The 54,168-nt window shown below is 40.7% G+C and carries 34 protein-coding genes; 18 read left to right on the plus strand and 16 right to left on the minus strand.

Features of this window, described 5'->3' with window-relative positions; translation table 11 throughout:
• Window positions 1-620 (minus strand): peptide-methionine (S)-S-oxide reductase MsrA (msrA, locus tag Q1W14_RS04365; RefSeq protein ID WP_300699571.1); only part of this gene is annotated, 620 nt, incomplete at its 3' end.
• Between the two features lie 273 nt (window positions 621-893).
• Between msrA and Q1W14_RS04370 the strand changes: the two genes are divergently transcribed.
• From Q1W14_RS04370 to Q1W14_RS04395, 6 genes are all read left to right on the plus strand, one after another.
• On the plus strand, window positions 894-2,573 hold the full coding sequence (locus Q1W14_RS04370) for a sialate O-acetylesterase (protein WP_300699572.1): 1,680 nt from the start codon (window positions 894-896) through the stop codon (window positions 2,571-2,573).
• A gap of 33 nt (window positions 2,574-2,606) precedes the next feature.
• Window positions 2,607-4,100: an MFS transporter gene (locus Q1W14_RS04375; protein WP_300699573.1), complete on the plus strand. Its 1,494-nt coding sequence runs from the start codon at window positions 2,607-2,609 to the stop codon at window positions 4,098-4,100.
• 70 nt (window positions 4,101-4,170) lie between these two features.
• Window positions 4,171-5,310 carry an endo-1,4-beta-xylanase gene (locus Q1W14_RS04380; protein WP_300699574.1) on the plus strand — a complete coding sequence of 380 codons (1,140 nt, stop codon included), beginning with the start codon at window positions 4,171-4,173 and terminating at the stop codon, window positions 5,308-5,310.
• Window positions 5,311-5,323: 13 nt separating this feature from the next.
• Window positions 5,324-6,298: a glycoside hydrolase family 43 protein gene (locus Q1W14_RS04385; protein ID WP_300699575.1), complete on the plus strand. Its 975-nt coding sequence runs from the start codon at window positions 5,324-5,326 to the stop codon at window positions 6,296-6,298.
• A gap of 238 nt (window positions 6,299-6,536) precedes the next feature.
• Entirely contained in the window at window positions 6,537-8,507 is a 1,971-nt protein-coding gene (locus Q1W14_RS04390; protein WP_300699604.1) for an alpha-glucuronidase, read from the plus strand.
• A 63-nt stretch (window positions 8,508-8,570) separates the two neighbouring features.
• Complete coding sequence (locus Q1W14_RS04395; RefSeq protein WP_300699576.1) at window positions 8,571-12,665, plus strand: two-component regulator propeller domain-containing protein; 4,095 nt, start codon at window positions 8,571-8,573, stop codon at window positions 12,663-12,665.
• Between the two features lie 67 nt (window positions 12,666-12,732).
• Here Q1W14_RS04395 and Q1W14_RS04400 read toward each other — a convergent pair whose 3' ends face one another.
• From Q1W14_RS04400 to Q1W14_RS04425, 6 genes are all read right to left on the minus strand, one after another.
• A complete protein-coding gene (locus Q1W14_RS04400; RefSeq protein WP_300699577.1) occupies window positions 12,733-14,340 on the minus strand; it encodes a glycoside hydrolase 43 family protein in 1,608 nt (535 codons plus the stop codon).
• Window positions 14,337-15,254: a DUF4361 domain-containing protein gene (locus tag Q1W14_RS04405; protein ID WP_300699578.1), complete on the minus strand. Its 918-nt coding sequence runs from the start codon at window positions 15,252-15,254 to the stop codon at window positions 14,337-14,339. Before Q1W14_RS04405 ends, Q1W14_RS04400 begins: the two co-directional genes overlap by 4 nt.
• Window positions 15,255-15,290: 36 nt before the next feature.
• A complete protein-coding gene (locus Q1W14_RS04410) occupies window positions 15,291-17,273 on the minus strand; it encodes a RagB/SusD family nutrient uptake outer membrane protein (RefSeq protein ID WP_300699579.1) in 1,983 nt (660 codons plus the stop codon).
• Window positions 17,274-17,285: 12 nt separating this feature from the next.
• On the minus strand, window positions 17,286-20,372 hold the full coding sequence (locus tag Q1W14_RS04415) for a TonB-dependent receptor (protein ID WP_300699580.1): 3,087 nt from the start codon (window positions 20,370-20,372) through the stop codon (window positions 17,286-17,288).
• A 23-nt stretch (window positions 20,373-20,395) separates the two neighbouring features.
• Window positions 20,396-21,724, minus strand: coding sequence for a hypothetical protein (locus Q1W14_RS04420; protein ID WP_300699581.1), 1,329 nt, complete (start codon window positions 21,722-21,724; stop codon window positions 20,396-20,398).
• Window positions 21,725-22,605: 881 nt separating this feature from the next.
• Window positions 22,606-26,532 (minus strand): ATP-binding protein, encoded by a 3,927-nt coding sequence (locus tag Q1W14_RS04425; protein ID WP_300699582.1) that lies wholly within the window; start codon window positions 26,530-26,532, stop codon window positions 22,606-22,608.
• A gap of 208 nt (window positions 26,533-26,740) precedes the next feature.
• Here Q1W14_RS04425 and Q1W14_RS04430 point away from each other — a divergent pair, with 208 nt between their 5' ends.
• Entirely contained in the window at window positions 26,741-28,201 is a 1,461-nt protein-coding gene (locus Q1W14_RS04430) for a glycoside hydrolase family 43 protein (protein ID WP_300699583.1), read from the plus strand.
• Between the two features lie 102 nt (window positions 28,202-28,303).
• On the opposite strand, the gene Q1W14_RS04435 is transcribed toward Q1W14_RS04430, so the two are convergent.
• From Q1W14_RS04435 to Q1W14_RS04445, 3 genes are all read right to left on the minus strand, one after another.
• A complete protein-coding gene (locus Q1W14_RS04435) occupies window positions 28,304-30,244 on the minus strand; it encodes a RagB/SusD family nutrient uptake outer membrane protein (protein ID WP_300699584.1) in 1,941 nt (646 codons plus the stop codon).
• A 17-nt stretch (window positions 30,245-30,261) separates the two neighbouring features.
• Complete coding sequence (locus Q1W14_RS04440) at window positions 30,262-33,333, minus strand: TonB-dependent receptor (protein WP_300699585.1); 3,072 nt, start codon at window positions 33,331-33,333, stop codon at window positions 30,262-30,264.
• A 445-nt stretch (window positions 33,334-33,778) separates the two neighbouring features.
• Complete coding sequence (locus Q1W14_RS04445; RefSeq protein WP_300699586.1) at window positions 33,779-36,268, minus strand: glycosyl hydrolase 115 family protein; 2,490 nt, start codon at window positions 36,266-36,268, stop codon at window positions 33,779-33,781.
• Window positions 36,269-36,562: 294 nt separating this feature from the next.
• On the opposite strand from Q1W14_RS04445, the gene Q1W14_RS04450 reads away from it, so the two are divergent.
• On the plus strand, window positions 36,563-36,859 hold the full coding sequence (locus Q1W14_RS04450; protein WP_300699587.1) for a YtxH domain-containing protein: 297 nt from the start codon (window positions 36,563-36,565) through the stop codon (window positions 36,857-36,859).
• A 53-nt stretch (window positions 36,860-36,912) separates the two neighbouring features.
• Here Q1W14_RS04450 and Q1W14_RS04455 read toward each other — a convergent pair whose 3' ends face one another.
• Window positions 36,913-37,266 (minus strand): helix-turn-helix domain-containing protein, encoded by a 354-nt coding sequence (locus tag Q1W14_RS04455; RefSeq protein WP_300699588.1) that lies wholly within the window; start codon window positions 37,264-37,266, stop codon window positions 36,913-36,915.
• A 165-nt stretch (window positions 37,267-37,431) separates the two neighbouring features.
• On the opposite strand from Q1W14_RS04455, the gene Q1W14_RS04460 reads away from it, so the two are divergent.
• Window positions 37,432-37,962: a DJ-1/PfpI family protein gene (locus tag Q1W14_RS04460; RefSeq protein ID WP_300699589.1), complete on the plus strand. Its 531-nt coding sequence runs from the start codon at window positions 37,432-37,434 to the stop codon at window positions 37,960-37,962.
• Window positions 37,963-38,041: 79 nt separating this feature from the next.
• On the opposite strand, the gene Q1W14_RS04465 is transcribed toward Q1W14_RS04460, so the two are convergent.
• Together Q1W14_RS04465 and Q1W14_RS04470 are read right to left on the minus strand one after the other, a co-directional pair.
• The gene (locus tag Q1W14_RS04465) at window positions 38,042-38,851 is read right to left on the minus strand and encodes a nitrilase-related carbon-nitrogen hydrolase (protein WP_300699590.1); all 810 of its coding nucleotides are present in this window, start codon (window positions 38,849-38,851) and stop codon (window positions 38,042-38,044) included.
• Between the two features lie 8 nt (window positions 38,852-38,859).
• A complete protein-coding gene (locus tag Q1W14_RS04470; RefSeq protein WP_300699591.1) occupies window positions 38,860-39,564 on the minus strand; it encodes a TIGR02757 family protein in 705 nt (234 codons plus the stop codon).
• A gap of 231 nt (window positions 39,565-39,795) precedes the next feature.
• Here Q1W14_RS04470 and Q1W14_RS04475 point away from each other — a divergent pair, with 231 nt between their 5' ends.
• From Q1W14_RS04475 to Q1W14_RS04495, 5 genes are all read left to right on the plus strand, one after another.
• Window positions 39,796-41,094, plus strand: coding sequence for an LruC domain-containing protein (locus Q1W14_RS04475; protein WP_300699592.1), 1,299 nt, complete (start codon window positions 39,796-39,798; stop codon window positions 41,092-41,094).
• A gap of 169 nt (window positions 41,095-41,263) precedes the next feature.
• Window positions 41,264-42,121, plus strand: coding sequence for a GyrI-like domain-containing protein (locus Q1W14_RS04480; RefSeq protein ID WP_300699593.1), 858 nt, complete (start codon window positions 41,264-41,266; stop codon window positions 42,119-42,121).
• A 236-nt stretch (window positions 42,122-42,357) separates the two neighbouring features.
• Window positions 42,358-42,708: a DUF3795 domain-containing protein gene (locus Q1W14_RS04485; RefSeq protein WP_300699594.1), complete on the plus strand. Its 351-nt coding sequence runs from the start codon at window positions 42,358-42,360 to the stop codon at window positions 42,706-42,708.
• Between the two features lie 192 nt (window positions 42,709-42,900).
• The gene (locus Q1W14_RS04490) at window positions 42,901-43,359 is read left to right on the plus strand and encodes a cold-shock protein (protein WP_300699595.1); all 459 of its coding nucleotides are present in this window, start codon (window positions 42,901-42,903) and stop codon (window positions 43,357-43,359) included.
• Between the two features lie 84 nt (window positions 43,360-43,443).
• Window positions 43,444-43,707, plus strand: a complete 264-nt coding sequence (locus Q1W14_RS04495; protein ID WP_300699596.1) for a GNAT family N-acetyltransferase — start codon at window positions 43,444-43,446, stop codon at window positions 43,705-43,707.
• A 12-nt stretch (window positions 43,708-43,719) separates the two neighbouring features.
• Here the strand turns inward: Q1W14_RS04495 and Q1W14_RS04500 are convergent, their stop codons facing one another.
• Window positions 43,720-44,580, minus strand: a complete 861-nt coding sequence (locus Q1W14_RS04500) for a hypothetical protein (protein ID WP_300699597.1) — start codon at window positions 44,578-44,580, stop codon at window positions 43,720-43,722.
• A 135-nt stretch (window positions 44,581-44,715) separates the two neighbouring features.
• Between Q1W14_RS04500 and Q1W14_RS04505 the strand changes: the two genes are divergently transcribed.
• A complete protein-coding gene (locus Q1W14_RS04505; protein WP_300699598.1) occupies window positions 44,716-45,606 on the plus strand; it encodes a DMT family transporter in 891 nt (296 codons plus the stop codon).
• A 10-nt stretch (window positions 45,607-45,616) separates the two neighbouring features.
• On the opposite strand, the gene Q1W14_RS04510 is transcribed toward Q1W14_RS04505, so the two are convergent.
• Complete coding sequence (locus Q1W14_RS04510) at window positions 45,617-46,714, minus strand: N-acetylmuramoyl-L-alanine amidase (protein WP_300699599.1); 1,098 nt, start codon at window positions 46,712-46,714, stop codon at window positions 45,617-45,619.
• Between the two features lie 138 nt (window positions 46,715-46,852).
• Between Q1W14_RS04510 and Q1W14_RS04515 the strand changes: the two genes are divergently transcribed.
• Entirely contained in the window at window positions 46,853-48,133 is a 1,281-nt protein-coding gene (locus Q1W14_RS04515) for an O-acetylhomoserine aminocarboxypropyltransferase/cysteine synthase family protein (protein ID WP_300699600.1), read from the plus strand.
• 302 nt (window positions 48,134-48,435) lie between these two features.
• On the opposite strand, the gene Q1W14_RS04520 is transcribed toward Q1W14_RS04515, so the two are convergent.
• Window positions 48,436-50,925 carry a family 20 glycosylhydrolase gene (locus tag Q1W14_RS04520; protein WP_300699601.1) on the minus strand — a complete coding sequence of 830 codons (2,490 nt, stop codon included), beginning with the start codon at window positions 50,923-50,925 and terminating at the stop codon, window positions 48,436-48,438.
• Window positions 50,926-51,098: 173 nt separating this feature from the next.
• Here Q1W14_RS04520 and Q1W14_RS04525 point away from each other — a divergent pair, with 173 nt between their 5' ends.
• Window positions 51,099-53,387, plus strand: coding sequence for an NADP-dependent malic enzyme (locus tag Q1W14_RS04525; protein WP_300699602.1), 2,289 nt, complete (start codon window positions 51,099-51,101; stop codon window positions 53,385-53,387).
• A gap of 371 nt (window positions 53,388-53,758) precedes the next feature.
• The coding region (locus tag Q1W14_RS04530) for a Glu/Leu/Phe/Val dehydrogenase dimerization domain-containing protein (protein ID WP_300699603.1) at window positions 53,759-54,168 on the plus strand (410 nt) is incomplete at its 3' end.

Genomic DNA, 54,168 nt, shown 5'->3' on the forward strand with positions numbered 1-54,168 from the left:
TAAGCAACTGCCTTCTTCTTCATCTTGGCATTACGAGCCAGATCGAACAACTCAGGATTAATATGACAATATCCCCCGGGATTCTTATCCAAATAATCCTGATGATAATCTTCGGCAGGATAGAAGTTCTTCAATGGTTCAACTTCTACAACCAAGGGTTTAGTATAGTTGGCAGCCAGACGCTGTACGGTTTCCTTTATTACAGGAAGATCGGCAGAATCCGTATAATATATACCGGTACGATATTGAGTACCTCTATCCCCTCCTTGACGGTTCATGCTGGTAGGGTCGATAGTTTTAAAATAAAGATCGATGAGGAAAGGTAAATCTACTTTCTCAGGATCGTATTGTACTTTTACGGTTTCGGCAAAATCTGTGGTGCCAGTACATACTTGTTTATAAGTGGGGTTGGCGATGTTTCCATTGGCATAGCCTACTTGAGTGGTTTCCACTCCATCTATTTGTTTCAGGAAATGTTCGGTACCCCAGAAACATCCTCCTGCCAGATAAATCTCTTTCATTGGTTTCATATTTTTTTCCTTTTCTGTCTTTCCTGCCGGATTGCCCGCACAAGCCAAACAATTGAATAACGCTACAAAAATAAAAATTATTTGTTTCATACCTTCCATTATTACATAGTTTGAAGAACAATTCTCATAACCTTGGAATCTTACTTTAATGTACAACAACAAAAGTAACGGTATGGTTGAAAAAAAGACGAAGATTATGCTATTTACCCATACAAACAAAGTGCATGTTACATAGACGAAGGTTTATGTAACGTATGTATTACGAAATGTTACCTGCATAAAATTTTGTGCTACATAGGTATATAGGTTTTCACCGATGGCTTTGTTATCTTTGCTTACAGAAACAATTAAATAAATACAGAGATGAAAAGTTTAATTCATAGTAGGTTTAAGTTAGGAGTAGCAGCGTTGCTTTGCCTTTGCTTTGCCTCACTGGCAGAGGCGAAGGTGAAGTTGCCTGCTTTGATTTCGGACGGCATGGTGCTACAACGCGAACAACCTATAAAAGTATGGGGTACAGCAGATGCCGGAGAAAGTGTACAAGTGAGTTTCCAGAAGAAAAGCACTTCATCCGCCATCAAAGGAGAAAAGCTGAAAAGCTCTTATTCCGCAACCGCAGATGCAAATGGCAATTGGAGCATTACCTTGCCTCCCTTAAAAGCTGGAGGTCCTTTCATCCTACAAGTGAATGACATCGAACTGAAAGATATACTGGTAGGCGACGTATGGTTATGCTCAGGACAATCGAATATGGAATTACCCGTAAGTCGTGTAACAGATATGTTCCGGGATGAAATTGCCGCATATAGCAATGATAAAATACGCCACATCATCGTACCCAAAGTTTATAACTTCCACGCACCACAAGAAGATACTCCTCCGGCAAACTGGAAAACATTGACACAAGAAAACGTGATGAGCTTCTCCGCCCTAGCCTATTTCTTTGCAAAGGCTTATTACAAAGAAACCGGTATCCCCGTAGGATTAATCAATTCAAGTTGGGGAGGAACCCCGGTAGAAGCCTGGATCAGTGAAGAAGGATTGCAAGAATTTCCTAAATATATCAATGACAAACGCCGGTACGAAGATGATACTTATTGCGAACATCTCAAGAAAGTAGAAGGAGAAAGTTCCTATCGCTGGAACACAGCTCTTTATCGTGGTGATGCCGGATTGCATGAAGCTACCCCTTGGTATGCTGCCGATTATGATGATAGTAATTGGAAGAGTGTTAATATGTTTTCTTCCGAATGGAATAACAACGGACTAAATCCTATTAATGGTTCGCATTGGTTCCGCAAAGACCTGACAATACCCGCCTCTATGACAGGTCAAAAAGCCACTCTTCGACTAGGATGTATGGTAGATGCAGACTCGGTCTATGTAAACGGAAAATTTGTAGGCACTACCGGTTATCAATATCCTCCACGTATTTATACCATCCCCGAAGGGTTACTGAAAGCAGGAAAGAACAACGTTACTATTCGTCTCATCAGCAATGGTGGACGTGCACACTTCGTTAAAGAAAAGCCATACAAGATTATCTGCAACAACGAAGAGATCAGCCTTGAAGGTGAATGGAAATATCGCCTTGGTGCACCGATGCCCTCAGCTCCCGGCTCTACCTTCTTCTGCTATAAACCGGTATGTTTGTATAATGCGATGATTGCTCCGCTAAAAAATTATCCAGTAAAAGGAGTTATTTGGTATCAAGGTGAATCCAACGTATCACAACGTAACGAATATGCGGTATTGCTCACCACTCTGATTACCGACTGGCGTTCTACCTTTAATAATCCTGAACTGCCTTTCTATATTGTAGAGTTAGCCGATTTCCTCTCGAAAGATGATGTCTATGGACGTAAAACCTGGGCAGAGATGCGTCAGGAACAAGCCAAGGCAGCCCAAATGAATAAGAACGCCACACTTATCAAGAACAGTGATTTAGGTGAATGGAACGACATACATCCGCTGGACAAGAAAACTCTTGGAGAGCGTGTTGCCCAAAGCGTCCTGCAAGCCACAAGCCTCAACAATAAATAATTCATAACTTACTAATCTATAACTCATAGCAAAATGAACACATTAAGCCAAAAGGTTTCCATGGCCGAGAAGATCGGCTACAGCCTCGGTGATTGCTCTGCGAACCTCGTGTTCCAGATGATGATGATTTATCAAACGAAATTCTATACAGATGTATTCGGACTGGAAGGGGCCGTAGCGGGAAGCGTCATGCTGATAGCCCGTATAGTAGATGCTTTCGTTGACCCCACAGTAGGTATTCTCTCCGACCGGACACAAACACGATGGGGTAAGTATCGCCCGTGGGTATTATGGACGGCATTGCCGTTTATGGTATTCTATGTATTGGCTTTCTACAACCCGGGTATTGAAGACAAAGGCTTAGTCGCTGTGTATGCCACGATTTCCTATACTTTGCTGATGACATTGTATTCGTTCAATAATACCCCATACGCTTCATTAGGCGGAGTGATGTCGAGCGACATTAAAGAGCGTACCAGCATCACTTCCGTGCGTTTTGTTGCCGCTACTATTGCGCAATTTGTAGTACAAGGATTGACTTTACCATTAGTAAGCAAATTTGCCGCCGGAGGTGACAAAGGTCATGGGTGGTTATGCACCATTTCACTGTTTGCAGTCATTGGTTTGGTGTTCTTTGTCATCACCTTCTTCTCCAGCCGCGAACGTATCACCCCGCCTGCCAGTCAGAAGACCGATACCCGAAAGGACATTAAAGACGTATTCAAGAGTATTCCGTGGCGGGCAATGTTCATTCTTACCTTATTTATCTTCACCACACTTGCTATGTGGGGCAGTGCCATGAATTACTATTTCGAAAACTATGTAGACTCCAACTCATTGTATGCCTTCCTCGACAAACTGGGCTTGGTAGCTACCGAACCGGGTAATGGCATAGGTTATACTATATTAAACGCCTTTGGATTAATAGTATCCGGTCCGGATAAAGCATACGAAGTAGGTTTTGGTGTGTTCAATATGCTTGGTGCTCTGGTACAATTCTTCGGAGTTATCTTCTTATCAGGTTTCCTTGCCAATCGATATGGAAAGAAACGGGTATTCATTATCTGCCTGGCATTGACCGCTCTGTTTACCGCCTTCTTCTACTTCCCTAATGAGACTGATGTAGAATCCATGTTTGTATTGAATTTCCTCAAGAGTCTGGCATACGCACCTACAGTGCCTTTGCTATGGGCAATGATTGCTGATGTAGCCGACTATTCGGAATATGTAAATTACCGTCGTGCCACGGGCTTTGTATTTGCCGGAGTAGTATTCGCCCTCAAAGCAGGTCTGGGTATCGGAGGCGCTATTCTCGGATTCTTACTTTCAGGTTTCGGCTATGTATCAGGAGCAGGCACAGTACAATCGGAATCGGCCATTCACGGTATCTTATTATCTTCCAGTTTGATTCCTGCCGCCATATTCTTTGTGGGAGTGATTACACTGTTCTTCTACCCCATTACCAAGAAATTCAATGAGGAGATGCAGGCAGAATTGACCGAGCGAAGGGAAAAAGCCGATTATTAAAGCGATAAGTAAAGAAACTAAAGCGAATAAATAGAAATAAACCAATTATCCATAAAACAATTCAAGCATTATGAAATTAAAGAACCTCCTTCTCCTATTAACAACAGCTACGATTGCTGCCTGTGGGGGACCGAAGCAAACCACCACACCAACCGAACGTTTACTAAAAGAAGTTATTGGCGACCGTTTTCTTATCGGAGTCGCCGTCAACAACAGGCAGGTATACGAACAAGATACAGCAGGAGTCCGTATTGTGAAGAAGCACTTCAACTCCATTGTTGCCGAAGACTGCATGAAGAGTGTAAACATCCATCCCGAAGAAAATCGATATAACTTCGTCCCTGCCGACTCACTGGTAAGCTTCGGTGAGGCCAACGGTATGACCGTCATCGGACATTGCCTCATCTGGCATTCGCAACTCTCACCTTGGTTCTGCATAGATAAAGACGGCAAGAACGTAACACCCGATGTCCTGAAAGCGCGGATGAAGGAACATATCACCACCATCGTCGGCCGCTACAAGGGACGTATCAAAGGATGGGATGTGGTGAATGAAGCCATTGAGGGAGATGGATCCTACCGTAAAACGCCATTCTATGAGATTCTGGGAGAAGAGTATATCCCTCTCGCTTTTCAGTACGCCCATGAAGCCGACCCGGACGCCGAGCTTTATTATAACGACTATGGTATGCACGCGCCAGGACGACGTGACGGCGTGGTACGCCTGGTAAATGCACTGAAAGAACAGGGTATCCGTATCGATGCCATCGGCATGCAAGGGCACATGGGTATGGACTATCCCGACGTGAAGGAGTTCGAGAAGAGCCTCCTTGCTTTTGCCGGAACAGGTGCCAAGGTGATGATTACAGAATGGGAAATGAGTGCGCTCCCCACCGTAGAAGAAAGTGCCAATATCAGCGACACCGCAGCCTACAGCAAAGCGATGAATCCCTACCCCGAAACACTACCCGACTCCGTTTCACAAATTTGGAACGACCGCATGAAGACATTCTTCAATCTATTCCTGAAACATTCTGATGTAATCACCCGCGTCACCGTATGGGGTGTATCCGACGGCGATTCATGGAAGAACAACTTCCCCGTACGCGGTCGTCACGAATATCCGTTGTTATTCGACCGCAACTATCAGCCAAAACCGTTTATAAACGAAATATTCGCATCAGAAGAAATAGCTAATAATAAACCCTAAAAACAGAAAAACCATGAAGAAAGAAATGAGATATTTAGTACCGGGAGATTATATGGCAGACCCAGCCGTACATGTATTCAACGATATTCTCTATATCTACCCCTCGCACGATTGGGAGAGTGGCATCGGAGAGAATGACAATGGCGATCACTTCGATATGAAAGATTATCATGTCTTCTCCACCGACGACGTGATGCACGGTGAAATAAAAGACCACGGACGGGTACTGCAAGTCAAGGACATCCCTTGGGCAGGACGCCAGTTATGGGATTGCGACGTTGCCCTGAAAGACGGCAAGTATTATATGTATTTCCCCCTAAAGGATAAAAATGATATTTTTCGTATCGGCGTAGCTATCGGCAATCGTCCCGAAGGTCCGTTCATTCCTCAACCGGACCCGATAAAAGGCAGTTATAGTATAGACCCCGCCATCTTTAATGATAATGGTAACTACTACATGTACTTCGGCGGTCTGTGGGGCGGACAATTGCAACGCTACCGCAACAACAAAGCTCTGGAAAGCGCCATTCTACCCGAAGATGATACACCTGCCTTACCCGCCCGTATTGCCAAACTCACTTCCGACATGCTGGAATTTGCCGAAGAGCCAAAGCCGGTAATCATTCTGGATGAAGATGGAAAGCCCTTGACGGCAGGTGACAACGAACGACGCTTCTTCGAAGCTAGCTGGATGCATAAGTACAACGACAAATACTATTTCTCCTACTCAACCGGCGATACACACCGCCTATGCTATGCTATTGGTGATAATCCCTACGGACCATTCACTTATCAGGGGGTTATCCTTACTCCGGTAATTGGTTGGACTACCCACCATGCCATTGTTGAATATAAAGGTAAATGGTATCTGTTCCATCACGACTGTGTCCCTTCCAACGGTAAAACCTGGCTTCGCAGCCTCAAAGTATGTGAGTTGGAATATGATAAAGAAGGAAGAATTATCACCATCAACGGAGGAGGTGAATGACCGGCAAATACATCCATGCAGATGTGAAGCCGACAGAAAGATAAGCTGAGTTATATTCGACATAGGATAGATATAGGAATCATACGGTATGAATCATACAATCATACGGTATGATTCATACCTCTATTTAAGGAAGTAGTCAGTTCTTCCCGAATATCAATCCAACTCTCTAATAACAAGAACAATGAAACAGAAACTACTATCATTTATCAGCATACTCCTGTTGTTCGTCCCCCGAATGGCAGCCGAGGACGGCAGCCGCCTATGGTTACGGCTTAATAGTGGAGTGAATGCCAAAATCACCGCCCCAGCTTCCGTGAAATCTCCGACACTGAACCTTGCCATCAACGAATTGCAGCAAGCATGGTGTGGAGTACCGGTCACTTTGACTTTGAAGAAAGATAAGCAACTGGCTCAAGATGGTTTCCGCATTCAAAAGGCCGATGGGCAAATGGACATCACCTCCCCTACCGAAGCCGGTTTACTCTACGGAGCCTATCACCTACTCCGTCTGCAAGAAACGGGGCAAACAAACAGTGCCTTTTCCCAAGCTGGCCAACTAACGGAAAACCCTGCATACCACCTGCGTATTCTTAATCATTGGGATAACCAGAATGGTACTATTGAACGTGGCTATGCCGGAAAATCCCTTTGGAATTGGGATGAACTACCCACTACCCTCTCTGACAGATACGAAGCATACGCCCGTGCCAATGCTTCTATCGGCATCAATGGTACCGTAGTGAACAATGTAAATGCTTCTCCTCAAATTCTTACTCCCCAGTATCTACAAAAAGTAAAAGCACTAGCCGATATATTCCGCCCATACGGCATACGTATCTATCTATCGGTTAACTTTGCTTCACCCATGGTACTGGATAGTTTGTCTACCGCCGATCCGTTAGATAAAGAAGTGATTAAATGGTGGAAAAACAAAGTACACGAAATCTATCGCATCATCCCCGACTTCGGTGGCTTCCTTGTAAAAGCCAATTCGGAGGGACAACCCGGTCCTTGTGACTTCGGATGTACCCACGCCGAAGGCGCCAATATGCTTGCCGATGCATTGAAACCCTATAAAGGTATCGTAATGTGGCGTGCCTTCGTCTATAGCCCTTCAGATGCTGACCGTGCCAAGCAAGCCTATCTTGAATTCAAGCCATTGGACGGGCTATTCCGACCAAACGTTATCATACAAGTAAAGAACGGTCCGGTAGATTTTCAACCACGTGAACCCTATAGCCCGCTATTCGGTGCTATGCAGCACACCCCGGTTATGGCGGAATTTCAAATTACGCAGGAATATATGGGACACTCCAATCACCTCTGCTTCCTGGCTACTACGTGGAAAGAATTCTTCAATCTTGTTCCGCCCGCCTCATTGAAAGCCATTGCAGGTGTTGCCAATATCGGTACAGACACCAACTGGTGCGGACACCCCTTTGCCCAAGCCAATTGGTATGCCTTCGGACGTTTGGCATGGAATCCGTCTTTGTCTTCCGACGCAATAGCAAATGAATGGCTGAAACAGACGTTCTCGGTGGATAGTGGCCTTAACACTGAATTAAAAGCAATGATGCTCGAAAGCCACGAAGCCGTAGTAAACTATATGATGCCACTGGGATTACATCATATTTTTGCTTGGGGACATCATTATGGTCCTGAGCCCTGGTGCAACATACCTAATGCCCGCCCCGACTGGTTACCGTCTTACTATCATAGAGCAGATGCCAATGGGGTCGGCTTTGACCGCAGCCACACGGGAAGTAATGCCGTCAGTCAATATCCGGAACATTTGGCAAAACTCTACGACGACTTAGCCACTTGTCCCGAAGAATACCTTCTTTGGTTTCACCACGTTCCCTGGACACATTCTATGAAAAGCGGACGCAGTCTGTGGGATGAACTTTGTTATCATTACGATCACGGCGTGCAACAAGTCAGAGAATTTCAAAAGACTTGGGACAAAGCCAAAAAACACATTGATGAAGAACGATTCAAAGACGTGCAGTCTCGCCTGAAAATACAAATGCGCGATGCTATCTGGTGGAAGGATGCTTGCCTGCTTTACTTTCAAGAGTTTTCAAAGCTACCGATCCCTTCTGACATAGAACGTCCTATCCACGAGCTTAATGATTTGAAGCAAATCAAGCTTCCTATCAGTAACTACGAATGCCCTACCAGTGAATTGCTGAATAAGAACAGATAACTTCTGTTTTCATAAATAAAGCTGTATCTTTGTAGAGAATTATATCCACAAAGACACAGCTTTATGAATTTCAAATCTATACTATGCCTTATTTGTCTGGGGGTATCCATGATATGCCACGGGCAGACCGGAAGATTATTTACTGTTGACAACGAACTGTCAAGCAGCATGATTAATACCGTTTACCAAGATAAAAACGGAATTATCTGGATTGCTACAGAAGATGGTCTGAACCGATACGACGGAGCTAAATTTACCATTTACAAACACGATAAAGAAAATGAGCATTCACTACTCAACAATTATGTACGCTTCCTCTTTGAAGATAGCCACCGACATTGTTTTGTCGCTACCCTGAGTGGACTGCAAAGTTATGATTCCGCCACAGATCAGTTTACAGATATTCCGCTGATACAAGAGAATGGTGAGCCTACCACAGCAAATGTAGGCACCATGATTGAACGCAGCAATGGAGACATATTTGTAGGAACCGCCGGTCATGGCATCTTCAAAATTACAGGAACAAATGGTAAACTGGTAGCCAAGCATGTAGATGACCTTATCTCCAGTAGCATTGTCAATCAGATGCACGAAGACGAGAAAGGGAATCTATGGATCAGTACCGGTAATAAAGGTCTTTTTTGCATTACTCCGAATAAACAAGTCCTGAATTTTCTTACAGAGATCAATGACATGGGAATCTCCATCACTAGCATCTGTGAAGATGGAACGGGCAATATTTATGTAGGGACACTGGGCAAAGGTTTATTCCGGTACAATAGCAGCAAAGCCACTTTCGAGCCTACTATCTCCCCATCTTATCCTGATCTGCCTATTAAAACTCTTTATCTGGCAAGTCCCGATGAAATATATATCGGTACCGATGGAAACGGTATGAAGGTATACGACATCAAGAAAAAGGAAATTGTGGAAGGCAAACTGAATGTCACAACTTTCGACCTCAACAAATCAAAAATTCATTCTATAATGAAAGACCGGATAGGAAATATCTGGTTAGGATTCTTCCAGAAAGGTGTATTACTTATCCCTGCTGTAACCAATGCATTCAAGTATCTAGGCTATAAATCTGCACAAAAAAATGTAATCGGTTCAAGCTGCATCATGTCTGTCTGTAAAGATCACACGGGTACTTTATGGGTAGGTACGGACAACGATGGTTTATACAAGGTAAATGACAACGGAGAACGAGTAGCACACTATGTTCACTCTAATGACGCAACGTCGGTTCCCTCGACCATTATGAGTATATATGAAGATTCCAAGCACAACATCTGGCTAGGTTCATATATGCAGGGAATGGCAAAGCTAGACCCGCAAACCGGACGCTGCCAATACATCCAACTCGCAAATTATAATTCCCAATCCAGCAATATGCGTGTTTATTGTTTCACAGAAGACCACCAGCAGAATCTTTGGATTGGCACCATGGGGTCGGGACTTTATCGTATGGATCTCAATACAGGTATCACCACCCGCTGCAAAGTCGGCGAACCGGGCGTTCAATATGATAAAGCTGCCAATATACTGCCCAGTTTATGGGTAACCAGCCTGCTGCATTCTAAAAATGAAAAGCTCTACATCGGTACTTATAACGGTCTGTGTTGCCTGGATTTGAAAACGATGAACTTTGCTTCAACCTTCCAAAATAACAGACTATTTCCCAACTCCGTGATTTATGCGCTTTGTGAAGACAATGCCGGCAATCTCTGGATAGGGACTTCCGAAGGTTTAAAATTTCTGAATCCTACCACCCGGGAATCTCACGATTATACCATCAAAGACGGATTGCCGGGTAATGTGATTTGTGCTATCGTAGAAGATAAGAATAACGAAATATGGATTAGTACAAGTTATGGCGTAGCTCGCTTTAACCCTGAGCACAAGAATTTTATCTCCTATTATGCCAATGATGGATTACAAGGCAATGAATTCAGTAAAGGAGCCGTTTATGTTGACCACAAAGGAGAAATTATATTCGGAGGAGTCAATGGAGTTACTTATTTCAATCCCCAGGAGATAACCAGTACTACTTCTAAACCCAGTATCTACATTACCGGATTCTACATTCATGATGAAAGTGTTAAGAAAGGAATGAAATCGGGTGGAACAGAAATAGTAAAAGGTTCTGTAATGGATGCAGACAAGTTCCATCTCTCCTACAAAGATAATTCTTTCAGTGTTGAATTCTCAACAATGGAATTCAGTAACCCGGAACGTATCACCTATATGTATGCCATCAATGATGAGCATTGGATTACTTTACGTCCCGGAATCAACCGGATTTCATTCAGCGACCTGGCACCGGGAATCTATAAATTCAGTGTAAAAGCCAAGGATTATATGACGTATTCCGATACCAAACAAATCACTATTATCATTTCACCGGCATGGTATGACTCTTTCTGGGCCAAATGCATCTACGCTTTAATCGTATGTGCAATTATCTACTTCATTATCATTCAAATCCGTCATCGTTATCGAGTACGTCAGGAGATACTGGAGCATGTTCATGCCGAACAAATCAATGAAGCTAAATTGCAGTTCTTTATCAACATATCCCACGAAATCCGTACACCGATGACACTCATCATCAGTCCGCTGCAAAAACTAATGGCAGCAGATAAAGATAGCGAACGGCAACGGACTTATCATGCCATTTACAGGAATGCAGAACGTCTTCTACGCTTGGTAAATCAGCTAATGGATATCCGTAAGATTGACAAGGGGCAAATGTTACTGAAGTTTCAGGAAACAGAGATTGTAGGTTTTATCCGTGACTTGTATAGTAGCTTTGAATATCAAGCCAATACTAAGAAAATAGCACTTAATTACAAACCCGAAGTAGAAGAGCTGAACACTTGGATAGATCCAAAGAATTTCGACAAAATCATTCTTAATGTATTGACCAATGCACTTAAATTTACTCCGGAGAATGGTGAAATAAATATTTATCTGCGTACATGCAAAAACGTAGATAAGTCTGCATCCATACAACATTATTTTGAAATCGTAATAGAGGATAACGGTATCGGAATCAATGAAAAAGAGATCGGACATATCTTCGACCGCTTCTACCAGATACGTAATAATATCAATAATTCCGGTGTAGGAACAGGTATCGGTTTACACCTGACACGTTCATTGGTAGAACTGCATTATGGGACTATTGAAGCAGCAAACAATACGGATAAAAGTGGTTGTCATTTCACTATTCGTTTGCCTCTAGGTAAAGAACACCTGAAGGTGGAAGAGATTGAGGAACGTACTTCCAATACTCCACAAGTGACACACATCACTTCTACCGAACCCGTCCCTGTTCCTGAAGTCAATAATGATGAAGAAAAGATACGCTCCAAGAGCAAACACCGCATATTAGTAGTGGAAGACGACGAGGAGATACGGAAATACATTTGCCGTGAATTATCTGCCGACTTCCATACTTCAGAAAGTATCAATGGCAAGGAAGCCCTTGAAAAGATATTAAAAAAAGCACCGGATTTAATTATCAGTGATATCATGATGCCGGAAATGGATGGACTTACCCTCTGCCGTAAAATCAGGCAGAATGTTACCATCAATCATATTCCCATTATTCTGCTTACTGCCAAAACCAGTGAAGAAGATAACTTGGAAGGACTCGATACAGGAGCGGATGCCTACATCGTAAAGCCCTTCAGTATAGACATACTGAAGAAGACCGTAGAAAACATCATCAAACGACGTGAATTACTACGGAATAGCTTTAGTGGAAAGCAAGAGCAAACAGATAAGATGCAGAAAATCGTTGTCAAATCACCGGACGAGAAACTGATGGAGCGTGTCATGCATGTTATCAATACGCAACTAAGCAATCCGAACCTCAGTGTAGAAATGATTGCCAGTGAAGTGGGAATCAGCCGCGTACATTTACATCGTAAACTAAAAGAATTGACTAATCAATCTACCCGAGACTTTATCCGCAATATTCGCCTGAAACAAGCGGCAACTCTGTTGGCAGAAAAGCATCACAATATTACGGAAGTGGCAACCATGACCGGCTTTGCTAATATGACTTATTTTTCTACGGCGTTCAAGGAATTATACGGTTTTTCGCCTACTGCCTATATGGAACAGCATCAGGAGATGGATAATCACTAATAAAAGATAAGTCAACTAACTTATTGCAAGTCAGTTGACTTATTTATCTTTCAATGGAAAAGTACTCCTATTGGCTAGAGATGGGCAAGGAATCTCTTTGGTAGTTGAAGTAATCGATATCTACATATCCTCCCGGTTCTTGGGTAGCATAATTGTAAATAGCAAAACGACTGCCCATAAAGTGTTTCCTGTAATCATATATCATTTGAAAGTCGGTACCTATTTTTATCCAGTTCTTGTTATCCAAACTGTAATAAAATGTAGCAATATCCTTTTTCGGGCTAAAATCGCAGTCTATACGCAAATATACAATATCCTGCTTCAACTCAACACGTTCTTTTTCATCTTTATCGATACCCAAAATCACTCTTTCATGTTCTCCCAAATAAATAACACTTATTGACATGGCCAGATATTTCTTACCGTCTTCCTTAAGTACCGATAGCAATCCTGCATGACCATTAAAGGCACTAAATCCTGCTATATCACCATCCTTCATTGCAGAAACATCCATTGAGATGGTTCCAGTACATTTAGGACCTTCGGTACGTTGTGACAAAGTGTTACGGGCTTCAAATACATTATCAACCACTTTACCGGTTTTCAGACGCATATATCCGGGACGTTCTGTAAGCGACCATAAACGGTTGTCCGGATTATGATTCCATTGCCAGTTATAAGGCAGTTTAGTTTCCTTAAAATCATCGCTAATGACTAATGATTTCTCCGGATATCCGCTAACCGGCTTTTTCATGACTTTGGCTACTTTACCCTCGTTATCTCCCAACATAGGCCACCCGTCTTCCCAACGACAAGGCATAATTACAGGCGTACGTCCAACAGCACCATGATCCTGAAATAAAAAGCCATACCAATCACCGTCTTTCGTATCGACAATACATCCCTGTGCAACTCCTGCTCCTGCCAAGTCAATTGTATCAGAAAGTATGACTTTCGATTCATAAGGTCCTTCTATCTTGTCGGAACGGAAACAGAGTTCCGTACGGATACCGCCCTGAGGCCACCATATCAGAAACATGTAATACTTACCATTAAGTTTCATCAAATGGGTTCCTTCCAATAATCCGGGATATCCCATTTTATCACCATCAATCACTTCTACATTCAGTCCTTCAGGTTGCACATCAGACAAATCATCCTTAAGCTCCCTGATACGTATCTTCCCGCCTCCATGCGCCAGATACACTTTCCCATTGTCATCGAAAAGTAAGGAAGCATCATGATGACCGGCATTCAACTCGCCAATCTTCTTCCACTTTCCTGCAGGATTATCCGTAGAATAAATATAAGATTTCGAAGGTCTGTTTGTAGCAAAGAAAGCATAGAATCTGCCATTATGATAACGCAAGGAAGACGCCCATTGTCCATGGCCATACACTGTTCCCCCTTCAAGATCATACAACGGGCTATCTTTATTCTCATCAAACAAGTAACTAATAATCTCCCAGTTTACCAAATCTTTCGATCTCATCACCGGAGCTCCCGGCATCAGGTGCATAGTGGTACTAATCATGTAATAATCATTATCTACCCTAATTACATCGACATCGGGAACATCCGCAAAGATTACCGGATTTGTAAATGTTACTTTTTCTACCTTCGCCGCACTACAACTCATCAAGATGCATGCAACTAAAACAAATAAAATTTTCATGTGGGTTTCCTTTTATCATTTTCCATTCTTATCCAGTCATCAATAATCTCTTGTTCAACTGCCGTTTTAGGTACTTTATACAGAAATCCTTCTACCCGATAGTCAACACCATTTTGGGTGTATTCATACCAAATATCAAAAAGCTTTATATCCGGCAAATAAGTACCTCCTCCACTCTTCAGTTCAAATTTATTCCAACTTGACATCGTCACTGTATTGTCTTGTTCATTTACAGTCAGTGTCATGGTTGTAGTTTGCAGGTAATCGAGATTCTCATTAGAGTCGTGGAACATCCTCACAGTATTGGCATTCGTCGCTGTCAATCCCCTGTATAATAAGTAAGGAGCTTCTGATTTATCTTGCAGATTCTTCTTGGTTCCATTCATATAATAATTTCCCGAATATTCATTAACCAACTTAACACGGGCAAGTAAAACCGTATCTATGCTAGTCCTCTTCTCATAACCGGAAACACTTTTAATACTGAAAGGAAGCATATAAAGAGAATCGCAATGAAGCTGTTCCGGATAAATATAGATAGGAAGCAAGCCTGTAGCTTGTCCCACTTTTATCGTTATTTCACTTTGTGGATACTCATAAGCACTTTGCGGAAGATGTCTGTTCTGAATAGCGGTAACTGACAAATTCTCCTTGTTGTATCTATCAATCAGCCCTTCTTCTTCCTGAAGTGTAACCTTAATATCATTACCCGGATAATGGGATCCGCTTATAGAAACGGAAACGTAAATAGTATCCTTGTCGTATGAGTAATTCACATATTCATCTTTCACCAAATCAATGGAACGGGTTAAGTATATAAACCTGTCGTATTGTTCCTCATTGATTGGGTATTCACTGCATCCTGCTATAAAAAACATAGCAATAAAGCACAAAATGGATTGTATGGTTTTCATTTCATTGTCTTATTTAATATAAATAATAATACCCTATTATCTCCAACCAGGATTCTGAACCAATTTATAATTTTTGTCCATAACGCTTCGTGGTATAGGATAAAAATACATCTTCTGACTGAACGTACGACGATAAATTTTTTGTTGGTCAAGAACAACCGGCGTATAAAATTTCTCGCGTTCACTGGTACGTGCGGCTACATTACATCCCATCATGCGAGTATCAATACGCTCCTGTGCAATGCCCCAACGACGTAGATCGTGATATCTGTGAGACTCAAAAGCAAATTCTACTTGGCGTTCTTGCTCTATAAGTTGACGCATACGTGTTTTGTCTCCCGCATCGGCAGTGGTAATTCCCGGAAGTCCCGCCCGATAGCGCACCTGATTGAAGCAACGTACCATTTCATTAATATCACGGCTAACCGTAACATCATCATCGGGGTTATCCGGATTTTTAGTATCAGTATAGTTACCTTCCATTTCATTCATGGCTTCTACATATCCTAACAAAACTTCAGCATAACGTATAACAGGCATTACTTTCTTTGTAATCAGATTGCCAGCTCTGAGATGATCTTCTTGGTGTATAAACTTACGGCAAGTATAACCTGTATGGTTATAGTCTGAAGGAATACTTCCTGCCGCCCCGGTACCATCCTTGTAATATGTTACTTCATAATTGATCAAAGAAGAATTTTCCGTATAAGAAGTACCAGGCCAAATACAATGATTATATCCTATAGAAGCATAGAAACGCGGTTCTCGATTTACATCACGTTTGGCAACATTAGCTCCAATGACATAATTTCCCGAGAAGTTAATCCGATTACCAATAGGTTCCCAAGAGCGTTCTTGCTCCGTACCTTCATTATATTGCCTACCGTCCGCCCACCGATATTGTTCAACCATTGCCAGCGGAATGTTGAAACCATTAATACCACTTAAACTGGTCGGTGTTCCTAAACGTATTGTCTCAGTATTCCATACGCGAACATAATAAATAAGTTCTTGGTTTTGAGAAGAAAACGTTGTTCCATCGAATATATCTTTGTAAGAAAGATAGGGATCAATATCTCCGGCACCATCCGGGAAGGCAGCAGCAGATACTGTCTTTGGTAATGGCAATGTGTTATCTTCACGGGGTACGGTATGCAGTTTATAGAGATTCAAGTTCATTACTTCTTTGAAAGCAGCTGCTGCTTTCCCCCAGCGTTCCGGCTCATATTGTTGTGAAATAAAGTTTTTTCCATCCGTACGTACCCAACTGCTATAACGTGTATTTCCATTATACCAGGGACTGGCTTGATGAAGACGCATACGTGCCCGCAATGCAAGTGCCGCTCCACTAGTAGGTGCATATTCAAAAGCAAGCTCACGCACCGCAGGTAAAAGTTCTGCCGCCTTTTCCAAATTCTGACATATATACTCAGCACAATCATCCCAAGTATCCCGCTCCTGCATAACCTTCTCAGCCGGGGTATCAGTATCAAAAGCATTTTCAGGTAGAACTGGTATGGGACCGTAATGTCTTAGTAAAGTGAAATAAAAATATGCGCGCAGAAAATAAACCCGACCTGCATAGTCACGCCGTTCCATGTCGGATAGCTCTTTACACTCATTAATACGCCCAATTACAATATTGGTTTTACGAATCCCTTTGTACATTTTACTCCATAAGTCACCAAAAGCCCAATGTTCAGGAGTGACATCGTCCAGCAGCAAATACATACCAGTTTGACCACCATCTTCCCAAGAAGCAAACCACTCATCCGCTGCTTGTCCGGCAGGTGTCGAAGCAGAGCGATGCGGACTTTCTTCAGTCGGCAAAAAAGGAAGTATGCCGTTGACATATTCCATTAGTTTTATTCTGGAACTGAATACCGAGTCGATCGTAGTACGGTCATAGATATATTCATCTATGTCCAAATAGCCCTGACAAGAATGAAATGTCATGCTCAACACAAACATGATCAAAAGCAAACCGGTACTTATGATTGATAATCTATTTTTTTTCATGATTCATCTTTTTTAAAATTTCAGTAGAGCTTGAAGTGTATAAACACGTTGTAATGGGTATCTCATGCCTTTATCTTTTCCTTGAGCGGGATCATAGAGTCCTACTTTATCCCAAACATGCAAGTTGTCGCCGATAAAACTTAAAGTGGCACTTTGCAAACCAATACGTTGTAACCATTTTGTTTTCAACTGATAAGACACCTGTACGTTTTTCAAACGGATATAGCTACCATCGACCATCCAAAAAGTAGATTGTTGATAGTTGTTTGCATTACTTCCATATGATAAACGTGGAAAGCGTGCATTGGGATTCTCTGTTGACGGATCACCAGAGAATGATGCCGGAGTCCAACGATTCTTCTGGTCGGCTACCATTTGCAGCACATTTCCTGTACTTTCTCCTAAGAATGGGAAATAACCTGCACCGCCATAAAAATAGCTAACCCGTCCCATACCTTCAAAGAAGATATTGATATTCCAATTTTTCCAATTGAATTCAGCAGCAAAGCCATAATTCAAGCCGGGATCCTGACTGTTTTTAAGTGGAACTGCATCATCCCAGTTAATCTGTCCATCTCCATTCACATCCCTATATTTTATATCACCCGGTCTTACATCATTGGAGAAAGTTTGTCGGGGACTATTAAGTATCTCGTCCTCATCCTTGAAAAGTCCTTCGGCAATCAGTCCACGATTAATCCAAGCCTGATACCCTACAGCTGTTTGATAGGGATAACGAATCGTATTTTCTTCGAACTTCAATACCTTATTATCTGAAAGGGTTAGATTGGCACGTAATACCAAATAGGTGTCTTTATTTAACGGTTGGGTATAAGATATATTACCATCGATTCCTTTACTTTCCATTTCACCCACATTGGCCCAAGGCAAGGATACCAAACCCATTTCTTCAGGTACACTTGCTCGCTGTTGGAAAATACCGGTACGTTTATCTTTAAAGATATCCACTGTCAGGTCAATACGTTGATTGAACATCTTAAAATCAAAACCCAAATTAAACTTTTTCGATTTTTCCCATCGCAAGTTACTAGCACCTACTTGAATTTCATCAATGGTACCGGCAGATGGATTCCAATCAGTAGTTGCATTTTTCCGTTCCATAATAGTCAGATAAGGGAAACGTACAGAATCATCCCAGGTAAGTTTATCATTACCTACCACTCCATAGGAAAGTCTCAACTTTAAGAAATCGATAAAAGGCATATTATCTTTTACGAATTGGTATTGAGAAGGTACCCACGCCAATGATACAGCCGGGAATACTCCAAACTTCTTTCCATTTTCGAAAGCTTCAGAACCAGTATATCCGATATTTCCTTCAACCATATAGGTATCTTTATAAGAATAAGTGGCACGAGATGATAGTGCTACATACCGTCTAGGAATAGCTGTAAGGTCAGTATAGAATTCGGAACTACTTTTGTCTTCTAAGTTAAAGTTAAGCAATCCTGTAACCCGGTGATCTCCAAAGGCACGTTCGTAATTGGCACGTGCTTCAAAATAATAGGTTTTCTTCACCTGCGTCCAATGGCTATATTCAGGATCAGCACCTTCCACTGTTGTTTTCATATCCAACTCTCCATCACGTTTTCTACCGGAAGCATAATATAAGGTGGGAGTCTTGCTACGATAAGAAGTCATTTCATTATCAGCATTCATGTGGAAAAGCACACTAGCTGAAAGTCCTTTGGTCAGCTTACCCAAATCCTGACGGAATTGGACATTCAATTTGTTTGTATTTCGGTAGAACTTCCGGTATCCGGTATAATTAAGCAATACATACGGACTTTGTTGGTCATTGTTACGTCCATAAGCCGGCAACTGCCCCGTTGTATATACAAGTGGTACAGTTACAGGGGTCATATTCGCTTGAGCTATCCATAGCAAATCACTATTATCTCCGTATCCGGGGAAATTTTGATTGACAATAACAGTTTCAAGTCCTAACACAAGATTCGTAGTCGGTGTCATGTTTACATCTACATTCGCCCGGAAGTTGTATTTATTGTAATTGACATTCGTATTATATGGGTTTACACCTTTATCTTGTTTAAATAATGCATCTTTAGTTTGAATGCCCAAACTTAAATAATAACGGGCATTAGGTCCTCCACCCGATGCACTAAGATGATGCTGCTGGTTCCAAGTATAATCTCGGAGAATCACGTCGCGCCAGTTTATGTTTGGATATAAGTCAGGATCCAATCCGGTTTCAAAAAGAGACAACTCAGCATCAGTATATATAGGACGTTGGTCGCGTACAACCCGCGCCTCGTTAGCTAAACGAGCATAGTCATGTGCATCTACATATTTGGGCATACGGGGAGAATGGGAGAAACTGACATTACTTTTGACATCTATCCTAAGTTTTCCTGCTACGCCTCGTTTGGTCGTTACAAGTACAACTCCGTTAGCACCTTTCATACCATAAACCGCCGTTGCCGAAGCATCCTTCAGAATAGAGAAGCTTTCAATATCAGCCGGATCCAAATCATTCAAATTTCCTTCAACTCCATCAATTAAAACAAGCGCCGATGAACCTGCACCAAATGTACTGATACCACGTATCCAAAATTCAGAGAAATCATTTCCTGGTTCCCCACTACGGGTGATAGCAATGATACCCGGCACACGTCCGCCAAGCATATTGCTTACAGAAGATGAAGGAACCTGCAAATTGGCTACCTCCACATTTGTCACGGCTCCGGTCACAGAAACTTTACGTTGGGTACCACGGCCTACTACTACGACTTCATCAATCATATTAGCTGTTTCCTTTAAGGTAATACTCATACGTTTATCAGTATTATTGACACGAATTTCTGCGCTATCATATCCAATAAAAGAGAAAACCAATGTTTGTCCCTTTTTCAATCCAGTTACTTGAAATCTTCCGTCTAAATCAGTTATAGCACCATGTCCCGGGGCTTCTTTTACACTGACAGATACTCCAATCATTTCTTCTCCACTCTCTGTCATCACCATACCAGCCACCGTTACATTTCCGTCTTGTGCATGAAGTATGTTCACAAAGAAAGTTAGCAGGCTTATTATAAGAATGCTTATTTTTATTTTCATAATATATACGTATTAGTCAGTTGTTATTCAATTGCATATTTGCGTATCTGTCCCTCGTCCATTCCCGCTATAATAAAGTTCTCATCTGCATCCAACTTTATAGAAACGGGTAAATAGAATACTGATTCCAACGGTTTGCCATTTAGAGTCGGGCGAATATCCCAAGGGGCATGCGAAACTCCGGCTACATGTTCTACGAATCCGGATTTCAACCAAATCTTCTGAATAATTGAATTTCCAATATTACCTACATATACATTTCCTTCACTATCAGCACATATACCAACCGGTTCGGTAAATTGAGCTTCTTTCAATCGATCTCCGCCAGAACTTCCTGATGCATTAAATCCTGCGTAGCGTTCCGACTTCCACTCATTAGTCGTTTTATCCTGCCATATTTTAATAACTCCATGCTGATTACGCCAAGTCGCATAAAAACAATCTGAGTATTTACAATAACACATTCTGGTCTGCTCATCCCCTCCACCTTCCGTTTGTGTCAAAAGTTCAAAAGGTATTCCTTCGGTTTCGAGATCAAATCGTCCGAAATTACCATTCTGATCGCGTGCATACAGATATCTCCAATCTGCTCCATATGTGATAGACATTACTTTTCCACTCAGTTCAGGTGTATCTCCACGAACTTGAATTGGTACCCAACCACCACTACGGGTTGCTTTGAAAAGTCTCCGATTATCTACATTGATAAAATAAGCTTCTTCACCTGTTTGACTGGCAGCTCCTTCGCCAAGAGATTGTCCCCAAAAGCCATAAATAGTAGCTACTTTTTCATCTTCAAGAGAAACTAAACGGAAACTATTTTTTCCACTTGCTTCCAGAATATTACCTCCGGCAACAATCGTTATCCCTCTCATATAAGTGAAAGTAGCATCGCCAAGTGAACCGTCTTTACAAGGGCCATCGCTACCTGCTGTCCAGTTTGAGATTTCTTCCATTTTACCTGTAATAGTAACTATGTACTGATTTTGTCGATAACGGTAAATCAAATCCGTCACAATACTATCCTCACCCAAAACAACAGTCATTCTATTATATCCATCGGGTTGTTTGGGTACAATGCCATGCAATGCATGTCCGTCAGTTCTTAGCAGTAAAGCCTTCTTATCACCAAAATAGACTCTCATGTCGTCAATATTGGCTCCCAGATTACCTTCTATTATAAAGCTGTCATCAATTCGCCCTGTTAAGGGTTTCATGTCCGTTACCTCCTTCGGTTGGGAAGGATCATACTTGTTTTCCACAACGGGAAACTTTTCTATTACTTCGCTTGAGTTACATGCAGCTAGAAATAGAAAAGACAACAAAAGCAAATGTTTTTCTTTAGTTTTCATCGGTTCAACACATTAATTTGAAAGTTGACTAATAAAAGATTTAATTAACACAATATGTAGAGTTCATTAATTTCAGTTTATCCCTGAAAACAAGTATTAAATCGGGTTACAACAAAAGTAGAGGGAACTGCAATAATTCGGGTTTGCCAGCTAATATTAAAGGTTTGATAGCTAATATTAAGAGTTCGATGGCTAGTATTAAGGGTTTGATGGCTAGTATCAAGAATTTATTAAATGAATTTAAAGATTAGACGATGAAAAACAATAGGTCCTGTTTGTGTTATCGGAACGCATGATGTGTTTCCCCTAAACAGACTATCTGTTTACCTCAAACGCATCATCCGTTTGCTCTGAACAGACCATCCGTTTTGCCACACCTCAACGTCCCGAATGCCGGGGATTTTCGTCAAAACCACAGAGGTTTTCAATGCAAATGCCAGCCATTTCACCTGCTAAAGTGTGGCATTTCGGGAGATAAAGTGTGGCATTCGGGGAGCAAACATGAAGCACTTCAAACAAGAAGACGTGAGGAAAAAAAGAAACGGAAAAGCAATGTCAAGCGTTTCAACAATTAGTTTTATGTGAGTTCAATCAAATAAATTACGTCGAACTCACGATATTAATATAGTGTCAGCAAGATATTAACATCGTGTAAGCAAGATATTAATATCATGTAAACAAAGTATTAATTCACTGTATTACAAATCATTAATCCTTCAAAAGAAGAGATAAAGCAAGAAAAACAAGGTGTAGGCAAATTTTGCCTACACCTTTTCAATTTGCTTCCACAGCACCTGTAATACCGATGAATAAGGCGATTCAGAAAACCGGTGTAAGTGTGGAAGCAGAATGCACAAAACTCTGTGTAGAATAAAACACACTCATCCTGTGTATTTACTAGGACTCTGCCCAAACATTTTCTTGAATGCCGTGCTAAAGTACTTAGTATCAGAGAAGCCGGTCAGTACGGCAACCTCCATTACATTGTATTGCTGGGTAACTAATAATTCAGCCGCTTTTTTCAGACGGATGATACGAATGAAATCGTTAGGAGCTTGTCCGGAGATAGCCTTCAACTTGTTATACAAAGATGAACGACTCATTGCCATTTCGAAACATAACTCATTGATAGAAAATTCAAAATCACTCATACGTTCTTCTATCAAATGAACTATTTTATTCATAAACTCTTTATCAAGCGTACTGATATATTCAGCTTCTTCATGGGAAGCATGGGAGGATACCACAATATCCCTTATTTTCTGACGATTGCGCAAAAGGTTACGGATGCGCGCCTTGAGGATAGAAATATCAAAAGGCTTCGTGATATAATCGTCTGCTCCATCATCCAGCCCTTTCACGATGTTTTCTTTTTCGGTAAGTGCAGATAACAGGATAACCGGTATATGACTTGTCTCCACTGAGGCTTTTAGAATTTTACACATGGCATCTCCATTAAGCCTTGGCATCATTATATCTGAAATAATAATATCCGGATTTTCTTCAGCAACTTTCTCTAATACTTCCATCCCATCTACAGCCTCAACTACAATATAGTTTCTGCCCAAAGAATTTTTAAGATAGCTACGCATGTCTTCGTTATCCTCTGCAAGCATTACTTTTACCTGAGTATCTGTTATTTCAGCACATGTTTCAGTTTTTTCTTCTTCAATAACCTGTACTTTAGGCACTTCATTCATTATGAATTCTTCCAATTTGTTATTGCGTACGAAATAGTCATTCCCTTTATGGAAAGAGAGTTTAAATTCAGTACCGGTTCCTTCTTTACTATTGAATGTAATTTCACCATGATGGAGTTTAACTAACTTTTTTGTCAGTAATAATCCAATGCCGCTTCCGGTTTCTTTAGAATTGATGGCATTCCGTGCTCTAAAGAATTGCTTAAATAAATATTTCTGTTCAGATTGCGGTATACCAATACCTGAATCTTTTACGGAGATATACCACTTCTTATCATCTTCGGTAAGTGTTATATCGATATTTCCTCCTTCGGGAGTATACTTAATGGCATTTGATAAAAGATTATTCAGTATCCGGTCCATTTTTTCACGGTCGAACCAAACATGAACCGGTCCTTTACTTTGGGTATGAAAGAGAAGAGTTTGTTGTTTGTGGCTTGCTTCAACAGAGAATTGAACCACTTTCTCACGCAAATAGTTTAATAATTCGTTTTTCGATACTATAAGGCGAAGTGCCGACATATCCGTTTTTTGAATGTCAAGAAGCTGGGAAATCATGTGAGACAAGCGATCTACATTTTTAACAGCAATATCAAGAATCGATTTACCTTCGGTGGTAAGTTCCTTCCTTTCTACAAGTTCACTTAGCGGAGCCTTTACCAAAGCCACAGGAGTACGTATGTCATGAGCTATATTAATAAAAAATTGTATTCTATCTTTCGAATTCTGTTTATCTACTTTGTTTTTAATATATTGTACAATAAAACGTATAGTAATCAACACAAGAATAAAGTAGAACAGAAGTGCCCAAGTAGATGCCCAGAATGGTTCTCCTATTTCAATATTGATATATCTTTCTTCTATTACTTCTTTAGAATCCTTATCTACAGCTTTCAATCTGAATGTATATTTACCCGGATTGATATTGGTGTAGTTCACCATTTTATTATAGGTACGAAACCATTGACTATCAAAACCATCAAGGGTATAAAGATATTCAACATGATTCGGATAATTAAAATTGATAGAAGAAAAAGTGAATGAAAATGAATTTTGATTATAAGTAAGTTTTATGTCGGACGTTTCATCGATAGATGCTTGTAATGGGGAATCTCCTCCTATTTTTACCGAGTTGTAATATAGTTTGAAATCCGTAAATATCAATTTGCTTTTAGTAACTTTGGAAGGTTCATTACTTGGAGAAAGTTCAACAGCACCATTTATACTACCAAACATGATATTTCCATTCTTGCGTTTGTAGGCTACATGATGATTATAACTCATATTGTTCAAACCAAGATATTCCCCCATCTCAACAACTCTTTCTGATTGAAGGTCAAGATAAGAAAGATTGTGTGAGGTAGTAAACCAAAGTCTTCCAAAATCATCGCCTTCAATACCACAAATATCATTGGACATTAATCCGTTATCTGTATTAAAATTCTTTATCTTCCCATTTTGCGGATTATAACACACTAATCCGTTTCCTTCACTTCCTATCCAAATATTTTCAGAATTTACCATGTATAAAGAGCGCATGGATCTAGTAGGTATATCTTTTAAGCCTAAATCTTGAATAACACGGAAATTAGCCGTCTTCTTATTCAAAAGGATCGGATTCCCCATTGTACCACAAAACATGATTGAATCATTCAATTTTATAAAAGAACCGGTAACTTCTGCACGATAATAACGAAAAGTGTGCTCATCTATATTGTATTCCGTCAATCCTTCCGGTGAACCTCCAAACCAAATAGTAGAATCTTCCGCATAAATTGAGTATACATAATCAGTAGGAATTCCTTTTTTTGTATTATTGCTATTTTGGCTAAACGATTGAACATGCCCACTCTTTTTATCTATATAAAATACTCCTATGCCGTATCCACCAACCCATATCCGATGTTTTTTATCTTCCGCCAATGCCAAAATGACCTTCCTGTCTTCCATATTATTCAGGAAATGTTTCCACTTATCCTCTTTTTCATTGTAACAACTTACTCCATTGTTAGTTCCATACCATATATCTCCATCAGAATCTTCAAAAATAACATTGACACAGTTATTTATCAGGGAATTGTTATTATTGTATTCATGACGGATTATTTTTACATCCGATTTATTAGGATCAATGACGGTTATCCCATTACTGTAAGTAGCAACCCATATACATTTAGTTTCATCCACCAATATATCATAAACCGTATTCCCCCTCAACCCTTCTATGGCGTTATCATTGGCTATATAGCTATGAATAAGCTGGTAATTGCTGGGATTAATAGCAAACACTCCCCCTCCGTCAACTCCAACCAAGATACATTCTTTGTCGTAAATTTTAATAGACCTAATAGGTTTATTGGGTATTGCAGTATTTAATTGCAGACATTCATCACTTTGTTTATTCAAGACATGTACGCCATGGGATTCCGTACCGATATATAGTTTATAGTTATAATATAAAAGAGATTCCACTTTTCCGCAATGAATGGTCTGCTTATTGTCTTCTACAATGGAAAATATAGAATTCCCTTCATCACGAATAGTGAATACTCCATTCTGGGTACCAATAAAGTATTCATTATAATTTTTATTGATAACACAAGTAGGGGTACTATTCATCGCCAGATAAATATTCGTCAAGTTATTGTTTTGTAGATTGTAAATGAACTGCCCTTGAGCAGTGCTCAGCCATATTCTATCAAAAGCATCAAAATAAATGCTATTCAAAAAGCAAATACCCGCTAGTGAATCGGGCAAGTTTATTCTCAATTCAAAATCATCTAACTTTTTATTATAACTGTATACTCTTCCATCATTCAAACTCACCCATATTCGACCTTGCCTGTCAGTCTCCATGTGTGAAAAAGTGGTATAGTTTTCGTAGGTTATCCCATTATGAGTAAATTTATAATTCCTCACCTCCGACCCATCATAGCGGTCGATCCCTTTATAGGTCAAGAACCACATAAATCCGGTATAATCTGTTTTGATCTGATATATTCGATGACTACTCAATCCGTTTTCGATATTCAGATATTTGAAATATTGCGCTGATACATTTATAAACGCACAAGCTGACAAAAACAATAATACAATGAAATGTTTCATACCACCTTTGCTATTTTGTAACATTAATAACCAAAAATACGATTCTAACTATATATACAGAGTTTGCTATCTGTTATTCTTTTATTGATAGCTATTAAAAATTAGGTAACAACCCCTTTTTACTAGTAAGCAAACTATCAGATAGCAATAATGTACTTTTTTTGCATCCGTAAATTTGATTATTAAACCAATTTAAAGTACAAGCCCAATGAAAAAGTACTGCTGCCTACTCTTGTTCTTTTTGGCATCTTCTTGCCTGTTAGCACAATCTCCCATGTCACCCAAGTTGCACACACACAATGGTAATCCTTTGCTGGACTTTATGTATGTTGCCGATCCAACAGCCGTAGCTTACGACGGACGAATCTATGTCTATGGTACAAACGACCAACAAGAATACGATTTAGTAGGAAAAGAAAAAGAAAACAGTTATACACATATTCATTCGTTGGTTATGATGTCATCTGACGATATGGTTAACTGGACTTATCATGGGTTCATCGATGTTAAAGCATTATCGCCATGGGGGCAGGTGTCGTGGGCTCCGTCCATTACCTCTCGTAAAGAAAAAGATGGGAAAACACATTTCTACCTTTACTATTCACACGGGGGTGGAGGGGTAGCCATGCTGACTTCCACATCTCCTGTAGGTCCCTGGCACGATCCGTTAGGGAAAAATTTGATTAGCCAAAACACACCAGGGTTAGTAAATTGCCCCGCTCCCTTCGATCCGGGAGTGACAATTGATGAAGAAGGAGTAGGCTGGCTGGCTTTCGGAGGTGGCGATAATGGATTTGGAGATTATATGCCGGGAACTCCCCGTATTGTAAGATTAGGCAAAGACATGATGAGTCTGGATAGTGAAATAGCAGAAATACCAGCTCCTTATTTTTTTGAAGCAAGCGAACTCAATTTTATAAATGGAACATGGGTTTATACCTACAATACTAATTGGAAAGAAAGAACAACCTGGCCCTATTCCGGCATTGATAAACCCAGTAGATGCTGCATGAGCTACATGACAACCCAGACTCCGTTAGATAAAGATAGTTGGAAGTATAAGGATAACTATTTCAAGAACCCTGGCGATTATGGCATGCCTTGGGGTAACAACCATACACATTTGGAGAAGTTTGAAGGAAATTATTATTTGTTTTATCATAGTTTATCTCTGCAAAACTTCCGGGGTGCAAAGAATGGATATCGGAATGTGTGTGTAGAGAAGATTGATTTAGATGAAAACAATGTGATCATAAATATGGGAAGAGCGACTTCCGAAGGTCCGGCTCAACTCAAATTAATGAACCCCTACAACTGGCAACAAGCAGAAACTACATTTGCTACCTTAGGAGTTAAGTTCGCACCAACTCATACACCCGGCAATATGGTAGCCATAGGATCAGAGAAAGGACAATGTATTGAAGTACATGGAATCAATTTTTCACAGGTACCCAATATCTTTGAAGTCAAAGTAGAAGGTAAGGGACAAATTGAAGTACGACTAGATCATAGTAAAGGCGATCTTATAGCACTATTGGAATTTGATAATGATACATTTAGTCCTGTTTCAACCAAAGTGCAACAAAAAGTAAATGGAACACATAATCTCTGCTTCGTCTTTGGAAAAGGGAACTTCAAATTTGATGAATGGAGATTTAAAAGCAAATAAAATTATAACAGAAAGAGGGTGAATTCCATGGCGTCTCCATAAAATTCACCCTCATATTAAATTAACCTATCTAAACCATGTACAGAGTTCTGTACGCATTCATCAATAACCAGGATTCTGATATGCTTTCTTTTCTTCGGCAGACATCTCCATACCATCGAGTTGTCCTTGTGGGATAGGACGCAGATAGTGGTACTTCTCAATCGTGCGTGTATAAGTTTTAGGAGTATGGTCGCCCTTAGCACTACCACAGATTATATAAGTATCTGCATATTCGTTCCACTTCTGCGTACGAACCAAGTCAAACCAACGATAACCTTCTCCATAAAATTCACGTGAACGCTCATCCAAAATATAGTTGATGTCAATCGTAGCAGGAGTAGCTGCCGTCATGGCTGCACTGTTATCTGCAACTACTTCTTTATTCATAGCATTACTGAATGTCCACTTACCGGCACGGGCACGCAATACATTAATAAGTTCGCGGGCACTTTTTCCTGCTTTCACTGTTGCACCCTCTACAGCAGCTTCTGCCGCGAGTAGATAAAGTTCAGAGAATTTGGCAATATTAAAAGGACGGGTGCTAGCTGCATTCGGTTGTCCCGCTCCTGTACCATTATCTGTACGATATGGGCCTAGCTTCCAGAATCCGGGATATACAATACGGCTGATACCATCCAAGTCAACGACATAATCGGCACATCCCGGTAGAGTTCCGGCTCCAATATTACTGCCACCGGCATCAGTCGGATATGTGATATTTGCATCATTCTCAGTAAGGAAAGTCAGGAGAGGATCACCTTCTTTCACCTCCATATCATTAGCATTCTTAACAGAAGTCCATGTCTGATTATTGGTTGACCAATTGCCACGATACACAGTAACAAAAGTTCCATCAAAACGGGAATCATTCTTCTTATCGGCAAAAGTCTTGAAGAATACACCTTGAGGAGGAGCCATACGCGTCCAAGGACGACCATACGACTGTTCAGCAATACGAATAATCGGATTGACTTTTGCACCATTAACTGTAGATTGAACATCCGTATAGTTCCAAGTCATCATCCAGCCGGCAAAGTTATCAGGAGCAGAACCACTACCATAAGTCAAACTACCACCGTTATAATATTCATCTTCCTGTGTATGATCAGCGTAAAGCAAAATTTCTTTATTACGATCGTTAGGCCCTAAATTTACTCTGTAGAAACTGCTTTCCAAACCATAAGATCCGGGATTATCAATAGCTTCAGTTGCTACATTGTAGGCTTGTTGGAAATACCAATCAGCATCATGACCATCAGGATCTGTGCGAGCACATTCGGGATAAGTAGGAATATCATTAGGATTCTTCAACCACCAGGCATAAGTCAAATATGCTTTAGACAAATACAAACGGGCTACGGTCTTAGTCACTCCTCCTGTCATACGAGGTGCATCCGGCAAATTCTCAACGGCAGTCAACAAATCAGGAAATATAGCCTTTGTATATACTTCAGGAACAGTGTTACGTACAGAGGTACGTGAAGGGGTAATATTGAATTTCAATTCACCAGCACCTAAATCCAATGGAACTCCGCCAAAGGTCTGTACCAACAAGAAATAATCGAATGCACGGAAAAAGCGCGCTTCAGACACAAGAGATTCCTTAACACCTACTTCCGCCCCATTCTCAATTACACCATTGGCTGTATTTATATTAGAAAAAGCGACTCCCCAAATCACATCCGAACGGCTACTACTGGCAGTCAAACTGCCTACACCGGATAAATCGGCATCTTTAAAGTTTCCATCGGCAGACTGAGCATAAGTAACTTCATCGGTTCCTGTCAAACAAGAATTATAGTAGTAAGCTTGTCCATAAATATAGCGCAAATGCGCATACATAGAGGTAATACCACCTTCTACTCCTTTTTCAGTTTTAAAGAAAGTCGGGTCATAGGCGCTACGTGGTTGTTCATCAAGAATACCTGAACAAGATGTAGCCAAGAACATAGCCAATGCGGCTGTTCCCAAAACTCTTATCTTTGTAAATATTGGTTTCATAGTGATCGAATGCTTAATTAAAATGTCAAGTTAATACCAAATAAATAATTACGAGTAGAAGGTGCATTAGTACCTACAGTCAAGAATCGGTTCTGAATGCCGCTTGTTACAGCTACATTCTCATTTCCATAAGAGTTGGTTTCAGGATCTAATCCTGTTTCCTTGTGGAATGGAGAACAAATGATAAAAGGATTCTGTACTGTTATATAAGCACGCAGACTCTGAACACCCAAATGCTTCAGCCATTGCTGTTTCTCAAAGTTATAACCCAGTGAGATATTGCGGACTTTCCAGTAAGAAGAATCAAAATATCCCAGTGTACTACCATATTTCGGGTTATCACCACTTTGGATACCACCCGGTTTCGGATACTTAGCATTCGTATTCTCTTCTGTCCAATAGTCTACATCTACTTGTCCACGACGTCCTGTCAGCATATTCAGATAACCATTAGAATGATGTAATGTACTGATTAGTTTACCTCCGTATCTGAAAGCAGTGATAATATTCAAGTCAAAACCTTTGTAAGCTACGCGTGTGCTGAAACCACCTTGGAATTTCGGTTCCATGCTGATAACCTGACGGTCTTCCGGACCAATCTGACGGGTCGGAGTTCCATCTGCATTATAATCACCGGTATATTTCACTTTAATCATACCTACGTTTCCACCCGGTTCAAGAATATTGAGATAAGGATCGCCTTCCTGCCATAAACCAATCTTTTCATAATCATAGATGGCATCAATAGGATGACCCACAAACCAGTTGTTTGCCTCATCTTTGCCATCTTTATCTCCATTAGAGGCAAGTTCAGTCAATTTGTTACGGTTAGCGGCAAGATTCAGACTGGCATCCCAAGTCCAACCATTATAGTTATCAAGAATAGTACCATTCAAAGTGAATTCAATACCCTTATTCTCTGATTTACCGACATTACCCACGTAACTGCTTACACCTGAGGTAGAAGGTAGATTGACACTCTGTAATAAATCATTCGTTCTCAATACATAATATTCCAATGTACCGGACAAACGACCATTAAACATCGTAAAATCCAAACCTAAGTTCAAAGTAGAAGAATATTCCCAACCTAGATCAGGATTAGGTAATGCAGAAACATAATATCCTGTAGAGTAACCGGTAGAACCAAAATTATAAGGACGGGTAGAAAGGCTACCAAGAGTAGCGTATGGATTTACCGATTGATTGGAAGTCTGACCATAACCTACGCGCAGTTTCAAAATATCCAACCATTTGACATCCTCCATAAAGGATTCCTGACGAATATTCCAACCCGCAGATACAGCTGGATAAGTGTGCCACTGATGTCCTTTTGCTAGACGTGAAGAAGCATCTGCACGTACTGTAGCCATCAACATATAACGATTGTCGTATGTATACATAGCACGTCCCATCCATGACATCAAACCACTCTTCTGATAATCCCAATCACTAGGATTGACGGTGATAGTACCTTCTGCACGACCTATATTATAATATTGAAAATATTCAGCCGGAATATCTTTACCTGAAAGTTTAGACTTGGTATATACTGTTTGTTCCGCAGAATACATACCCACAACATTAAACTGGTGTTTACCAATAGTACGATCGTAAGTCAACAAGTTTTCAACAGCCCAGTTAGTAGTCTCCGAGTGTGACAAGGAAGCTGTAGATGGAGTTGTTACAGTAGTACTGTTTACACCTTCACCGGTGAATGAGCCACCTTTGCTCGAACGATAATTCAAACCCAAGTTTACACGATATTTAAGTCCTTTAATCCATGGGCACTGTATTTCGGCAAACAAGTTATTATAAGTACCGTATGCTTGCGTTTCGCTCAACCAAGTATCTTCAAGACTCTCTGCAACATCACGGGTTAGTACAAATGTCTCATCTTGAGCCATCTTTACTGTACGTTTCAGAGTACCGTCTTCGTTATATGGATTAGCAATGGGTGTCATGGACAATACATTATAAAGACCGATATTCGAGCCTTTCGTCACATTATAATTAGAGTTAGTTGTCAAACCGAAACGGAAGTATTTACCTACGCCCTGATCGAATGAACCACGTAACGAATATCGAGTATAGTTTTGAGTAGGAATAACGCCTTGGTCTTTATAATAACCGGCACCAAAGCTATAACTACCATTATTAGTACCGCCTCCTACACTGATATCATGACTCGTTACCATACCATTACGATACATCAAGTCTTGCCAATCAGTATCAGTATCATCCGATTCATCCAACGAATTAGTAAATTTACCTGCATACTTACGCATCTCTGCATACTTCTGCCCGCTCATCATAGGGTATTTGGAGAAAACTTTCTTCAGTCCTACATAACCATTGTATGTGAACTTAGCCGGAGTACCTTGAGCACCTCTCTGAGTTGTAATCAAAATAACACCATTGGCACCACGTGAACCATAGATAGCAGTAGAAGAAGCATCTTTCAGGATATCCATGCTCTTGATATCGCTTGGATTAATATCAGACAAGTTTCCCATGAAAGGAATACCATCCAAAACAACCAACGGATCATTGGAAGCATTCAGAGAACGTGTGCCACGAATACGAATCTGCATCGAAGCTCCCGGTTGTGAAGAAGTCTGAGCCATGTCCACACCGGCAATACGATTCTGTAAAGCATAGGTAATGTTCGTAGCAGGAACTTCGCGTAACTTATCACCTTGTACGGAAGCGATAGAACCGGTAACATCCGACTTACGTGCCGTACCATAACCAATAACTACGACTTCCTCCAAAGCTTTAGAGTCTTCATTTAAGGTAACTTTCAGATCCGCATTACCTTTTACCGGTATCTCCTGGGTAATATATCCTATATAAGAGATTACCAAGATTGCGTTCTTCTTTACCGAGAGTGAGAAGTGACCGTCCAAATCGGTTATCATACCATTGGTCGTACCTTTTTCTGTAACATTAGCACCGATAACCGGTTCACCAGTATTGTCTATTACCGTACCCTTTACTGTAATACCCTGTGCAAAGCCCCACAGAGGTATCAAGCAGAGTAAAAACAATAGCCCAAAGGCTTTAAAGTTGAAATTAGTGTCTTTCATAAAAACATGCTTAAATTAATAATATAAATGGTTAATTCTAATCGAGTAATAGTAATAAGGTATTATTCTACGTTTTCATACTTATTATTTTAAAGGTTAAACATTCTCTGAGTTTATCTGCAAAACCGAAATAACACTATCGATTTACTTTCATGCAGACAAAGTTATTAACTCGTATGAAAACGGCTCAATGATTATGATACATGTTCTTTATTCCGTGTTACAGCATTCTGAAATGATGTAACATTATATTTCGACCGCATTACATAATACAATTAACATGCAGTATATCAACATTATATAACAATCATTTATAAAAGAAGAAAGCACTAAATTATAAAGTCAAACAACACAAATACAATAGTATTTATACTTAAAAGAGCACGATTTCCACTATTGGATAATCGTGCTCTTATATATTAAGAATAAATTTGTTTAGTAAGAGTTATAAAGTCTCAGGAGCTCCTAAAAATGAAGGTTTCAATCCCCCGAAATCAATCATGATTTTCTGTATAACCAAAGCAGGATCCAAAGGACGGATACGCAATGTATGTTTTCCATTCTTTTCCAATGCATGTTTAGTCTGCGTATCAATAACATGTTCTGCCTGCCATTTACCCAAATCACCACGATAATCACCATTAATATTCACTATTTGTTCTTCTCCCCCATCCAGGCTTACAGCATAACGCAGGCCCCTATTATTATTAAAATTCAAGGTTGAGGAGAAACGTACCAAGACAGACGTCTCACCACAATATTCTGCTTCAAAATCATATTCCAGATACATGCCATTATCCGGTGTTACAGTACAGGGAGAAGTGGTTACGGCAGATAAAGTACGTCCTAGATTGGGAATTGTAATCCATTTAGCAGAAGTTCCGTTGGAGGAACGGGTATAGTGTTCAGCCTCTATGGATATATAACCCTCTTTCTCTTTAAATAAGTAAGGTGCAGAGGCCATACGTGTTTCAGGGATTACAGAAACTTCGGGCATACTATTATATTTAGGATCATTCCAAGATGTATATCCGATATGTGTCTGATCCATCATATGATTCCATTTACCTCCTCTGATAATGTGGTTATAGTGATAAGTCAATACAGAATCACGCTCAAAACATTCACGTACTTTTCCAGCCCATTGATTGGCTTTAGGATCGTTATTCCGGGCGAGATTGCGATTCATGGCAAGTGCATAATACATATCATACAGATTGGAACATGCCTGAATGGGGAAAAGTACCAATTGGTCAAAAGCATCTCGACGATTTTCAGGCATTAGATAATAGAGTTTCAAAGCATCCAAAGCCAATGCAGAGTAGTCGTCTCTCACTTGCTGCCATTCGTTATAGTTCTCCAAACTATAGGTTTTATCATTCAGCAGTTCGGGAGTGACACGGCGGTTGTATTTCGTATAAGTATCCATCAACCGGGCAGCTTCTTTGGCATACTTTGATCCGAATTGTTGCTTGCAGAAGTTTTCCACATGCTGAAAAAGATTATTCTCATTGAACTGATGAGGATTCCATGCCATGTCCAGGAAGAAAGTTATAGGATATTCCATCGGTTTGAAATCGCCGACATTCACTACCCAAAGCTGACGCACGCCATATTCATAAGTCAAAGTCATCTGTTCCCAGGTACGTTGTATTTGGGTAATATTAATCCACTTGGAATTTCGCGGCGCACCTACATAGTCGAAGTGATAGTACATGCCGTAACCTCCTTTACGAGGGCGTGCATTCAGATCAGGCAATTTACGTACATTTCCCCAATTATCATCACACAGCAGCAGGGTCACATCATCAGGCACACGCATGCCTTTATCATAGTATTCCTGTACCTCTTTATATAGTGCCCAAACTTGGGGAGTCTCAGATGCTTTCTTTCCGGTTGCTTTGGCAATGATTGCACGCTGGTCTTTGACAATATTCTGAAGCAAAGAAATATTGGCACTTTCGCTCATCGGTTCGTCACCATCACCACGCATGCCAACGGTTATAACAGCTTCCCAATCTTTGCAACGTTCCATTCCTTTTTGCCAAAAGTCACGAAGAGTTGCACCATTCTTCTTATAATCCCACACACCGGTTCCGCGACGTTTCCAGTCTTGTTGTGCCAATCCTAACGGTTCATGGTGGGATGTTCCCATTACAATTCCCATTTCATTAGCGAGTGGACCGTTCAGAGGATCATCATCATAGAAGGCACTGTTCCACATGGCGGGCCACATAAAATTACCTTTCAGGCGAAGTACCAATTCGAACAGTTTTTCATAGAACTTACTGTTAAAGCCACCAAAAGTTTGTGTTGCCCAATTCCCTAATGAAGGCCATTCATCATTGAGGAAGATACCACGATACTTCACTGCCGGTTCGCCGTCAGTATAAGTTCCTGCCCTAATGAAGATAGCGTCCCGTTGGTCTACAGGCACATCCGCCCAATAATACCAAGGAGATATGCCTATTTGTGTAGACAGTTCATAGACTCCATAGATAGTGCCGCGTTTATCACTTCCGGCAATAACCACCGCTTCATCTACTCCAGCCAACGGTTGCTTTACGGTACAGATGATGTATTTTTCATTTTTCCCTTGCAAGTCATCGGCATTGATCTTGCCGGATTGAACGAGTTGCTTTATCCAGCTACTATTGTCCAACGAACCGATAATCAGTATACGTTTCCCGGTCGGAGCGTTCGTCAATTCCGGTTTTATACCGGTTACCTTCAGTGCATCTGTTTGTAAGTTATCAACTGCACGGAGTACTCCTTTGTCTTCCTGCTTATCCACTAAAATAGGACACGCCTCTCCCTTACGTATCCAAGCAAAGCCAATAGGGTCTGTAGTTACAAATCGCTCCGTCGCGACCAATGGTTGCAGAAAGAACAAGCCTATCAAACATCCCAAAATCCAACTGAAATTTCTTTTCATAGTACACATATAATCTTAACTATTATTACTTCCACAAATATAGCCAATGCCAATAACAGTAGACATTTATAGTGATACGAGTACTTTAGATGACATTACATGAAACTGCAAGTACGTTACATTTTCTTCCTTATACGTTACAGACTGCCTGATAATCATCTTATAACAAATAATAAGAGCATTCCTTTTTTACTAAATAATCGAATTTCTTCGTACTCATTTGAACCAATGCAGGGCGGGTATGTTGTCTAAGCAAAACTGATTTTAATAATAACCATTAAAACTAACTAGATTATGAGTTGCAAAAGTTCTAATTTCTGGATCGGACTGGGAATAGGTTCGGCTGTAGGTGCATTAGCCTATCACTTTTCACGTACCCAAAGAGCAAAAAAGCTGAAAGAAGATGTATATGATGCTATCAACAAAATCAGTAACGAAGCTAAAGAAGCACTGAACTCTGCCGAGGAACATGCTATGCATGCAGGTGTGAAGGTAGCTGATAAGGTAGCAGGCAAAGCGCATGAAGCTGCTGATAAAGCTGACAATTTGAAGGACAAAGTACATGACATCGCAGATCATGCTAAAAAGTAAGAAAGACGTGAGGGAAGACATCAATCCATTGTAGTCTTCCCTCTTTTTATGAATTATTCTGTTTGTAAACTCCGACGATTCAATATCTCATCTATATGATCCAGTGCCCAACCCACTAAAGACTCGACATGTGGCATCAGACTATTACCTGTTTCGGTCAGACAATATTCTACGCGAGGTGGAACTTCCGCATACACTTTCCTTACTATTAATCCGTCTGCCTCCAGCGAACGAAGAGTTACCGTCAACATGCGCTGAGAAATATCTCCAATAGTCTTCTGAATATCACAGAAACGCATCGTACCATTCGACTTCAGAGTAACCAGTATAAGCATAGACCATTTATCTCCCAATCGGCTTAGTACATCCCGTATCGGACAAGCACCGGTGTAATGAAAACTTTTCATTTTTTAACCTTTCCTAATTCGTTGAACTTCAACATTAGTTACATTGTTGTAACTATCTAACTTTCAAGTGCGTTCTTGCTATTACCAAACAAGAAGCGTAACTTTGCTTCACAAAAGTAATAAACTTACTGAAAATAACTATTGTCTCACTTAATAATTATAATTATGGCAAAGAATGTTGCAGTTTTAGCAGTGAACCCGGTAAACGGATTCGGTTTATTCCAATATTTGGAAGCGTTTTTCGAAAATGGTATTTCTTATAAAGTATTTGCAGTAGCAGATAGCAAGGAAATCAAAACGAATTCCGGTATTGCCCTTGTTGCAGATGATATAGTGGCGAATTTGAAAGGACATGAAGAGGAATACGACGCGTTGGTATTCGCATGCGGTGATGCAGTCCCAGTATTCCGTCAGAATGCAGATAAGCCTTATAATGTTACAATGCTGGAAGTAATCAAAAACTTTGGTGAAAAAGGCAAAATTATGATTGGACATTGTGCTGCCGCTATGATGTTCGATTTCGTGGGTGTAACGAAAGGCAAGAAAGTAGCTGTTCATCCTTTAGCAAAGCCTGCCATTCAAAACGGAGAGGCTACTGATAAACCATCAGAAGTAGACGGAAATTTCTATACTGCAAAAGATGAAAACGATATCCACACAATGATATCACAAGTAATTGCAGCCTTGAAGGAATGATAGACAAATAAAAAGTTCTATTGCCTGTGTTATTAATGGCAATAGAACTTTTTATTTACTCTATTTCTTAAGCTATTTACTAATATTCTACAATTACTATATCCTCTTTAAAATCTTTGCACTTTATTTGCACTTCGCCATTAGGTGCAATTAAAGTACTTCCACCTACATAATCAATTCCGGCAAGATCTGTACCGGCACAATTCACTGCAATTACATAAGCTTTATTCTCTACGGCACGTTCCGACAAAAGCCTGTTCCAATCTTCACTACGGGATGCAGGCCAATTAGCAATATAGATGGCAGTATCGTATCGATCGTTATTTCTACTCCATTCCGGGAAACGAAGATCATAACAGATATAGGTAGCAAAACGTCGACCTCTCCAGTTCAATACCAATTGCTTATCTCCAGGAGAAAATGCACCTTTCTTGAAACAGTTATGTTTGTCGTAATATTGGTATTCTCCATTAGGAAATACAGCCAAAAGCCTGTTGTAATACTTTCCCGCTTCTTTATATATAGTAGAACCGATAACTAATGCATCCGATTGCTTTGCCCACTTCTTCATCTTTTTGATAGTAGCAGAATAATAAGAAGCAACTTTATCTTTAGAACTGATAGCTTCTTCCTTATTCTTCTGTTTCATCTCACAGCCGGATGTGAATAATTCGGGAAATACAATTACATCACAATCCCTACATTGCTGAACACGCTTTTCAAAGGCCGATAAATTAGCCTTAACATTTCCCCAGGCAAGATGAGGCTGAACAAGTGCCACACGGCAAAGAGCAACATCACATTGGTCTGCAACAACAGTATCTTGTGCTTGGATTGGAAAGACAATGGATAATACTACCCAAAATAGAATGAATCTATAACTTATCATGATTTCTATTACTTATTATTTACTCCATATCCAAATAAAGCAAAATCTCCCAAACACGGGTCATCCGGAAATACCTCGGCCAATGCATCGGTTATCCGGCGGGCGTTCTTTAGAGAAAAGGTTTCTGTCTCCGTGAGTTGCAAAGCATACGCCACACGACACACATGTGTATCTAAAGGAATTATCAAATCCCTTCTACTATAACTCGTCCAAATTCCCAAATCAACCTCAGAGTCTTTCCTAATCATCCAACGCAAAAACATATTCAGCTTCTTCTGAGGACTCTTGGCAGATACTTCCAGAAATGCACACAGTTTTTCCATAGGAGAACCCGAATGCATCAACAAAGCATCTTCCAATGAGTCAAAACTGGAATAAGCTTTATTTAGCCGCCTAAAGTATTCATTAAAATCAGAATAGGTGAGCATGCGATAAAAGCTACTTTTTTCTGTAACGGGGAAATCTTTCTCCCACTGATGAGACAAGACGTATTGATAAGGAGAATCCCCCATTTGCACATGAAGTTCATCTGCCTTTTTAAGAATTTGTTTACGGTTGCCAAAACTCATAATAGCTGTCAGCAGACCACTTATCTCAATATCTTGTTTCCGGATGTAACGATGTGGAAACTGTACCGGATCATTTTTAATAAAGTCGGTACAATGATAGGTATCCGCCCATTCCAATAGTTGCAACTTTATATCTTCAGTCATCTATCTGTAGTTTTTCGTAATTGAGATGCAAAGATATCCTATTTATCAGTTGCTAACGGTAGAATCTTTATTAATTTCTCCAAAATCAATCCATTCAATCTTCCTCCATAAAAAGTTGAAGATATTTTTGTGATAATTGTATATTTTCTAGCTAAATATGCTTTTTACTCTAGACGAATATAAATTTAATTGGTTATCTTTGTAGCAATTAATGAACAAACAAGCAATAATATGAAAAAAGCTCTATTAGGATTTGCTGCTCTCGCTACTATTTGTTTGACTCAGTCGTGCATGCACGATATATCGAACATTGAAGAGCCACCAGCTACCAACGATTTTAAAGATTTGAAAGTATCTCCCATTTTTGACTGGGTAACCTCTAAAAACATCACTTGTACAGTAAATTCGGATGCACCCACGAAAGTAGAAATTTATACTGATGAAGCGTGCGAGGAAGAGTTACTAGCTACATTCATTACTCAAGAAGGTAGTAACCAACTTGCCGTGAGTATAGCACAAGCTACAAATAAGCTGTATTTGAAATACACTACATCATCGGATGCTACGAAAATATTAACTACAACAGTAAGCAATGGTACTGCAACGTTTTCTGTGACTGGTGGAGCACAAGTGCTAAAGGCTGAATCCAGAAATGCGATGACTAGAGCAGATGATATGCCGATATTTGATGGTGGAGCTTATATATCATATCCGGCAAAGTGGGGAACAGTCATGTTCGAAGATCAATTCCCAGCTTTAGGTGATTACGATTTCAATGATTTCGTTGCATCCTATCAAATTGCCCTTGAATTCCCTTGGGATGGTGAAAAGTATAATACAGAACTCGTCCATCAAGTCAGGGTACACTTAAGATTAAAAGCTATAGGTGGCATATTGAAATTCACTCCATACGTTAGAATAGTTGGATTGAATAAATCTATCGTGAGCATGCCTAATCCTGCTTATAATCGACCAGAATACCCAAATCCCAAAATTTTAAATAATACAATTGACAAAGTAGAAACATCTCTTGTTGAAAGTCCACTAACCAATGATGTTATTGTTGAATTTAAAAATCTCAATGCAAGTAACCCTTATGCAGTGAAAGACTCTCCTTATTACAATACGACTCAAGGAAAAACAACTAAGGATAATCAATTAACTGAAGTATGGGTATATCTCGCTTTGAGCAAAGAAATGAAAACTAGCGATTTGTTAGATAACAATATAGATATTTTTCTCGCATCAGACGATAAAACAAAAGAAATTCACTTAAGAGGTTTCAAACCCGTATTTAGTGAATATGACTACAACTTAGAAGGCATCAGCAAAGACACACCATATGCATCGGACAAAAATCTTATATGGGGGCTTAAAGTAGCTTACCCAATTCCACATGCAGTAGAAAGGGCTAACTTCTGTACCGTTTACCGTAATTTTGCAAGTTGGGCAGAAAGTGACGGCAATAGCAATCTTGATTGGTACGATAGTAATACAGATCAGGATAATTTGATAAAATGGGCTAAATAGAACATTATACCCAAAGTAACTTAGAGGCTGCCTCAATTACTGATTAACTTTTTTATCAGTAATTGAGGCAGTCTCTTTTTTATATCAAAGAATTCCTATTTATAGCAACATCGGACAAGTCCCCTATTTCTTTTACCTCTATCTTTGCATCGTGAAAACCAATAGAAACATGGAAAATAAGAAGACAACGCAAGAAGAATATCAAAAGTGTGTAAATGCAGTGATAGATTACATCAATCTTCATCTCGGAGAAGAAATTGACCTGAAGTCTTTGGCCAAGATTTCCCACTTCTCTCCGTTCTATTTCCACCGCATAATGAAAGCATTCTTGGGCGAACCCATCGGGACATTTATCGTCCGGACACGTACCGAAGCCGCCGCACGATTGCTGCGTTACTCCGACATGCCAATAGCAGATATTGCCTACCGTATCGGATACTCCTCGCCTTCTTCATTATCCAAAGTATTTAAACAATTCTATGGCATTTCACCTTTAGAATACCGTAACAATAAAAACTTTGTAATTATGAAACCAGCTATTATCCGTCCCGATCTTGACCTAAAACGAGAAATCAAAGAAGTTCCCGCCCGTAATGTAATCTACCTTCGTCTATTTGGAGATTATAAACTAAACGATTATTGTGGCACATGGATGCGCCTTTTCCAGTTTATCAAAGAACAAGGACTGCCCATGGGCGAAGTCATGCCACTCTGCATTTATCATGACGACCCCAAAGTAACACCAGTCGATAAACTTCGCACTGATGTATGCATGATCATGCCCGAACGAGTTACTCCCAAAGGTGATGTAGGCTTCAAACTGATTCCCGCCGGTCGTTATGCCATCTTCCTGTATAAAGGTTCATACGAATATCTGCAAGCCGTATATGACACCATCTACGGAAAGTATATTCCTGAGATGGAATGCACACTCCGCAACGAACCTAGTGCAGAACGCTACATGAATGACCCTGCTAACACTGCCCCCGAAGATTTGCTAACTGAAATCTACATTCCAGTAGAATAAACCTCTGTGCAAAATCGGTAAATATACAAGGGATAATGTAGATAAAGACCATACATTATCCCTTTATACACTGTGTATAAGGCTATTTCCCATCATGTCAAAGAGTAAAAAACACAGTACATTCATTCAAAAAGTACAAAGATTAGAGAAGATAACAACAGATGTTACGAAGAAAAAACTAACTTTGTATACTTTCAAAACAAAGGTAAGGTTGCAAACATTCATACTAAGACAAAATGGATAAAACAGAAATTAAAGCCGATGCATCACGCATCGCCGCCTGCGGACTCTACTGTGGAGCCTGCCGGAAGTACATAAAAGGAGCTTGTCCCGGCTGCCATCAGAATGAGAAAGCAAGTTGGTGTAAGATTCGGCAATGCTGTCAGAATAAAGGCTATGCCACCTGTGCCGAATGCGAAATGAACGTAAAAGAATGCAAGATACACTCCAATTTCATAGGAAAAGTATTTGCTTTCTTATTTAATTCCGACCGTGCCGCCTGCATCCGCTATATAAAAGAAAATGGTGCAGAAGCTTTCGCGCAAGAAATGGCACAACGCAAAATACAAACAATAAAAAGAAAATAATCTGGAATATCCATCTTTTTTTGTTATCTTTGTGCCAAGGTCGTGAGTTATGAATTATTATCGCATAGTTCTTCTTTTTAATATTGGCATTATTATTAGTAAGTAGTCCTCTTCTTTAATCATCCTTCCCCCTCACTCCTTACATTACTGATTCGCATTATATAAACTGAGTATTCATTAAATAATAGTTCAATGGCAAAATCCATCACAAGTAGTAAGCGTGATAACGAAAAAAAGAAAAATCAGAAACGAGAAGAGAAACAGAAGAGAAAAGAAAGCAGAAAGTTGTCCGGCACAAATAGCTTCGACGACATGATTGCCTATGTAGACGAGAATGGAATGATAACTTCCACTCCGCCGGTTGAGAATGCTAAGAAAGAGGAGATCGATATAGAGAGTATCGTAATATCAACACCTAAAAAGGTAGAAGAAGAGCCTGCTATCTTAAAAGGTCGGGTTGAGTTTTTCAATGAGGCCAAAGGATTCGGCTTTATAAAGAATCTCTCCGGAGTTGACAAGTACTTTTTCCATATCAATAATGTAACCGATGAAATCGTAGAAGGGAATATCGTAACATTTACCCTTGAAAAAGGATTAAAAGGATTAAATGCTGTAAACGTCTGCCTGGTACCTGCCACAGAACCTAAATAAGTTTCCATCTAAAAAAGAAGTATTCCCTTGCCTTTCTGCCTATTTTTTACGAACTTGCATGTTCATTTAAATAAAAGAATCATTATGGAATACATCATCAATCACTTGCCCGAACGCCATTTGTTCACAACTGAGATTGAAGGCTATACTGCTTATGTAGAATATCGTTTGCAAGACGAAAGTCTGGATATTCTACATACAATAGTGCCTCCCCCACTAGAAGGGCGTGGCATCGCCGCTGCTCTAGTAAAGAAGGCCTATGAATATGCTTCAGAACAAGGATTAAAGCCGAAAGCTACCTGTTCGTATGCGGTAAAATGGTTGGAAAGACATCCTATCGGCTCATGAGGGAGGAAGCTATTAATTCAAACTCATTCCATATTCAGACAATGTCTCCATTTCTGCTTCCGAATATTTACCTTTGGATCTGATCTGTTGAACATCTTTCACAAAAGCATCTACGTTAGTCAAAAAGTCCTGGAAAGCTTTCATCTCTTTAGGATGCCCTTCCACGGCAGGGAGATGTTTGGCAATATCCAGTTGTATAACCAATTTAGCCATTTTCATATCAAGACGAATGGCCTCTGAATTAGGTTTACGCATGCAAAGGTTCAGAATACTTCTCATAGTAGCAGTCATTTGCTTCATGGAAAGCAGTTGCTCTTTCATCGGGTTATCGTTCAATAAGACCTTCTGGGCTCCATCGGTAAAAGGAGATAAAATATCGAGTATGTTCTCTTTATACTCAGACATCTCAACACTTAACTGATAATTGTCGGGTAACAATTTACTAGCAGCCACTTTATTTTTTGATTTCAAATAAGAAAGATACCGATTAAAGGTGTCATAAAACTGCTTACGCGTCTTGAACAACTGGTCATAATTCTGCTTCAAATTCAACTGAGTTTCTTCATTGAAATAAGAACCCGGATTTACTACAAACGCAGAGTCTTTCTGAGAATAAGCCGGCGGAACAATAGCTGTTAGCGTAGGCGCTTTTCCATCTTGCTCCATATATCCCAATACGGAATTTACATCTTTTTCTACCACCACATTCTTCAACAGAGCCAAGGAAGTGTCATAATAGGTCATCACTTGATTGGCTTGTTCTACTTCCGTAGCAGAATATTTTGCGGTTTCTTTCTTTTGAGCGCTATTGCCACAAGAGGCAAGGGCGAGGACAGCCGCAAGTGCCCCCATAAACATTAAATTCTTTCGCATAAGGTTTCCTTTCATTATTTATTAAGTATGCATCGGTCAGTCGGATGCTTTTATTCATTAAATTTGCACGACTTAATATGAAACAAACGATGAAATAGATAGTTCTAAGACATCGCCTAAATATCAGGAAAAAATATGCAACACACTCCTATAAAAGGATTTATATATGCGGCACTATCTTCTTCAACCTTCGGACTGGCGCCATTTTTCACTATATCGTTACTCATTGGCGGATTCTCTTCTTTCGAAGTTCTGGCTTATCGTTGGGGGATTGCTTCACTCGCCTTAGCCATTTGGGGTATCATACTGGGAGAGAAATTCCGCATCAGCCGAAAAGATTGGGGAACCGTATTCGTTCTCAGTTTATTCCGTGCAGCTACCTCTTTTAGCCTGGTGATAGCCTACCAGCATATTGCAAGCGGAGTAGCATCTACCATTCACTTCATGTACCCGCTAGCAGTGACACTTGCCATGATGTGCTTCTTCAAAGAAAAAAAATCATTTTCTATTCTTCTGGCAGTATTGGTTTCATTGGTAGGTGCGGGACTTTTATCTTCGGGAGAAATTAACTTTGGAGGAGGAAATACAACAAAAGGCTTGATTGCCGCCATTCTTTCTATTTTCTTTTATGGAGGATACATTGTAGGAGTACGCAGAAGCCGTGCAATACAGATTCCGTCTACAGCATTAACATGTTACGTCATGGGACTCGGCGCCTTGTTCTTCATCATAGGAGGTTGCTTGACCGGCGGAGTACGTCTGGCAACTGGTGGCGATATATGGATGAACATCCTTGGACTGGCATTACCGGCAACCGCCATATCTAATATCACCTTGGTAAAAGCCATAAAGTACATCGGCCCGACCCTCACCTCTGTATTTGGAGCACTGGAACCTCTCACAGCCGTTACCATCGGATGCTGTATATTCTACGAGAGTTTTACGTGGAATAGTGCAATCGGCATCGTACTAATATTAGTATCAGTAACAACGGTAGTAGTACACGAGAAAAGGACACACAGTTAAACCCGCTATCTTACTTTGCCTTTTTATAATCTGTGATAAATCCTTCCATTAGCCATTTTGCTAATGCCTGGCGATTGGAACTGATTACAAACCGACGTTGATCGAAAGCATTCTGAATGTTGCCCAATTCTACAAAAACAGAAGAAGGAGAAGTGTTGGCAAGCACATAAAGATTACGCGCACTTACTGTACCCGAGAAACCACGATTGGGTTGATGCTTGTCATATTTTGATTCAAAAGTACTCTTCATGGTAGTCGCAAGTCGCTTGCTGTCAGGCTTATTCTTAGAATGATAAAAGAAAACATCCGTCTGATTACTCTTACTGCGACTATCTACATGGAGGAAGATAGCACGACAATACTTATATTTCTTGCGGTCTTTCTTATAAAGGTTATTGATTTTGTCACAACGTTGACGCAGGCGTGCCACTTGGTTCAGAGGAATAGGTGAGCCCATACAAGTCTCACGTTTACTATTAGCCAGATAACGGTCGTCACGGATACCGTCCTTGGCATCCTGAATGATAATATGCACTTCAGCTCCTTCTTGCATCAGGTTGCGAGCCAGACGCAAAGCCACATCATACGCATATTCGTCTTCGTGCAATTCAATTTTTCCTATTCTACCGATAGCACCCGGGTCAGGACCGCCATGACCACTGACAACATAGAAACAAGCACCTTGCAAACGATTAGATGTTATCTTGACATTAGCCAGCTCCTTCCCAAACAAGGGTTCATTGACTGACTTCTTTCTTTTTACAGACGTTCTTTCGGAAGGAGACTCGGAAGAGACATCAGAGACTACTTCAGTCGAATCTTTATCTTCGCTCTCATTCGTTCTTTTTTTATTTCGCAACGGAGGCAATATATATTTCACTCCTAATCGCAACTCTTCTTTGCCCCGTAAACGCTTCTCATTCAGTTTGAGGAATTCCTTATAATAAGTCTTTGCCGGACGATTGTTACGTTCTAGAAAAGTAGAAATACCTTCACCGGATCTCGGTGTATCCTGTTCTGCTTGAGCAAAAGCATGAAAAGAGAAGAAAGTGCAGAAGAAGATAGCCAGTAAGCAAAATATCCGTTTTATATTCCAATTATTCATCATCTATTTATATTAATAGCAGATTTTCAGCCGCTAAATTAAAGCATTTTACTATACTTGCGCACAAAATTATATTTTTTTCCCTACTTTTGCGACAACTTACGCGATTATAAACAAAGAAACTTTTAAAAAGATAGCATTATGGCAAAGCAATTCAAGCCGGAAACTCTCTGCGTACAAGCAGGGTGGACTCCTAAAAAGGGTGAGCCTCGTGTACTCCCCATCTATCAGAGCACAACTTTCAAATACGAAACCAGTGAACAAATGGCACGTTTGTTCGATCTCGAAGACAATGGATATTTCTATACCCGTCTGCAAAACCCCACCAACGATGCCGTTGCCGCAAAGATAGCCGCCCTCGAAGGAGGTATTGCTGCCATGCTTACCAGTAGTGGTCAGTCGGCCAATTTCTACGCCCTCTTTAATATCTGCGAAGCTGGCGATCACTTTGTTTGCTCTTCTACTATTTACGGAGGTACTTTCAACCTGTTCGGCACTACAATGAAGAAACTCGGAATTGACGTTACTTTCGTTAATCCTGATTCTAGCGATGAAGAAATCTCCGCCGCTTTCCGTCCGAATACCAAAGCTTTGTTCGGTGAAACAATCTCTAATCCTACACTGGAAGTACTCGACATCGAGAAGTTTGCCCACATTGCCCACAGCCACGGCGTGCCTTTGATTGTAGATAATACCTTCCCTACTCCTATCAATTGCCGCCCGTTTGAATGGGGTGCCGATATCGTTGTTCACTCTACTACTAAATATATGGACGGACATGCTACCAGTGTTGGTGGTGCCGTTGTAGATAGTGGAAACTTCGATTGGGATAAGTACGCCGACAAGTTCCCCGGACTTTGCACGCCGGATGAAACTTATCACGGACTGACCTATACAAAAGCCTTCGGCAAAATGGCCTATATCATGAAGGCTACCGCTCAACTGATGCGTGACCTCGGCAGTATTCCCAGTCCACAAAATTCATTCTTACTAAATATCGGTCTCGAAACCTTGCACTTGCGCATGCCTCAACATTGCAAAAATGCACAAGCCGTTGCCGAATATCTTTCTAAAAATGAAAAGGTAGCTTGGGTGAATTATTGCGGTCTGCCCGACAACAAGTACTATTCGCTTGCACAGAAATACATGCCGAATGGTTCATGTGGCGTTATCTCCTTCGGACTAAAAGGTGGACGTGAAGTATCCATCAAATTTATGGATTCACTGAAACTTGCTGCCATCGTAACCCACGTAGCCGATGCCCGTACCTGTGTACTGCATCCCGCCAGCCACACTCATCGCCAACTTTCAGACGAACAACTGTTGGAAGCCGGCATACGCCCCGACTTGATTCGTTTCTCAGTAGGTATTGAGAATGCAGATGATATCATTGCTGATATAGAACAAGCGCTGAACGCTTAAATTTAAGAATATTATACTGAAAAGGGGAAGATTATTGCAATCTTCCCTTTTTTTCAGTATGTCTCTTTACCTAACCAGTGATAAGAGATTTATTTATTGTAATCATTGCTCGGAGTACAATACATGGGCGCTCGATGAAAGTGGTGCGAAATTAGTAAATCACAAATTCAAAGCACCCCAATATAGCAGGACAAAAAGTGGACAATGTATAAAACAAGTCCGCTCTTTCCTCGCTTAGTAAATATCTTTAGCGAAGAAAGAGCGGAACAAGTATCTTTTTTAAGTTAATGATTCTATCAACTTCATTGAACAGATATTATTATCGGCAAACTCTCTTTACCCAGATAGAATGCTTTGGCTATGACAACCGGAGCATCACACTTCACCGGTGCTTCCCATAAAGTTGATTGAGCATTCGGCTCTGTTCCGTCCGTAGTATAACGAATCTCGGCTCCATCGATTATAACATTTGCATAAAGATTACCATCTTTCATCATCAATCCCGGAAGAGCGATGCGGAAATTAGTGCCTTTCTTTGTCCAGTAAGGCATTTCCTTTTTACTTATTTCCTTTTCATAAAGAGCTAAAGCCTGATCGAATATCTGTTGTTCCTGAGTACCGGATAGTGTTTCCCATGCCGGATGTGCATTCCAACCACGTTCTGCCAGACCCATCAATTTCGGGAAAAGAAGATATTCCACTCCTTCAAAATTACGAATAGTTTCTGCGAAAAGTTGTCCTTGTACACCCATGATGTTCTTTTTACCCTCTTCAGTAAGGAGGGTCTTTCCTTTGTCGGCAGCATTCAAATCAATAGGATCGCCAGCCATATTCTTACGCAAAGAACGATAAATACTAAAAGGAAGCATAGAGAAAGATATCGTTTCGTCTACATAACCACCCCAGTCAAGTCCACGCTCATCGGGATGACCATTGTAAGCCATGTCCATGTAGAAGTTACCCACATTACAAAGAATAACCGGATAACCGTTGTTGGCAGTTTGATAAACCACTTCGTCATAACCTGGAACCGTGTTCCAGCAATATACTCCTGCCGCCTGATTTCTCAATTGCTGATGTGCCTGCTCCGTATGTCCCAAAGCCACTTCTTGCCAACCGCTGAACTTCATGCCGTTCTTTGCCATAATATTCGCCAATTGCGTAATGAAGTACTCGGACAAATCATGAGTTTTGGTCATACCCTTCTCCTTCATCAGTTCCTGACACTTGGGAGAACCCAACCATACACCATGCGGCACCTCGTCACCACCAAGATGTATCGTACTCAAAGTAAGTCCTGCGTCTTTATACATAGCAGCAAGTTCCTTCATCACCTTTTCCATAAAACGATAGCTAGAAGGAAGAGCCACATTTATTACATTGTCCGTATAATACTGCACCGAGGCATAGCGAGAAGTATCTTCCGGCTCGCTCAACATATACTCAGTAGCTTTTGCCGGATCGGTCTTGATATATTTGTTATAACGGGCTTTCATAGAAACAATAGCAGCTCGGGCATGTCCCGGAGATTCTATTTCCGGTATGATACGGACATGTCTTTCGGCAGCATATTTCAGTAGGTCGACAAATTCAGCACGAGAGTAATAGCCATTTCCTACGGTTGCAGCATTAGGATCGAAACCGCCATCATAGCAAGGATAGAGATTCTCGCTTTCGTCCATTGTATGTCCGCGACGGCTTCCTACAGCAGTCAACTCTTCCAAACCGGGTATTTCGATGCGCCAGGCTTCATCATCTGAGAAATGGAAATGCAAAGCATTCATCTTATAAGAAGCAAACATATCCACCAACTTCTTCATATTTTCAGGGGTAGTGAAGTCACGGGCGATGTCTATCATTTGTCCGCGATAGGATAAATCGGGATAATCCTGAATAGACATTGCTTCCAACTGATAAGGAGCCTGTTTGTCTTTCAGCATAGCCAGCAAGGTTTGTGTTCCGTTGAAGATGCCGTGAGAGGTGGCAGCGCTAATCTCTATCTGATTATTACTTATATTTAAAGTATAATATTCATCGTTTACGGCTTCTTTCTTATCAGCCAAAGGTTTCAAGACGATGGTTACGGGAGCATTCTCTGCAACTTCCAAAGCATACAAACCGGATAGGTTTTCTTTTAGCAACTTAGCTTCATTCGCAAATTCATTGGGATAAGCCAAGGCTACTTTACCTTCCAGCGCTACACTACCTTCGGCAGGAATCGCTTTCTTTACCGAGGGCAATATATCCGATTGTTTTAAAGCGGGTGCATTTGCCAAACGAAGGTTAGACTCATATATCTTGGTAGCATCCGGATAACCTTCAATCTTTTCGGGCGAAGGCAATGGATGTACAGTCAATGCTATAGGAAGCGGTCCGCCCTCAAGTCCCAGCCAATAAGTCCCTTCGGGTGCATGTGAATTTCTGTCCAACTTATAAGTACATTGGAAGGTAATTCTCATAGAATCGCCCGGAGCTAATGAAGTGAAGTTATCCGTTGGAAACATTCTGAAGAAGTTACCATTTACTACTTCTACTTTTACAGGGGAGTTTTCCACCTGTTTCACACCACGGGGAAGCTGCGAATAATAGATAGCCCAATCTTTATTCAAAGGTTCTTGTGAAATGTTCTTGAGAATAAAAGTGTTCTCATAATACCCTGGTTCAATGTCGCTTGCGCCCATTTCCCAGGTTAAGGAAACCGGTGCTTTCTGCTCTTTAGCCGACTTACATCCTGCGAATAGTGTCATTACGCAAAGCAATAATCCTGTTAAAGGAAGTTTTAAAAATTTCATGTTATTAATGTATTAAGTTTATAAATGGGGGTGATACTTTTAATCAATGCCAAAAATAAGCATTTTTAGCTAATTGGCTGATAATTCTAATAGAAATTATCCATTGCAAGCTACGATTTAGAACTTTTATCCCTACATTTGCGTCCAAATTATAATCATTTTAACTAACTATTATGGCTAAGATAACCAAAGAAGCCGCTTTGCTCTATCACTCACAGGGCAAGCCCGGCAAAATCGAAGTGGTGCCAACAAAGCCCTACAGTACCCAAACAGATCTTTCACTTGCTTACTCTCCCGGCGTTGCAGAACCGTGTCTCGAAATCGAAAAGAATCCGCAAGATGCGTATAAATACACGGCCAAAGGTAATCTTGTAGCGGTTATTTCCAACGGAACCGCCGTTCTCGGATTGGGAGATATCGGCGCCCTCAGCGGCAAACCGGTAATGGAAGGAAAAGGTTTGTTATTCAAAATCTACGCCGGAATCGACGTATTTGATATTGAAGTAAACGAAAAAGACCCTGAAAAATTCATTGAGGCTGTAAAAGCTATCGCTCCTACTTTCGGTGGTATTAATCTGGAAGATATCAAGGCTCCGGAATGTTTCGAAATAGAACGCCGCTTGAAAGAGGAACTCGATATCCCCGTGATGCACGATGACCAGCATGGTACGGCTATCATTTCCAGTGCCGGATTAGTAAATGCCCTGCAAGTAGCCGGCAAGAAGATTGAGGATGTGAAAATTGTAGTCAATGGTGCCGGCGCATCTGCCGTATCTTGTACCAAATTGTACGTTTCACTCGGTGCTCGTCTCGAAAATATCGTAATGGTAGATAGTAAAGGGGTTATCAGCAAAACTCGTACGGACCTGAATGAACAGAAGCGTTACTTTGCTACCGACCGCACCGACATTCATACCCTGGAAGAAGCCATCAAAGGCGCTGACGTATTCCTCGGTTTATCCAAAGGTAATGTTCTGTCACAAGATATGGTACGCAGCATGGCTGCATCGCCCATCGTTTTTGCATTGGCAAACCCTACACCCGAAATTTCATACGAAGATGCTATGGCTGCCCGTCCCGACGTACTTATGGCTACCGGACGCAGTGACTATCCGAACCAAATTAATAATGTAATCGGCTTCCCCTACATCTTCCGTGGTGCACTCGACACACAAGCCAAAGCCATCAACGAAGAGATGAAAATCGCTGCCGTACATGCCATTGCCAATCTTGCCAAGCAACCTGTACCCGATGTTGTGAATGCCGCTTACCATGTCAACAACCTGACTTTCGGACGCGAATACTTCATTCCAAAACCTGTTGATCCACGCCTCATCACCGAAGTATCTTGTGCCGTGGCTCGCGCCGCTATGGAAAGTGGTGTAGCCCGCACTACTATTGAAGACTGGGATGCTTATTGCGTACACCTGCGCGAACTGATGGGTTACGAAAGCAAACTCACCCGCCAGCTCTATGACATGGCACGCCACAACCCTCAACGCGTAGTATTCGCAGAAGGTGCACACCCTAACATGCTGAAAGCTGCCGTCGAAGCAAAATCCGAAGGTATCTGCCATCCTATTATATTAGGTAATGACGAAGCCATCGAAAAACTTGCCAAAGAGCTCGACCTGAGTCTTGAAGGTATTGAAATCGTAAATTTACGCCACCCGGACGAAGCTCCACGCCGCGAACGCTATGCCCGCATCCTTGCTGAGAAACGCGCCCGTGAAGGTGCCACCTACGAGGAAGCCAATGATAAGATGTTCGAGCGCAACTATTTCGGTATGATGATGGTAGAAACCGGAGATGCCGATGCCTTTATCACCGGTTTATATACTAAATATAGTAATACTATCAAGGTTGCCAAAGAAGTGATAGGTATCCGTCCCGAATACAAGCATTTTGCTACGATGCAGATCCTGAATTCAAAGAAGGGTACTTACTTCGTAGCCGATACATTGATTAACCGTCATCCTGATGCAGATACGCTGATCGACGTAGCCCGCCTGGCGGAGCATACCGTACGGTTCTTCAACCATACACCGAACATCGCCATGCTGTCTTACTCCAACTTCGGTTCTGATACCAGCGGAAGCCCTGCCAAGGTACATGCGGCTATCGACCATTTACAGAAGACCTATCCCGATTGGGCTATCGACGGTGAGATGCAGGTGAACTTTGCCATGAACCGCGAACTGCGCGATGCCAAATATCCGTTTACGCGTCTGAATGGTAAAGATGTGAACACATTGATATTCCCGAACTTGAGTTCAGCAAACATCGGTTACAAGCTTCTGCAAGCTATGGACCCCGATACAGAATTCATCGGTCCTATCCAAATGGGATTGAACAAGCCCATCCACTTCACCGACTTTGAAAGTACCGTACGCGAAATCGTAAATATCACCGCAGTGGCAGTAATTGATGCCGTTGTCGAAAAGAAGAAAGCAGGTAAATGAGAAAGCCTTTATCAAAATTCCAAATGACATGCATCGTGCTGCTTTGGGCAGCACTTTGCTACATTGTATTGACATCTGTCGAACGATTTGACGGTCCAATGATATCAATGCTTGTCATTTCGGCAGCATTAGTGTTTATTCCCGTCATAAAGTCTCTCAGAAGAGATTAAATATTATCTTTTTATTCCTTTTTGCGGTATAAAACAATAAAAATGTTGTTTTATACCGTATTTTCTTTATAAATTGTTTGTTTGTATCATTTTTATGTTTACTTTTGCAACCGCAACGAGAGAGAAAGGTGATAAGGTATCACACTACCGCATTACCGCTTTATGACATTGAATACAGTAACCAATAAAAGTAATAAGATTATGAATGCAGCTAAGGTATTAGAAGATTTGAAAAGACGGTTCCCCAACGAACCGGAGTATCATCAAGCAGTAGAAGAAGTACTTTCTACGATTGAAGAAGAGTACAACAAGCATCCGGAGTTTGACAAAGCTAATCTGATTGAACGTCTTTGCATCCCCGATCGCGTTTACCAATTCCGTGTTACTTGGGTGGATGACAAAGGTAATGTACAAACCAACATGGGTTACCGCGTACAACACAACAACGCTATTGGCCCGTACAAAGGTGGTATCCGTTTTCACGCTTCTGTAAACTTAGGTATTTTGAAGTTCCTTGCTTTTGAGCAAACTTTCAAAAACTCACTGACTACTCTACCTATGGGTGGTGGTAAAGGTGGTGCAGACTTCTCTCCGCGTGGCAAATCAAATGC

It is taken from the genome of Bacteroides sp. (assembly GCF_030151085.1).
In the GTDB taxonomy this organism is placed as follows: Bacteria; Bacteroidota; Bacteroidia; order Bacteroidales; family Bacteroidaceae; genus Bacteroides.

Excerpts from the sequence above, each read along its gene's own strand:
- Q1W14_RS04385 (WP_300699575.1), top strand. The coding sequence starts at position 5,324 with ATGAAGAAAGAAATGAGATATTTAGTACCGGGAGATTATATGGCAGAC.
- Q1W14_RS04450 (WP_300699587.1), top strand. The coding sequence starts at position 36,563 with ATGAGTTGCAAAAGTTCTAATTTCTGGATCGGACTGGGAATAGGTTCG.
- Q1W14_RS04425 (WP_300699582.1), bottom strand. The coding sequence starts at position 26,532 with ATGAAACATTTCATTGTATTATTGTTTTTGTCAGCTTGTGCGTTTATA.
- Q1W14_RS04465 (WP_300699590.1), bottom strand. The coding sequence starts at position 38,851 with ATGATAAGTTATAGATTCATTCTATTTTGGGTAGTATTATCCATTGTC.
- Q1W14_RS04455 (WP_300699588.1), bottom strand. The coding sequence starts at position 37,266 with ATGAAAAGTTTTCATTACACCGGTGCTTGTCCGATACGGGATGTACTA.
- Q1W14_RS04480 (WP_300699593.1), top strand. The coding sequence starts at position 41,264 with ATGGAAAATAAGAAGACAACGCAAGAAGAATATCAAAAGTGTGTAAAT.
- Q1W14_RS04390 (WP_300699604.1), top strand. The coding sequence starts at position 6,537 with ATGGCAGCCGAGGACGGCAGCCGCCTATGGTTACGGCTTAATAGTGGA.
- Q1W14_RS04405 (WP_300699578.1), bottom strand. The coding sequence starts at position 15,254 with ATGAAAACCATACAATCCATTTTGTGCTTTATTGCTATGTTTTTTATA.
- Q1W14_RS04515 (WP_300699600.1), top strand. The coding sequence starts at position 46,853 with ATGGCAAAGCAATTCAAGCCGGAAACTCTCTGCGTACAAGCAGGGTGG.
- Q1W14_RS04380 (WP_300699574.1), top strand. The coding sequence starts at position 4,171 with ATGAAATTAAAGAACCTCCTTCTCCTATTAACAACAGCTACGATTGCT.
- Q1W14_RS04505 (WP_300699598.1), top strand. The coding sequence starts at position 44,716 with ATGCAACACACTCCTATAAAAGGATTTATATATGCGGCACTATCTTCT.
- Q1W14_RS04490 (WP_300699595.1), top strand. The coding sequence starts at position 42,901 with ATGGCAAAATCCATCACAAGTAGTAAGCGTGATAACGAAAAAAAGAAA.
- Q1W14_RS04440 (WP_300699585.1), bottom strand. The coding sequence starts at position 33,333 with ATGAAAGACACTAATTTCAACTTTAAAGCCTTTGGGCTATTGTTTTTA.
- Q1W14_RS04435 (WP_300699584.1), bottom strand. The coding sequence starts at position 30,244 with ATGAAACCAATATTTACAAAGATAAGAGTTTTGGGAACAGCCGCATTG.
- Q1W14_RS04375 (WP_300699573.1), top strand. The coding sequence starts at position 2,607 with ATGAACACATTAAGCCAAAAGGTTTCCATGGCCGAGAAGATCGGCTAC.
- Q1W14_RS04430 (WP_300699583.1), top strand. The coding sequence starts at position 26,741 with ATGAAAAAGTACTGCTGCCTACTCTTGTTCTTTTTGGCATCTTCTTGC.
- Q1W14_RS04470 (WP_300699591.1), bottom strand. The coding sequence starts at position 39,564 with ATGACTGAAGATATAAAGTTGCAACTATTGGAATGGGCGGATACCTAT.
- Q1W14_RS04460 (WP_300699589.1), top strand. The coding sequence starts at position 37,432 with ATGGCAAAGAATGTTGCAGTTTTAGCAGTGAACCCGGTAAACGGATTC.
- Q1W14_RS04495 (WP_300699596.1), top strand. The coding sequence starts at position 43,444 with ATGGAATACATCATCAATCACTTGCCCGAACGCCATTTGTTCACAACT.
- Q1W14_RS04370 (WP_300699572.1), top strand. The coding sequence starts at position 894 with ATGAAAAGTTTAATTCATAGTAGGTTTAAGTTAGGAGTAGCAGCGTTG.
- Q1W14_RS04410 (WP_300699579.1), bottom strand. The coding sequence starts at position 17,273 with ATGAAAAAAAATAGATTATCAATCATAAGTACCGGTTTGCTTTTGATC.
- Q1W14_RS04525 (WP_300699602.1), top strand. The coding sequence starts at position 51,099 with ATGGCTAAGATAACCAAAGAAGCCGCTTTGCTCTATCACTCACAGGGC.
- Q1W14_RS04485 (WP_300699594.1), top strand. The coding sequence starts at position 42,358 with ATGGATAAAACAGAAATTAAAGCCGATGCATCACGCATCGCCGCCTGC.
- Q1W14_RS04415 (WP_300699580.1), bottom strand. The coding sequence starts at position 20,372 with ATGAAAATAAAAATAAGCATTCTTATAATAAGCCTGCTAACTTTCTTT.
- Q1W14_RS04500 (WP_300699597.1), bottom strand. The coding sequence starts at position 44,580 with ATGCGAAAGAATTTAATGTTTATGGGGGCACTTGCGGCTGTCCTCGCC.
- Q1W14_RS04510 (WP_300699599.1), bottom strand. The coding sequence starts at position 46,714 with ATGATGAATAATTGGAATATAAAACGGATATTTTGCTTACTGGCTATC.
- Q1W14_RS04395 (WP_300699576.1), top strand. The coding sequence starts at position 8,571 with ATGAATTTCAAATCTATACTATGCCTTATTTGTCTGGGGGTATCCATG.
- Q1W14_RS04520 (WP_300699601.1), bottom strand. The coding sequence starts at position 50,925 with ATGAAATTTTTAAAACTTCCTTTAACAGGATTATTGCTTTGCGTAATG.
- Q1W14_RS04420 (WP_300699581.1), bottom strand. The coding sequence starts at position 21,724 with ATGAAAACTAAAGAAAAACATTTGCTTTTGTTGTCTTTTCTATTTCTA.
- Q1W14_RS04475 (WP_300699592.1), top strand. The coding sequence starts at position 39,796 with ATGAAAAAAGCTCTATTAGGATTTGCTGCTCTCGCTACTATTTGTTTG.
- Q1W14_RS04400 (WP_300699577.1), bottom strand. The coding sequence starts at position 14,340 with ATGAAAATTTTATTTGTTTTAGTTGCATGCATCTTGATGAGTTGTAGT.
- Q1W14_RS04445 (WP_300699586.1), bottom strand. The coding sequence starts at position 36,268 with ATGAAAAGAAATTTCAGTTGGATTTTGGGATGTTTGATAGGCTTGTTC.